Raw genomic sequence first — 56,242 nt, forward strand, 5'->3', positions numbered from 1 at the left:
GCACGGGGCTCTTTCGCGTTTGTGGGGTTGCTTGGTACCCCTCCGCACCCGCCGGCCCGGGCTGAGGGTAGGGTCAGGGGGCATCATTGGCACGTTCTTGACACAGGAGGCCCCCGGGTGGAGGTCCAGGAGACCCGCGTTCAGACGGACCGGGTACTCACCATCCCCAACATCCTCAGCATGTTGCGCCTGGTCGGCGTACCTGTCTTCCTGTGGCTGATTCTCCGCCCCGAGTTCGGCGGGCCCCAGAGCGACGGCTGGGCTTTGCTGGTCCTGATGTTCAGCGGGGTCAGTGACTACCTCGACGGCAAGCTCGCTCGCCGCTGGAACCAGATCAGTAGCCTCGGACGGCTTCTCGACCCCGCCGCCGACCGGCTCTACATTCTTTCCACCCTCGTCGGACTCACCTGGCGCGAGATCCTGCCGCTCTGGCTCACGATCGCCCTGCTCGCCCGCGAGCTCATGCTCCTCGTGATGGTGGGAATCCTGCGCCGGCACGGCTATCCGCCGCCCCAGGTGAACTTCCTGGGCAAGGCCGCCACGTTCAACCTCATGTACGCATTCCCCTTGTTGCTGCTCAGCGACGGGCATGGTTGGCTGGCAGAGGTGGCCACCGTTTTCGGATGGGCGTTCGCAGGGTGGGGTACAACCCTCTATTGGTGGGCAGGAATCTTGTACGTGGTTCAGGTCCGCCGCCTGGTCAAGGCGGATGCAGTAGCCGATTGAGCTCGCTGATGTGGTGCCGTGCAGCGTCGCCGGCCCGCGGCTGATGAAACAGAAGCTGCCCTGACGGGTGAAGTCGGCTCGACCGTCGTCTCTCAAGGAGGACGTTTCCGACATGAAGGCCGTCGTGATGGCTGGCGGCGAAGGCACTCGTCTTCGCCCCATGACCTCGAGCATGCCCAAACCGCTCCTGCCCGTGGCCAATCGGCCGATCATGGAGCATGTGCTCCGGCTGCTGAAACGGCACGGGCTCAATGAGACGGTCGTGACCGTCCAGTTCCTCGCCTCCCTGGTCAAGAATTACTTCGGGGACGGCGAAGAGCTCGGCATGGAGCTGAGCTATGCCAACGAGGAGAAGCCGCTCGGCACCGCCGGGAGCGTGAAGAACGCCGAAGAGGCGCTGAAGGACGACACCTTCCTCGTCATTTCCGGTGACGCGCTCACCGACTTCGACCTCACGGACCTCATCGCTTTCCACAAGGAGAAGGGCGGCCTGGTCACCGTCTGCCTCACCCGCGTTCCCAATCCCCTGGAATTCGGGATCACGATCGTGGACGAGCAGGGCCAGGTCGAACGCTTCCTGGAAAAGCCGACCTGGGGCCAGGTCTTCTCGGACACCGTGAACACGGGCATTTACGTCATGGAGCCCGAGGTCTTCAACTACGTCGAGGCCGACGCCTCCGTAGACTGGTCCGGGGACGTCTTCCCGCAGCTCATGAAGGAAGGCAAGCCCATCTACGGCTATGTCGCCGAGGGCTACTGGGAGGACGTGGGCACCCACGAGAGCTATGTGAAGGCCCAGGCCGACGTGCTGGAGCGCAAGGTCGACGTCGAGATCGACGGCTTCGAGATCTCGCCCGGGGTCTGGGTGGCCGAAGGCGCCGACGTGCACCCCGACGCCGTACTGCGCGGCCCGCTCTACATCGGGGACTACGCCAAGGTCGAAGCCGGCGTGGAGATCCGCGAGCACACGGTCATCGGGTCGAACGTGGTCGTCAAGAGCGGCGCCTTCCTGCACAAGGCCGTGGTCCACGACAACGTGTACGTCGGCGACCACAGCAACCTGCGCGGCTGCGTCGTCGGCAAGAACACCGACATCATGCGCGCCTCCCGGATCGAGGACGGCGCCGTCATCGGCGACGAATGCCTCGTCGGTGAGGAATCCATCATCCAGGGCAACGTCCGCGTCTACCCCTTCAAGACCATCGAGGCCGGCGCCTTCGTCAACACCTCGGTGATCTGGGAGTCCCGCGGTCAGGCCCATCTCTTCGGGGCGCGCGGCGTCTCCGGGATCCTGAACGTCGAGATCACCCCCGAACTCGCCGTCAGGCTGGCCGGTGCCTACGCGACAACGCTCAAGAAGGGCTCCACCGTCACCACCGCCCGGGACCACTCCCGAGGCGCCCGGGCGCTCAAACGGGCCGTGATCTCCGCGCTCCAGGCCAGCGCCATCGACGTACGGGACCTGGAGAACGTACCGCTGCCCGTCGCGCGTCAGCAGACCGCGCGCGGCAGTGCGGGCGGGATCATGATCCGTACGTCGCAGGGTGTGCCCGACTCCGTCGACATCATGTTCTTCGACGAACGCGGAGCGGACCTCTCCCAGGCGCGGCAGCGGAAGCTGGACCGTGTCTACGCCAGGCAGGAGTACCGGCGGGCCTTCCCCGGCGAGATCGGTGACATCTACTTCCCGTCCAGCGTCTTCGACTCGTACACCGGGTCCCTCCTGCGCAACGTGGACACCACCGGGATCGCCGATGCGCAGTTGAAGGTCGTGGTCGACGCGTCCAACGGCAGCGCGGGGCTCGTGCTGCCGAGCCTCCTGGGGCGGCTGGGCGTGGACGCGCTCACCATCAACCCCGGTCTTGACGAGTCCCGGCCGACCGAGACGGCCGAGGCCCGGCGCAAGGGTCTCGTGCGCCTGGGCGAGATCGTCTCCTCGGCGCGGGCGGCCTTCGGCGTCCGCTTCGACCCCGTCGGCGAGCGGCTGTCCCTGGTGGACGAACGCGGCCGGATCGTGGAGGACGACCGGGCCCTGCTCGTCATGCTCGACCTCGTCGCCGCCGAGCGGCGCAGCGGGCGGGTGGCGCTCCCGGTCACCACGACCAGGGTCGCCGAGCAGGTCGCCGCGTACCACGGCACGCAGGTCGAATGGACGACCACGTCGCCGGACGACCTGACCCGGGTGGGGCGTGAGGAAGGCACCATCTTTGGAGGAGACGGGCGCGGCGGCTTCATCGTTCCCGAATTCGCCAGTGTCTTCGACGGTACGGCCGCATTCGTGCGGCTCATCGGGCTCGTCGCCAGGACCCAGCTCACGCTGAGCCAGATCGATGCCCGTATCCCGCGCGCCCACGTCCTGCGCCGCGACCTGGCCACACCGTGGGCCGTGAAGGGTCTGGTCATGCGCCGGGTCGTGGAGGCGGCCGGGGACCGGGACGTCGACACGACGGACGGCGTACGGGTCGTGGAGGCGGACGGGCGCTGGGTCATGGTGCTGCCGGACCCGGCGGAAGCCGTCACCCACCTGTGGGCCGAGGGGCCCGACGACGCCTCCGCCGAGGCGCTGCTGGACGAATGGGCGGCGGTCGTGGACAGCGCGGGCAACTGAGAAGGGGCCGCGGGGACGGGCGGACGCACCGCCCGTCCCCGCGGCCGCCCGTCCATCGGTGGGGCCATTCGGCGTAAGCCGCCGCGACATGCGACGATGTGCGGCATGTCGCAGCAGCCCCCCGGTCGGAGCACGGCCCCGCCGCCCAAGCGCCCCGACGCGTCCATGCTGCTGCTGACCAATGTGATGGAACACAGCCTGGACGACGGCTACGCCGAAGCGGCGGCGCGGCGGGCGGCCGAGGGGCGCGCGGGCATGCCCCGTACGCTGAAGGCCAAGCTCGGGCTCGCCGCCTGTCTGGTCCTCGCGGCCCTGGTCGTCACGCTCGGCGCCGCCCAGGCGCGGGTGACCGCTCCGGTCCTGGCCAAGGAGAAGCAGGAGCTGATCGACCGCATCGACGCCGAGACGGCGGCGGCCGACACCCTGGAATCCCAGGTGGAGGAAGTCCGCGACGACGTCAGCAGCCGGCAGCGCAAGGCTCTCCAGGAACACGGGGGAGACCAGGCCGAGCTGGTGGCGCTGCTCTCCGGGGCCACGCCCGTGCACGGGCCGGGGCTCAAGGTCGTCGTGGACGACGCCGAGGACACCGACCAGGGCGGCGGCGGACCCCGCGAGACCAGCGGCTTCTCCGACACCGGGCGGGTCAGGGACCGGGACATGCAGCGCGTCGTGAACGGGTTGTGGGAGTCCGGCGCGGAGGCCATCGCCATCAACGGACAGCGGCTGACGGCCCTGTCGGCGATCCGGGCCGCGGGCGACGCCATACTGGTCGACAACAAACCGCTCGTGCCCCCGTACTCGGTGCTCGCGGTGGGGGACGGCAAGAAGCTGGGTGCGGCCTTCCGGAGCAGTGCCGACGGCCAGTACCTGCAGGCGCTGAAGGACACCTTCGACATCCGGACCAGCATCTCCGTCCAGGAGAAGCTGAGCCTTCCGGCCGCCCCGAGCCTGATCGTACGGACAGCAGAGCCATACAAGGCCGCAGACACTGAGAAGGGCACATCGTGATCGCCGTACTGGGCCTCGTCGTGGGAGTCGTGGTCGGACTGTTGGTCCGGCCCGAAGTTCCGGCGGTGGTCGAGCCCTATCTCCCCATCGCCGTCGTCGCCGCGCTCGACGCGGTGTTCGGCGGGCTGAGGGCCATGCTCGACGGCATCTTCGTCGACAAGGTCTTCGTGGTCTCGTTCCTCTCGAACGTGGTCGTGGCGGCCCTCATCGTCTTCCTGGGCGACAAGCTCGGCGTCGGCGCCCAGCTCTCCACGGGTGTGGTGGTCGTGCTGGGCATCCGGATCTTCTCCAACGCCGCGGCGATCCGCCGGCACGTCTTCCGGGCCTGATGCCGATGAGCAACGACGACCTCAACGAGAGCCCCGACCACGGCGGGGAGCCCCGGCCGGACGCCCCGCAGGAGCTCACCGGGCGCCGGCGGCTGATCGCCGGTCTCTGGCCGCCCCGGGTGACCCGCGCCCAACTCATCGTCGCCGTCCTCCTGTTCGGCCTCGGGCTCGGGCTCGCCATTCAGGTGCGGTCCAACAGCGACAGCAACGCCCTGCGCGGCGCGCGCCAGGAGGACCTGGTGCGCATCCTGGACGAGGTGGACGACCGCACGCAGCGGCTGGAGGACGAGAAGCAGCGCCTCGACGCCCAGCGCACGGAGCTGGAGAACAGCTCCGACCAGGCCGAGGAGGCCCGGAAGCAGACGGTCGAGAAGGAGCGGCAACTCGGCGTGCTCGCCGGGACCGTGGCGGCCCACGGCCCCGGGATCACCATGACGGTCAACGACCCCGGCGGCGCCGTGCGGCCCGACATGCTGCTCGACGCCCTGCAGGAGCTCAGGGCGGCCGGCGCCGAGGCCGTCGAGGTCAACGGCATCCGGGTGGTGGCCAATACGTACTTCTCCGGTGACGCGGGCGCCGTCAAGGTCGACGGGCGCAAGATCACCGCCCCGTACGTCTTCAAGGTCATCGGCAAGCCGCAGGATCTGGAACCGGCGCTGAACATCCCCGGGGGTGTGGTGCAGACGCTGGAGAAGGAGCAGGCCACCGTGCATGTGCTGCGGGCCGACGACATTGTCGTGGACGCCTTGCGACCGGCGGAGCGGCCTGACTACGCTCGGTCGTCGGGCCAGTGATCCCCGGGCGCCCGGGCGTCGGGGAACACGAGCGGACGGTTGCGGGGGGTCGCCGCATCGTAATCGTGGCGCGTGGTGGAAACTGTCGAGTGGATACGGACGTTGTGAAGATGTCCGGGTCGGCAGGTGTGTTCATTCAGGGTTCGTCCTGCCCCACGGGCGGGTCTGTTTCGGTCAAGGGGAATCGCCCGTGAAGTTGTTTGGGAAGTTGTTCGGCAAGAGCGCCCGCGATGAGAACGCACGTCATCGCGCGCCGCGCCATGGTCAGCCCGACGAGCAGGGCGCGGAGCGCCCGCTCTTCCGCGACCAGGTGTCAGGCCAGGGGGGTGACTACCCGGGCGGTCCCGGCGCGTCGTCCGTTGACCCTGCCGGTCCCGGCCGCATAGGTTTCGGAGCCCCGAGCCAGGAGGCTTCGTCCATGCCGGTGTGTACGAGGTGCGGCCACCGCAACGCCGAGGCCAGCCGTTTCTGCTCCAACTGCGGTGCGCCGCTGCGGGGCGGTGCCCCGGAACGCGCCTCGGAGACGACGTCGACCATCTCGATCTCGGGTCTCGAGGCGTACGAGGCGGAGGCCACCGGCCAGACCGCCGTGCCGTCGCTGTCGCCCGAGGCGCAGGCCGCCGTCGACGCCCTGCCGCTCGGCTCGGCGCTCCTGGTGGTGCGCCGCGGCCCGAACAGCGGCAGCCGCTTTCTGCTGGACGGCGAGCTGACCACGGCCGGCCGTCACCCGCAGAGCGACATCTTCCTGGACGACGTGACGGTCTCCCGCCGTCATGTGGAGTTCCGCCGGGGCGCCGACGGCAGCTTCACGGTCGGGGACGTCGGCAGCCTCAACGGCACCTATGTGAACCGTGAGCGGATCGACTCCGTCGCCCTGTCCAACGGTGACGAAGTGCAGATCGGCAAGTACCGGCTGGTCTTCTACGCGAGCCAGCGGGGCATCTGACCCGCCCCCGGACACCGTCCGGGGGGAACCCCAGGAAGGTCCATGCTGAGAACACCGAGCGGCGGTGCCCGAAACGGCACCGCCGCCGACGGCCGGCCGATGAGCATCGGCACGGTGCTCCTGCAGCTGCAGGAGGAGTTCCCCGAGGTCACCATCTCCAAGATCCGCTTCCTGGAGGCCGAAGGGCTGGTCGAACCGCAGCGGACCCCCTCCGGCTACCGGAAGTTCGTCGCCGCGGACGTCGAACGGCTCGCCCAGGTGCTCCGGATGCAGCGGGACCACTACCTGCCGCTGAAGGTCATCCGCGAGCATCTGGACGCCCTCGCCCGCGGCGAGCAGGTGGCCCTGCCGTCCCCCGACGGGGAGCCGCAGCAGGCGGACGGTGAGCCGGACGGGCTGCCGGGCCGGGCCACGGCCGCCCGCATCGGCCGTGCCGAGCTCCTGGTGGCCGCCGAGGTCACCGAGAGCGACCTGGACGACTGGGAGTCGTACGGCCTGGTCGTCCCCGCGGCGGACGGCGGATACGACGCCGACATGGTGACCGTCGCCAGGCTTGTGGCGGAACTGGGGCGATTCGGTCTGGAACCTCGTCACCTCAGGGCCGTACGGGCCGCCGCCGACCGGGAGGCCGGGCTCATCGAGCAGATGGTCGCGCCGCTGCGCCGGCACCGGAATCCGCAGACCAGAGCACATGCGGAGGCGACCGCGAAGGAGCTGGCGGAGCTGTCCGTACGGCTGCACTCCGCGCTCGTACAGACCGCTCTGCAGGTACGGCTCCGCTGAAGGCGGACCAGCCCGACTACCCAAACCTGCCGAGCACGTCCTAGGGTTGCTGTGTGAACGAGCTCGACGTTGTGGGTGTCCGGGTGGAAATGCCCTCCAACCAACCGATCGTGCTCCTGCGTGAAGTGGGAGGCGACCGGTACCTCCCCATTTGGATCGGTCCTGGTGAGGCGACCGCGATCGCCTTCGCCCAGCAGGGCATGGCTCCGGCCAGGCCGCTGACCCATGATCTCTTCAAGGATGTGCTCGAGGCCGTCGGCCAGGAGCTCACCGAGGTCCGGATCACGGACCTCCGCGAAGGGGTTTTCTACGCGGAGCTGGTCTTCGCCGGCGGTGTCGAGGTGAGCGCGCGGCCTTCCGACGCCATAGCCCTCGCCCTGCGCACCGGCACGCCGATCTACGGCAGTGACGGGGTGCTGGACGACGCGGGGATCGCGATCCCCGACGAGCAGGAGGACGAGGTGGAGAAGTTCCGCGAGTTCCTCGACCAGATCTCTCCGGAGGACTTCGGGACGAACAACAGCCAGTGACGTCTTTGGCGGTGGCCACCGGCACATCCGGTGAGCCTTTCCCCGTCAACGGTCACGCGAAACCACCCTCAGGGTGATTATCACTCGGCGTGCCGAGTGTGGCGATCGTTGACGCACCCCGGGTGACTGCCTACCTTCGAGTGGGCAGGTCAAGGACGGAGGTCGGCGTGAGAAGCAGCGGCGACGGTACGGCAGCGGGTGCGCCGTATTCGCAGCAGGGGAGTACGGCCGGCCGGACCATCCCGCAGTCGGCGTCGCCGGCCGCGGTGGCGGGGGACGGCGTGGCATCGGCCGAGGACATCGGTTATCGCGGGCCCACGGCGTGCGCGGCGGCGGGGATCACATACCGGCAACTGGACTACTGGGCGCGCACCGGGCTGGTGGAGCCGAGCGTCCGTCCGGCGTACGGATCGGGCACGCAGCGGCTCTACAGCTTCCGGGACGTCGTCCTGCTGAAGATCGTGAAGCGCTTCCTCGACACGGGCGTGGCGCTCCAGAACATCCGGACCACCGTCCAGCATCTGCGGGCCCGCGGTTTCCAGGACCTGGAGCGGATGACGCTGATGAGCGACGGGGCCACGGTCTACGAGTGCTCCTCGCCCGCCGAGGTGGTCGATCTGCTCCAGGGCGGCCAGGGCGTCTTCGGCATTGCCGTCGGAGTCGTCTGGCGGGACGTGGACGCCGCCCTGTCGCAGCTGCACGGGGAGCGCGTGGACACCGGCGAGACGCTGATCGGGCACAACCCGGCCGACGAGCTCGCGCGGCGCCGCAACCGGGCCGTCTGAGCCCCTGAGGGCGCCTCCCGGGGCGGGAATCGCGGGGGACGGAGGCGTGATGACTCGGCGATTGTCAGTGCCGTAGGGCAGCATCGGCTGGTGTGAGAGCCGCGCCCACCATCCTGCATCTGGACATGGATGCCTTCTACGCCTCCGCGGAGCAGGCGGCGAAGCCCAGCCTGCGCGGCAAACCGGTCGTGGTGGGCGGGCTCGGGACGCGCGGGGTCGTCGCGACCGCCTCGTACGAGGCACGGCGCTTCGGGGTGCATTCGGCGATGCCGATGGCGCAGGCCAGGCGGCTCGCGCCGAACGCCGCCTATCTGGTCCCGCGCTTCACGCTGTACCGCGCGGTGAGCGACCAGGTCATGGAGCTGCTCGGCCGGCTCTCGCCGCTGGTGGAACCGCTCAGCCTGGACGAGGCGTTCGTGGACCTCGAAGCGGGTGGCACCGCCGACGACACCGCCTCCGCCCTGGAGATCGGCCGGGAGCTGCGCGAGGCCATCCTGGCGGTCACCGGACTGAGCGGATCCGTCGGGCTCGCCGGATCCAAGATGCTCGCCAAGATCGCCTCTGAGGAGGCCAAGCCCGACGGGATGCGCCTCATCGAGCCCGGCACCGAGCGGGCGCACCTCGCGCCCATGCCGGTGCGCACCCTGCCCGGCGTCGGCCCCGCCACGGCGGACCATCTGCGCCGCGCCGGCATGACGACCGTCAACGATCTCGCCGAGGCGGGCGAGGCGGAGCTCGTACGGCTGCTGGGCAAGGCGCACGGCGCCGCGCTGCACCGGATGGCCTCCGGCCACGACGACCGGCCCGTGGTCGCGGAGCGGGACGCGAAGTCCGTCTCCGTCGAGGACACCTTCGAGGTGGACCTGCACGACCGCGTCCGGGTGCGCACCGAGGTCGAGCGGCTGGCCGACCGGTGCGTCCAGCGGCTGAGGGGTGCGGGGCGCTCCGGGCGCACGGTGGTGCTCAAGGTGCGCCGGTACGACTTCTCCACGCTGACCCGCTCCGAGACGCTGCGCGGCCCCACGGACGACCCCGCGGTCGTCCGGGAGGCCGCCGCCCGGCTCCTGGAGGCCGTGGACACCACGGGCGGGGTGCGGCTGCTGGGCGTCGGTGTCACGGGGCTCGCCGACTACACCCAGGAGGACCTGTTCGCCCAGGCCGCCGGTGAGCGGGCGGCGGCTCTCCCGGACGACGAGGGGGCGCGGCCGCAGGAGGACGGCGAGGGGGCGGTGGACGACGGGCCCGGGCCGGAGGAGTCCGCCGAGCAGCTCGCGGCGCGGCGCTGGCCGGCCGGGCACGACGTGCGCCACGAGGTGCACGGACACGGCTGGGTGCAGGGCAGCGGGGTCGGGCGGGTGACCGTGCGGTTCGAGGAGCCGGGGGCGACGGCACCCGGCCGGGTGCGTACGTTCCGCGTGGACGATCCAGAGCTGCGGGCCGCCGACCCCCTGCCGCTCGTCCCGGACCCGCCGGACTACTCCTCCTGGCCCGCCAGCCGGCCGAAGTCGCGGTCCGGGGCCGGGGCGCCGGGGGCGGCGTCCAGGCCGTAGTGGCGGTACAGCTGGAGCTCCTGCTCGGGGGAGAGATGGCGGCCCACGCCGAAGTCGGGCGCGTCCTTGATCAGCGCCCGGTCGAAGGGGACGCGCAGGGTCTCGTCCACGAACTCGCTGGGCTCCAGCGGGACGAAGGCGTCGCGGCTGAAGAGCCCGGTGCGCACGGCCGCCCATTCGGGGACCCCGGTCGCGTCGTCGAGGTACACCTCGTCCACGGTTCCGATCTTGGTGCCCTTGCGGTCGAAGGCCTTGCGGCCGATCAGGCTGCGCGGGTCGATGTCGGTCTGCACGGTCCCTCCCACACGGGTCGCGGCTGGTCCACAGGGACTACAGAAATGCAGTTCCGTGGTCTTGGCCACTCGAGAATTCCCGTCGTGTACCCCGCTGGTAGGCTGGTCATGGCTGCTGACCCCGTGCGGGAGAGTCGTCCGGAGCCCATCCGGAGGACGCCGAAGGAGCAAATCCTCCCCGGAATCTCTCAGGCCCCCGTACCGCACGGACGAGGTCACTCTGGAAAGCAGGGCGGGTTGCGCGCGGCCGATGGGCCGTACGGAACCTCTCCCTCACCGACGGTGAAAGCCGGCGCCCGCGTGGTGCCGGTGAAGCTCTCAGGTTGAGATGACAGAGGGGGAGGCCGTCAGGGCACCCGGCGCCGTGGTGCCCTTCGCAGGTCGTGACAGACCAGGAGGCCTCCACCATGACCCCCCGTCGCACCCCGCTCACGCAGCTGGAACAGGGCATTCCGTTCGAACAGCGCCACATCGGCCCCGACGCCGAGGCGCAGGCGAAGATGCTCGCCCAGGTCGGTTACGGCTCGCTGGACGAGCTGACCGCGGCCGCCGTGCCCGACGTGATCAAGAGCGCCGAGGCGCTGGCCCTGCCGGGCGCCCGGACCGAGGCCGAGGTGCTGGCCGAGCTCCGCCGGCTCGCCGACCGCAACCAGGTCCTCGCCCCGATGATCGGGCTCGGCTACTACGGCACGTTCACCCCGCCGGTGATCCTGCGCAACGTCATGGAGAACCCCGCCTGGTACACGGCCTACACGCCGTACCAGCCCGAGATCTCGCAGGGCCGCCTCGAAGCCCTCCTGAACTTCCAGACGATGGTGGCCGAGCTCACCGGCCTGCCCACCTCCGGCGCCTCGTTGCTCGACGAGGGCACCGCCGGAGCCGAGGCCATGGCGCTCGCCCGGCGCGTCGGCAAGGTCAAGAACGGCGTCTTCCTGGTCGACGCCGACACCCTGCCGCAGACCGTCGCCGTCATCGAGACCCGCGCCGAGCCGACCGGTGTCGAGGTCGTCGTCGCCGACCTCACCGACGGCATCCCGGCCGAGGTCGCCGAGCGCGGCGTCTTCGGCGTGCTCCTCCAGTACCCCGGCGCCTCCGGGGCCGTCCGGGACCTCAAGCCCGTGATCGACCAGGCGCACGAGCTGGGCGCGATCGTCACCGTCGCCGCCGACCTGCTGGCCCTCACGCTGCTCACCTCGCCCGGCGAGCTGGGTGCCGACATCGCCGTCGGCACCACGCAGCGCTTCGGCGTCCCGATGGGCTTCGGCGGCCCGCACGCCGGCTACATGGCCGTCCGCGACAAGTTCGCCCGCAGCCTCCCCGGCCGCCTCGTCGGCGTCTCCGTGGACGCCGACGGCAACAAGGCGTACCGCCTGGCCCTCCAGACCCGCGAGCAGCACATCCGCCGCGAGAAGGCCACCAGCAACATCTGCACCGCCCAGGTGCTGCTCGCCGTCATGGCCGGCATGTACGCCGTCTACCACGGCCCCGAGGGCCTGCGCACGATCGCCCGGCGCACCCACCGCTACGCCGCGATCCTCGCGGCGGGCCTGCGCGCCGCCGGGGTCGACGTGGTGACCGGCGCCCACTTCGACACGCTCACCGTCCGCGTCCCCGGCCGGGCGGGCGAGGTCGTCGCCGACGCCCGGGAGCGCGGGGTCAACCTGCGTCTGGTCGACGCCGACACCGTCTCGCTGGCCTGCGACGAGACGACGACCCGCACCCAGGTCGCCGCCGTCTGGGCCGCCTTCGGTGCCGACGGGGACGTCGAGGCGCTGGACGCCACCACCGAGGACACGCTGCCCGAGGCGCTGCTGCGCACCGACACGATCCTCACCCACCCGGTCTTCCACCAGCACCGGTCCGAGACCGCGATGCTGCGCTACCTGCGCAAGCTCGCCGACCGTGACTACGCGCTGGACCGCGGCATGATCCCGCTCGGCTCCTGCACGATGAAGCTGAACGCGACCGCCGAGATGGAGTCGATCACCTGGCCCGAGTTCGGCGCGCTGCACCCGTTCGCGCCCGCCGAGCAGGCGCAGGGCTTCCTGACGCTGATCCGCGAGCTGGAGGAGCGGCTGGCGGAGGTCACCGGTTACGACGCGGTGTCCCTCCAGCCGAACGCCGGATCGCAGGGCGAGTTCGCGGGGCTGCTGGCCGTCCGCGCGTACCACCGCGCCAACGGCGACGAGAACCGGACTGTGTGTCTGATCCCGTCCTCCGCGCACGGCACCAACGCCGCGAGCGCCGTGATGGCCGGCATGAAGGTGGTCGTCGTCAAGACCGCCGACGACGGCGAGGTCGACATCGAGGACCTGCGCGCCAAGATCGCGCAGTACCGCGACGAGCTGGCCGTGCTCATGATCACCTACCCGTCGACGCACGGCGTCTTCGAGGAGCACGTCGCCGACATCTGCGCCGAGGTGCACGACGCGGGCGGTCAGGTCTACGTCGACGGCGCCAACCTCAACGCGCTGGTCGGCCTGGCCAAGCCCGGCCGGTTCGGCGGCGACGTCTCGCACCTCAACCTGCACAAGACCTTCTGCATCCCGCACGGCGGCGGCGGCCCCGGCGTCGGCCCGGTCGGTGTGCGCGCGCACCTGGCGCCGTACCTGCCCAACCACCCGCTCCAGCCCGCTGCGGGCCCGGAGACGGGCGTCGGCCCGATCTCGGCGGCCCCGTGGGGCTCCGCCGGCATCCTGCCCATCTCGTGGGCGTACGTACGCCTGATGGGCGGCGAGGGCCTGAAGCGCGCGACGCAGGTCGCCGTACTCGCGGCCAACTACATCGCCAAGCGCCTGGAGCCGCACTACCCGATCCTGTACAACGGCCCGGCCGGTCTGGTCGCGCACGAGTGCATCGTGGACCTGCGCCCGATCTCCAAGGCGACCGGCGTCAGCATCGACGACGTCGCCAAGCGGCTCATCGACTACGGCTTCCACTCGCCGACCATGTCGTTCCCGGTCGCCGGGACGCTGATGATCGAGCCGACCGAGAGCGAGGACCTCGCGGAGCTGGACCGCTTCTGCGACACGATGATCGCGATCCGCGCCGAGATCGAGAAGGTCGCGTCGGGGGAGTGGAGCGCGGACGACAACCCGCTCGCCAACGCCCCGCACACCGCCGCCGCGCTCGGCGGGGAGTGGGAGCACGCGTACAGCCGCGAGGTCGCGGTCTTCCCGGCCGGTGTCTCGGCCGCCGACAAGTACTGGCCGCCGGTGCGCCGGATCGACGGTGCCTTCGGTGACCGCAACCTCGTCTGCTCGTGCCCGCCCCTGGACGAGTACGACAACTGACGCGGACATGCGTCGGGGCCGGTGCGGAGACTTCTCCGGGCCGGCCCCTTCTTCTTTTCCGTACGGTCCGCTCAGGCGGCTTTGACGACCCCGCTCGCCGCCAGGGGCCTGTGCGGGGCGATGATCTGCCCGTCAGGAAGCAGCTCACCGGTGTCCTCGAAGAGCAGGACGCCGTTGCACAGCAGGCTCCAGCCCTGCTCCGGGTGGTGGGCCACCTGGCGGGCGGCTTCCCGGTCGGCTGAGTCGGCTGTCGGGCAGGGTGGCTGATGCTGGCACATGGATGGGTTCTTTCGCTGCGTCGAGTTGAGTGACCTGCGGTGTGAAGAGGTGTTCATGACCGCCCCCGTATCGATCGGTCGAATCCCAGTGTTGCCCCACGGGCGACAATCCGCAGGGATTTCGCCGCAGCGCTTCCACTCCTCCCAGGACGCGTCACCCGCCCGGACGGTTCAACTCAACTGCACTGTCACTTCGGGTGGTTCGGGGTGGCCGGATGGGACTAGTCCGGATGGGCGGGTGCCCTACGCGCGACCGCGTGCTGTGCCCCGCCGCCGGACGGGGCGACGGGGCACAGCACGCGGAGAGGGCGGCCGCCGGCCTCAGGCCGGGGCGGGCGAGCCCAGCAGCGGACCGGGGCCGGGCGTGATGCGGGTGGTGATCACCGGCAGCAGGTCGGCGGCCCGGTGCGGCCGGTGGGCGGCGAAGCCGGGCGGCGCCGGGGACAGCGGCACGAGCACGTCGTCCGGACCCGGCGCGCCGCAGGAGGCGTCCGCCATGGGGTCGCCGTGCAGCCACAGGGCCAGCATGTACAGGTCGGGGATGGACAGCAGCCGCGGCTGGTAGGGACCGCTCATCCCCTCCGCCTGGCGCAGCGCCAGCTCCGTCGAGGCGATGTACGGGCCCTCGAAGAAGTGCGAGAAGGCCCAGCCGTCCGCGGTGAGCATGGTGTCCGCCGCCGCCACCGCCCGCTCCGAGCTGCGGATCTGGAAGCGCCAGGCGGCGAGCCGGGTGGCGGGTCCGAGCCCGCCCGGGGCGACGCCCAGCACATGGACGGACAGCGGGTGTTCGGGGCTCAGAGGTCCCTGTGCGGACCGCAGGGCGGGCGTGCGGGCCTCGCGGACCGCGGTCGGTGAACCGAGCGCCGCGAGGACGCTGCGCAGCGCGGGCGCGGGGGCCGGGGGAACATGCAGCGGCATAGTGGGTCGCCTCTCACTTCGGAGACACGGTGGTGCGCGGGCGGGTGCGGACGGCGTTGTCGGCGTGCGGGGCCAGAGGAGGCCGGTGACTGAGCCGGTGCGTCAACTCTCTGCCTCGTCCGCGGAGTTTATACGACACGTGTTCACGCGGTGTTTCCACTAGCCGCCACGGCTATTGCCGGCAAGGCGGTATCCGGACTTTATTATGCGGAGATCATGCTGATTCGGCGCGAGCGGCGCAGCCGCCGCCTCGGGTTTTTCCCGCGCCGCGGTCGGCCGAAACCCATCGGCGCTTTACGGGCCCGCCGTACGGGGAAACGGCCCGGTGCGTCATGCCGAGTGAATGTGCCCGGGGCCCCGGCGCTCAGATTAGCGTGTGTGCGCCGTCCGCGGGGCGTTACGGATCACGTCCTGCGGGCATTATCGATCGTGATGCGGGCGGCCCGGGCCGCGTGCCGGCCACGTGAGGAGGACCCTTCGATGGGGGAGAAGGTCGTCGCGGGCGACTTTGACCTGTCCGACCGGCAGAGGTACCGGAGGAAGCTGCACCAGTGCGTGGAGGCACTGTCCGGGCTTCTGGCCGAGCGGCGGTTCGACCGGCCGCGCAACCTCATGGGCATGGAGATCGAACTGAATCTCACGGGCGCCGACGCCATGCCGAAGATGTTGAATGGGCAGGTACTGGAGCGCATCGCGAGTCACGATTTCCAGACGGAACTGGGGATGTTCAATCTTGAGGTGAACATAGTCCCCCATCATCTGTCGGGGCGTGTTCTGGATCAGTTGGCCGAAGAGCTGCGGACCGGGCTCGGATATGCCGACCGGAAGGCCGGTGAAGTCGATGCCGGGATCATGATGATCGGAATCCTGCCGACGCTCGGCCGTGACGACATGGTCCGGTCCAATCTCTCCGACGTCGACCGCTACGCCCTCCTGAACGATCAAATGCTGGCGGCGCGCGGCGAGAGTTTCTCGCTCGATATCGAAGGTGTCGAGCGGCTGGTCGCCACCGCCGGATCGATCACCCCGGAGGCGGCCTGCACCTCGCTGCAACTGCATCTTCAGGTCACTCCGGAACGCTTCGCCGACGTGTGGAACGCGGCGCAGGCCGTCGCCGCCGTCCAGGTCGCCCTGGGGGCCAACTCGCCGTTCCTCTTCGGCCGGGAGGTGTGGCGGGAGTCGCGGCCGCCGCTGTTCGAGCAGGCCACGGACACCCGGCCGCCCGAACTGCGCAACCAGGGCGTGCGGCCCAGGACCTGGTTCGGGGAGAAGTGGATCGGCTCGGTCGAGGAGCTCTTCGAGGAGAACCTGCGGTACTTCCCGCCGCTCCTGCCCATCTGCGACGAGGAGGAGCCCCTGCGCGTCCTCGCCGACGGCGGGGTGCCCCAGCTGAAGGAGCTGGTCCTTCACAACGGCACGGTCTACCGCTGGAACCGCCCGGTGTACGGGATCGCCGACGGCGTCCCGCACCTGCGCGTGGAGAACCGGGTGCTGCCCGCGGGCCCGACCGTCGCCGACGTCATCGCCAACACCGCGCTGTACTACGGCCTGGTCCGGGCGCTGGCGGAGGAGTCGCGTCCGGTGTGGTCCCGGATGCCGTTCTCCGCCGCCGCGGAGAACTTCGAGGCCGCGTGCCGCCACGGCATCGAGGCCGAGCTGCTGTGGCCCCGGCCCGGCCGCTCCGGCGGGCTGACCCGGGTGCCCGTGACCAAGCTGGTGCGCGACGAGCTGCTGCCCCTCGCCGCCGCCGGGCTCGACGGCTGGAACATCGAGCCGGCGGACCGGGAGCACTACCTCGGGATCATCGAGGAGCGCTGCAAGCGGCGGACGAACGGCGCGTCCTGGCAGGCGGACACCTACCACCGGGCGCGCGAGGCGGGCCTCGACCGGGGCGCCGCGCTCGCCGCGATGACCCGGCGCTACGGCGAGCTGATGCAGGGCGGCGATCCCGTGCACACTTGGCCGGCGGGCATCCCGGCACCGTGAGGGCGGGGCCGGTCCGTGCTGCGGACCGGCCACCGGCCCCTGCTCACCGGCGACCGGCCCCGGCCCCCTACTCGCCGGCCGCGCGGGCGCCGTGGCCCGCCGTCATCACCGCCTGGAGGATCACCGCCTGGATCTCGGCCGGGTCGCTCACCTGGTAGCCGCCGCCCCCGGTGACCTTGGCGATCTCGTCCAGCTCCTCGCGGTCCGCCTCGGGCCCCACGGCGATGGCCAGCAGCGGGACCGGGCGCGTCGGGTCGGCGATGGACTTCAGCTCGTCCACGAGGGCGGAGCGCGAGATGGACCGCTCGTCCTGGTTCGACCCGTCCGTGAGGATCACCACCGCGTTGAACTTGCCCTTCACGTACGTGCGCTGCGCCTCCTTGTAGGCGGCCAGGGCGGTGTCGTACAGCCCGGTCGCGCCGTCCGGCACCGGACGCAGCGCGGCGAACGCGCCGGCCAGCTTCTCCCGGTGGGTGCCGCCGCCCTTCGCGGGGTCGCCGAGCCGGGCGGTCTTCACCAGCTGGCGGTAGTCCTTGTCCCCGTCGAGCGTGGTCGCGAACTCCCAGAGTCCGATCTCGTCGTTCGGGGTGAACTGGTTGAGCGCCTGGATCAGCGAGGCCTTGGTGACGTCCATCCGGGACTGGTTGCGGCCGGGCACCGTCGCGGCCATGGAGCCGGAGGCGTCGACCACGGTGGTGAGTCGCGCGCTCTGCACGGTGATCGTCCACATGCCGAGCGTCTCCTGGAGCGCCTCGTCCGTCGGGGCGGGCGGCTGCGTGGCGTCGTACGGCTGGGGCGACCGGCCGCCCGCCGCCGCGACCAGCTTGTCGTCCGCCGCGCCGTAGGTGGTCCGGAAGCCGTGCTCCCCGAGGGTGGCAAGGGAGCTCTCCTCGGAGAGCAGGATCATGAACCGCAGCGCGGCCCGGCTCTCGTCCGTGGACTGGCGGCGCTCGTCCACCATCGTGAGCGGGTAGTTGAGCAGCGGGGTGCCGTCCTTGGGATAGAACAGGTCCAGCTTGCCGTCGGCCGCCGACTCGGCGTTGTGGGCGAAGGCTGCCTGTTCGGAGAGGAGCACCGCCTGATTGCGCGCCGGGTTGCCCTCCTCGGCGCCCGAGCCGTCCTGCGGCAGGGTCGCCACGACCTGGGTGTCCCCGTCGGACATCCGCTGGGCGAGCAGCTTCGCGGTGGCCGCGACCCGGGTGTCGCTGTCGCCGCCCTGCTTCCCGGCGGAGGTGCCGATGCTGTTGAGGGCCCGCAGACCGGTCGCCGAGCGCGCGGGGTCGGCGGAGCCGAGGCGTACCCGGTCGGACTCCATGGCCGCGCCCGTCAACTCGGCCCAGGTGTACGTCTTCTTCGGCCAGCCGAGGTGCTTGGCGGCCGCGGGGACCGTGGCGAGGGTGACCGGTGAGGTGGCGACGGAGCCGCCCGGGGTGATGGGGGTGCCGTCCCCGGCGCCCTTGGCCCTGGTCAGCCACAGGTCCGAGTCGGGCAGCCATATCTGGTAGTCGGGGCGGGTTCCGCTCGCGAGCGCGTCCGCCACCTTGTACGAGTCGCGGGCCACCACGTTCACGTCGACGCAGCGCCCGTCCGAGCGCACCTCGTCCGTACGTGCCCGGTCGGCGATGGCACGTACGGCGGGGGCGATGTCCGGGGAGGCCACCATCGACAGGTGGACCGCGCTCTCCTCGCACGACTTCGAGAACGGGAGCAGGCCGCCCTGCGCCGCGACCGCCGCTCCCCCCGCCACGGCGAGGACGAGCACGGTGGCGATGGCCACGGTCCGGCGGCGGCGCGGTGGACGGTCCCCGCCTCCGGCCGCCGCGCGGTCATCGGGCAAGCTGTGACGTCCCATGTCGGTGGTGCCCCTCCTTGAGGATGTACAAGGAAAAAGGGGGACCACACCATCGGCAATGGCGCTCGTCCCCCGGCCAGTCGCGCATGATCTTCGTACCTGCATTCGAGACCCTAGCGGGGCGGCGAGGGACGTGGGACGCGAATGCACAACTGAGGGCAGGTGTACAGGTGGAGGCGGGGCACGTGGCTGATTCTTATCCCCAGGAGGCCGTGTCACAACGGATTCTCCGGTCCGAGACGGTGCTGGTGCTGGCGCTCTCGCTGGGGGCGAGTGGCGTGTCCGCCCTTATCAGCTTTGTCGGATCGCTGACGAAACCAGGAGGTTTGAAGGATCAGGCGGCGACCCTCAACAGCTCGGCCGCTCCGGGCCGCCCTTGGCTGGATCTCGCCTGGCAGCTCTTCGGCATCACGACCGCGCTGGTGCCCGTCGCGCTCGTCGCGCATCTGCTCATCCGGGAAGGGACCGGGCTGCGGGCCCTCGGCTTCGACCGCACCCGGCAGGGCCAGGACGTGGCACGGGGCGCGGTCGTCGCGGCGGGCATCGGCAGCGCCGGGCTGGCCTTCTACCTGGTGGCCAGGGCCGCCAGCTTCAACCTCACCGTCGTGCCCGAGTCGCTGCCCGACGTGTGGTGGAAGTTCCCCGTGCTCATCCTGTCGGCCCTCCAGAACGCCGTACTGGAGGAGGTGATCGTCGTCGGCTATCTGCTGCGCCGCTTGGGGCAGCTGGGCTGGACGCCGATGGCGGCCCTGGTGGCGAGCTCGGTGCTGCGCGGTTCGTACCACCTCTACCAGGGCATCGGCGGCTTCATCGGCAACATGGTGATGGGCGTCGTCTTCGTGCTGCTCTACCGGCGCTGGCAGCGGGTGGGCCCGCTCGTCGCGGCGCACGCCCTCCTGGACATCGGCGCGTTCGTCGGTTACGCGCTGCTCGCCGGGAAGGTGAGCTGGCTGCCCACCCCGTGAGCCCCCCGGCTACGGGCCGACGAGCAGTTCGCCGTCCAGCACCGTGACCGCCCGGCCCGTCAGCAGGGTGCGCGCGCCGCGCAGCGACGTCCGGACGAGACCCGAGCGCGCGGACGCCTGAAGGCCGGTCAGCTCGTCGCGGCCGAGCCGGGCCGACCAGAAGGGGGCCAGGGCGGTGTGCGCGCTGCCGGTCACCGGGTCCTCGTCGATGCCCACGGCCGGGAAGAAGCCGCGCGAGACGTAGTCGTACGCACCCGTCGGCGCCGCGGCGGCCGTGGCGATGACGCCGCGCCGCGAGAGGGCGGCCAGCGCCGCGAAGTCCGGGGCCAGCGCCCGTACGGCCGCCTCGTCCTTCAGCTCCACCAGCAGGTCCCCGACCTGTGCACCCGTGTCGTGCACGGACAGCGGCTCCGCCCCCAGGGCTTCCGCGAGGCCGTCCGGCGCGGGCTCGAGGGTCAGCGCGGCGGTCGGGAAGTCGAGCGTGAGCGAACCGTCCGGGTGCGCGGCCGACGTCAGCGTGCCGCACCGGGCGGCGAAGCGGACCGTGCCGGTGGCGGCGCCCGTGGTGTGCAGGACGTGGGCCGTGGCGAGGGTGGCGTGGCCGCACATGTCCACCTCCGTGACCGGGGTGAACCACCGCAGCGCCCAGCCGGCGTCGCCGCCCGGCGGCAGCGGGTGGGCGAACGCGGTCTCGGAGAGGTTCAGCTCGGCGGCGACCCGCTGGAGGAAGGCGTCCTCGGGGAAGCCCTCGGGACCGAACAGCAGGACCCCTGCGGGGTTGCCGGAGAAGGGGCGGTCGGTGAACGCGTCTACGGTGCGAATCCTCATGCGCCGACCGTAGGTCTCCGTCCCGGCGCGGAACCAAGGCCAATCGCGGACCGGTGGCCCCGAAACCGCGCCGGGCTTGACCTTGTCACGGTGACAACCGCTTCACTCGGCCGCGAGGAGGTGGTTCCGATGACCACGGCGAACGAGGACACGGCCCTCACGCGCGCGCTGCGCGGGCTGGAACACGCGGACGCGTCGGTGCGGCTGCGGACCGCGCTGGCGGTCGGATCGGCGCCGGACACGCGGCTGGTGGACCGGCTCGTGGAGCGGTGCGCGGCCGAGCCGGACTTCTCCGTACGGGAGATGCTGACCTGGGCGCTCACCCGGCACCCGCAGGACCTGACGGTGCCCAGGCTCGTCGGCGAGCTCCGCTCGGAGCGCCCGCGGGCCCGCAGCCAGGCCCTGCACACGCTGTCCAAGACCGGGGACCGGCGGGCCTGGCCGGCGCTCACCCGGGCGCTGCTCACCGACCCCGACGAGGAGGTGGCGCGCACCGCTTGGCGGACCGCGGTCGTCCTCGTGCCCGAGGACGAGGCGCCCGCGCTCGCCGCGGTGCTGGCCGGGCAGCTCGGGCGCGGGGCCCGCGAGACGCGGCTGAGCCTCAGCCGGGCGCTGATCGCACTCGGCGCGGCGGCCGGTGCGGTGCTGCACGACGCCGCCGCGCACCCCGAACCCCGGGTCTGCGAGCACGCGCTCGCCACCGAGGAGCTGCGGCGCGACCCGGACGCCGGGTTCGACCTCGCGATCGAGGAGGCGAAGCGGAGGGTGGCCCTCGGGCCGTACGGTGGTCCAGCCTGATCCGAACGAAAGGCCCTACGTGTTGATCGGTGAGGTGGCGCGGCGGTCCGGGGTCAGTGCGCGCATGCTGCGGCACTACGAGTCGCTGGGGCTGGTGCGGCCGACAGGGCGCAACGACGTCGGGTACCGGGAGTACTCCGGCGAGGACGTCCGGCGCATCTTCCACATCGAGAGCCTGCGGTCCCTCGGCCTCTCGCTGCGCGAGGTGGGGCGCGCGCTGGACGATCCCGGCTTCAGCCCGGCCGGTCTCGTGGACGACCTCGTCCGGCGGACCCGGGAACGGATCGCGAGCGAGACGGAGCTGCTGAACCGGCTGAGCCGGATCGGCGCCGCCGAACCCGGGGACTGGGAGGGCGTCCTGCGTACCGTCGCCCTTCTCCAGGCCCTGGGCTCCGCCAGCCCCGGCACCCGGCAGCGGGCGGCGTTGTCCTCGGCGGGCGAGGCGCCCGTGCCGGTGGAGGCCCTGGTCGAGGCGGTGTTGAGCGAGCCGGACCCGAGCGTGGCCGGGGCGCTGCGGTGGGCCCTGGCACGGTCCGGCGGCGGGCTCGCCCTGCTGGCGGAGGGCCTGGACTCGCCCGATGCGGCGGTGCGCGCCCGTGCGGTGCGCGCGGTCGCCGGGATCCTGGGCGAGGCCGCGAGCGCGCTGCTGCGGGACGCTCTCGGGCACCCCGATGTCGCGGTACGCCAGTACGCCGCGCCCGCGCTGGGCGCGCGCGGGGTGGCCGAGGCGGTGCCGACGCTCATCGGCATGGTCGCGGAGGCGGTACGGGACGTGGACGCGGCCGACGCGCTCGGTGTGCTGGCCGCTGATCCGGAGACGGCCGAGCGGATCGCCTCCGCGCTCGTCGGCCGCCTCGCCGACCCGGCCCTCGACGCGCCCGCCCGCCGCCGCCTCACCCAGGCGCTGGCGGACATCCCGGGCCCGACGGCGACGCGGGCGCTCGGGGAGCTGGCGGAGGACGAGGACCGGGGAGTGGCGGTGACGGCGGTGTATCTGCTGGGGCTGCGCGAGGGGTGAGCCCGGCCCGGCGTCAGCCCCGGGCGGCGGCGAGGGCCGCAGTGTCCATGTAGTCGCGGACGTGGGTGATCAGGCCGTCGCGGACCCGGAGCACGAGCAGGCCGGGGACGGTGAACGCGGCGCCGGTGGCCGGGAACGTCCCCGCCACCACATGCTCGGCGACGATCACCTCCGGGTCGTCCGTCCCGTACGCGGACACCGTCCTGACCTCGTCGATCCGTACGGGGCTCGCGCCCCAGACCGCCCGGTAGCCGGTGCGCACGGCCTCGCGGCCCTCGTAGCGCGGGGGAAAGCCGGGAGCGGTGAAGGGGAACTCGTGCACCGCGTCGGCCGCGTACAGGTCCGCGAGATCGTCCGCGGACTTGTCGAGCATGGCCCGGTGATAGGCGGCCAGGGCCTCGCGGGGGCTACGGGCACGGGGGGATTCCGGTTGCGGCACGGCACGGCTCCATTCGCTCAACACTTGTTGAGCGTGACCGTAGGGTGTGCGGAGAGGTTCGGTCAACGGCTGTAGAGTCGCGGCGTGACCACGCCCCGGGAGACCCGCGCCGACCGCCGCCGCGCCACGGAGGCGCGCATCCTGGAAAAGGCCCGGGAGGAGTTCGCCGCCAAGGGGTTCGACCGGACGACCATCCGTGCGGTGGCGGGTGCGGCCGGGGTGGACCCGGCCCTGGTCATGCAGTACTTCGGCTCGAAGCGGGAGCTGTTCGGCCGGGCGGTGCAGACGTTCACCGCGCCACCTGCGGAGGCCGTGGACGCGGACGCGTTCGCCGACCGGATGCTGGCCACGCTGGGCCTGAAGCTGGGCGGTCTGCCCGAGGGGACGCTCGCGGTGCTGCGGTCCATGCTCACCGATCCGGCGGCCGCCGATCATGTACGGACCGCGCTCGGCGGTCAGATCGCCGACGCCGGTGCCGCCGTCCCGGCGCCCGACGACCGGGAACTCCGCGCCGCCCTGGCGGTCACCACCCTGCTCGGGGTGACCATCGGTCATCAGCTCCTGGGGCTGCCGGTGTTGCGCGAGGCGTCGTCCGAACGGATCGCCGCGTTGCTCAGGCCCGCGCTCAACGCGCTGGCCGAGCCCGCGCCGTGAACGTCGTGCGGTGCTTTGCCGGCGTTCTGCTCCCGTAGCGCGGCGGCCGCCTCCAGCAGGGTCCAGCCGTCCACTTCCACCCGGCGCCGGTCCGACGGCTGCCATCCGTGGGCCTTCGCCGCATCGAGCAGGGCGCGGACGGCGCCCGGTTCGTGCAGGTTGAGGGAGGCGCCCCCGACGAAGCCCACGTCTCCGGAGCCCAGGAGAGCGCCGCCCGGGACATAGCGGTCCGGGCCCTCGGTGAAGACGAGGCGGAGGGGTCCGCCCGGCTCGCGGTGGAGCGTGAGGATCTGGCGGCAGGGCCCGCCGTCGTCGTGCCGGTGGCGCAGCGTCCACCGATACGTGTGCCCGTCGGCGACCAGCCGCCGGGCCTTCGTCGCGTTGCGGGGCATGGGTCGAGCGTACGGCTCAGTCCAGCAGGGCGGCTGTGAACGTCCGGCGGTGGTCCACCAGCCAGGTCTGTACGCGGTCCCAGCGCTCCCATCCACCGCGCTCGGCCAGCGCCCGGACGTAGACGGGGTCCTCGTCGGCCACGCGGCGCGCGACGAAGGCCCGGCAGACCTCCGTGGCCTGCTCGATGACGCCGGGCAGTCCGGCGCGTTCGCCCGCCGGGAGTCCGTAACCGTCGGCGAGGATCCGCAGCCGTGCGACCGCGTCCAGCCCGGCGGGGTAGAGAGCGGCCGCGGATTCGGGGTCCAGCATGGGTGCCCAGTAGCGGGCGGTCATGGCGACGTCCCACAGGGCGCGGCCCGGGGCCGCCAGGTCGAAGTCGATCAGTGCCGCGGCGCGACCGTCGCGGAACACGACGTTGTCCGGGCACACGTCGTTGTGGCACACGAGCGTCCCGCCCTCCGGGTCGGCGAGGTCCGTGGGCCACGCGGCGCGGGTGTCGGCCGGGACGGCCGCACCGGCCTCGTGCAGCCGCCGCAGCAAGCGCCCCACCGATGCGAGGGCGGAAGGCGTCATCGCCCAGTCCGGGAACGGCGGCAGCGCCACGTCGCCGGGGATGAACGTCAGCCGCTCACGGCCGCCCGCGGTGGGACCGACGGGGGTCGGCGCCGCGTCGAAGCCGTGCTCCTTCAGTGCGCGGAGGTACGCGTGGAGTTCGCGCGCGTGGCGTGGTGCGGGCCGCTCCACCAGCTCCCCTCGGCGGAAGACGGCCCCCGCGTTCGCCATGCCGCCGATCAGCGGCTCTTCCCCGTCCGTCATGGGGTCACGCTATCGCCGGCGCGCGGGTCGCCCGAACCGGAGCGGCCGTCTACAGGCCGAACCAGCCGTACAGGCGCGGGTGTTGGGCCTGCGCGCACGGGTCGTAGTCCGGGTCGTGGTCCGGGTTGTAGGTGGACCCGTACGGGTCGGAGGACAGGGTCAGCCCCTCATCGGAGCCGGAGGACAAGCTCAGGCCCTCGTCGGGGCAGCTCCCGCCGACGGGCTGCACGGCCCACCAGGCAAAAAGGCACAGGCCCGCGATCGTGCCGAAGGCGGCGAGCTTGCGGAGCGGGAGCGATAGGAGAGGCGAGGTCACCTCGGGATGATACGGACGGTCGCCCGGCCGCGTCGGTCAGGGGTTGTCATGCGATCGGTTCCGATATATCGTTGAGGCATCGCGACAGTACAGCGATAACCGAAAGATCAACGTAAGCAGAGGAGTACGTCATGCGTTCACATGGATTCGAGCATGGGCATGCACATGGTCACGGGCGCGGCCCGTACGGCCCCGAGGGGCGACGTGGTGGTTTCGAGGGGCAGCGGGCGGCGTTCGGGCCGTTCGGGCCGCCGTTCGGCGGGGGGCCGTTCGGTGGCGGACGGGGCCGGGGCGGCGGCCGGGGGAGGGCGCGGCGCGGTGACGTGCGCGCTTCGATCCTGGCGCTGCTCAAGGACCGGCCGATGCACGGGTACGAGATGATCCAGGAGATCGGCGAGCGCAGCGGCGGGGCCTGGCGGCCCAGCCCCGGCTCGGTGTACCCGACCCTTCAGCTGCTGGAGGACGAGGGGCTGATCACCAGCGCGAGCGAGGGCGGCAAGAAGCTGTTCACGCTCACCGACACCGGCCGCACCGAGGCCGAGACCGGTCCCGAGGCGCCCTGGGAAGAGGCCGGGCGCGGGGTCGACTGGGAGAGCATGAACGAGGTCCGGCAGGCCGGGTTCGGTCTGATGGAGGCGTTCGGCCAGGTCTGGAAGACCGGCTCGTCCGACCAGCGCGACAAGGCGGTCGCCGTCATCAACGAGGCCCGCAAGAAGCTGTACCTCATTCTCGCCGACGAGCACTGAGCCCCGCCGTGGGCCGGTGTGACGGAGCCCGGCGGCCCCAGGCCGCCGGGCTCCTCGCTGTTCACGTGTCCGCGGTGACGGGCCAGATCCGCGCCGCGTCGAAGCGGTCGGACGCGCGGGGGTGCGGTCCGTCGTCGTGGCAGTGGAACGCGCACCAGAACAGATCCGCCGGCAGGGCGTCCAGGGGCGCGTGGACCCGGTAGACGTACTCGCGCCCGTCGAGCGCCGGCAGGGACACCAGCCAGCTCACCCCGGTCCCCCTCCCGCCGCGCCGCGAACAACCGCTCCGTTCTGTGGGACGTGTGTGAACGGGGCGTCGGTTGCCCCTCCCGCCGAGCGCTGTACGCGTCAGGTGTCACCGGGGTGACGGTCCTGACCGCAGCTGTCATGATGTGCCGATGCACGCGTCTCAGGGGAGAAGCGCCGGCCTGGGACTCGCCCTCGCCTCGGCCTTCGCATTCGGTGGTTCCGGAGTGGCGGCCAAGCCGCTGATCGAGGCGGGGCTCGACCCGCTCCACGTCGTCTGGCTACGGGTGGCGGGCGCCGCGCTCGTCATGCTGCCGGTTGCCTGGCGCCACCGCGCGCTCGTGCGCAACCGCCCCGTGCTGCTGCTCGGCTTCGGGCTGCTCGCCGTCGCGGGCGTGCAGGCCTGCTACTTCGCCGCCATCTCCCGTATCCCGGTGGGGGTCGCGCTCCTGGTGGAATACCTGGCCCCCGCGCTCGTCCTCGGCTGGGTGCGCTTCGTGCAGCGGCGCCCGGTCACGCGGGCGGCGGCCCTCGGGGTCGTCCTCGCGGCCGGCGGACTCGCCTGCGTGGTCGAGGTCTGGGCCGGGCTGAGCTTCGACGTGATCGGGCTGGTCCTCGCGCTCGGCGCGGCCTGCTGCCAGGTCGGCTACTTCGTCCTCTCCGACCAGGGCGGCGGCGCCGAACCCCCGCACCCGGTCGGCGTCATCGCGTACGGGCTGCTGATCGGCGCCCTCGTGCTCACCGCGATCGCCCGCCCCTGGGGCATGGACTGGTCGGTGCTCGGCGGCGACACGGTCATGGACGGCGCCGCGGTGCCGGCCTGGCTGCTGCTCGTCTGGATCGTGCTGCTGGCCACCGTCATCGCGTACGTCACCGGGGTGATCTCCGTGCGCCTGCTCTCACCGGCCGTCGCGGGCGTCGTCGCCTGCCTCGAAGCGGTCATCGCGACCGTCCTCGCCTGGGTCCTCCTCGGCGAGCACCTGGCCGCGCCCCAGCTCATCGGCGGCGCGCTCGTCCTGGCCGGCGCCCTCATCGCGCAGTCCTCCACGCCCCGGCCGCCCTCCGGACCGGTGGCCTCCGGGGCGGGAGCGCCGGTCGTCGTGGATCGCGCCGACGCCCGCCGCTAGGGCAGGTACGCCGGTACGTCGATCGACGGGTCCAGGTCGTCCGCCGGGGCCGGGGTGCCGTAGGCCGGGGCGACGGGGACGACGCCGGACCAGTACGGCAGGCCGAGGTCCCGGGGGTCGTCGTTCGGGCCGCCCGTGCGGATCTTGGCGGAGACCTCCCGCAGATCCAGCCGGACGACGGCGGTGGCGGCCAGCTCCTTGGCGTCGGCGGGCCGCGAGTCCTTCGAGCGCCCCGGCACCACCTGGTCCACGATCGCGTCCAGGGCGACGCGCCGCTCCTCCGGGTCGGTCACGGTGTACGCGGTGCCGTGGACGACCACCGACCGGTAGTTGAGCGAGTGGTGGAAGGCCGAACGGGCCAGCACCAGGCCGTCGACATGGGTCACCGTCAGGCACACGGGCAGCCCCTCGTCGCCGCCCCCGGCCGCCCGCAGCGGCCGCGAGCCGGTCGAGCCGTGGACGTACAGCCGCTCGCCTACCCGGCCGAAGAGTGTCGGCAGCACGACCGGCGCGCCGTCGCGGACGAAGCCGAGGTGGCAGAGGTAGGCGCTGTCGAGTATCGAGTGGACCGTCTCCCGGTCGTACGCGGCGCGCTCCCGCGACCGGGTGGGCACGGTGCGGTCCGTCGGCTCGTAGCGGGATGAGGCGTCCGGGGACGTGGTCTGCTGGGAAGCGGTCTCCGGCATTGCGTACTCCATTGCACTAGTGCATACTGTGGTTTGTGCTAGGAGAGTATCGGATCAGTGGACGGCGCGCACAGGAAATTGCCGCTAGCGTCGAGCGCGGCGTCGCCTCGGGCGAGCTGCCCCCCGGGCATGTGCTGCCCCCCATGCGGGAGCTGGCGGCCCGGCTGGAGGTGAATCCGAACACCGTCGCGGCGGCCTACCGCACCCTGCGCGAGCGCGGGGTGATCGAGACCGCCGGGCGCCGGGGCAGCCGGATCAGGCCGCGCCCCGCGAGCACCGCGCGCGGTTCGATGCGGGTCGAGGCGCCGCCCGGAGTGCGGGATCTGGGCGACGGCAGCCCCGATCCGGCGCTGCTGCCGCGCCTGGGCGGGGCGTTCGCGTCGGTCGCCGGGGCGTACGACCGCGAGCCCGGGCTGTACGGAGAGGCGGCCGTGGACCCGGAGTTCGCCGCGCTCGCGCGTGCCGCGATGGACGCGGACGGGGTGCCGGACGGACCGGTGGCCGCCGCCTCCGGCTCGCTGGACGCGATCGAGCGGGTGCTCTCCGCCCACCTCAGGCCCGGCGACCGGGTCGCGGTCGAGGACCCCGGCTGGGGCGGACTCCTGGACCTGGTGCCCGCACTCGGCATGCGGCCCGTGCCGATGGCGCTGGACGACGACGGGCCGTTGCCGGACGCGCTCGAAGCGGCGCTCCAGGCGGGCGCGCGGGCGGTCGTGATCACGGACCGGGCGCAGAATCCGACCGGAGCCACGGTCTCCGAGGACCGGGCGGGGCGGCTGCGGGCGGTCCTCGCCCGGCACCCGGACGTCCTGCTCATCGAGGACGACCACGGCCACGCCATCGTGGACCAGCCGCTGTACCCGCTGGCCGGGGCCACGGGCCGGTGGGCGTTCGTCCGCTCGGTGGCCAAGGCGTACGGGCCGGACCTGCGGGTCGCGGTGCTGACCGGGGACGCGGTCACGGTCGACCGGGTGGCCGGCCGCCAGCGGCTCGGCCCCGGCTGGGTCAGCCGCCTGCTGCAACGGACCGTGGTGCACCTGTGGAGCACCGGCGCCGTGGACTCGCGCGAGGTGGCCCGCTCCTACGCCCGCCGCCGGGACGCCCTCGTCGTGGCCCTGGCGGAGCGCGGTGTGGAGGCGTACGGCCGCAGCGGGATGAACGTGTGGGTGCCGGTGAGCGATGAGACGGGGGCCGTGGCCCGGCTGTTGCAGGCGGGCTGGGCGGTGGCGCCCGGGGCCCGGTTCCGTATCGCCGCGCCCCAGGCCGTCCGGATCACCGTCTCCCCGCTCACCGACGCCGACCTCGGGCCGCTGGCCGACGCGGTGGCGCAGGCGGCGGGACCTGCGAGGCCGCTGAGCTACGGGTGAGGTCGCGACGACATGGATGAGGCCTCGGCGTTACGGGCGAGGCCCCGGTGTTACGGGTCAGCCCCGGCCCCTCAGGTGCGCCGTCTGCTCTGGGTGAGCGCGGCCCCGGCCAGGACGATGAGCGCGCCGACCGGGGTGTTCCAGCTCAGCCGCTCGCCGAGGACGGCCACTCCGGCCGCCGTGGCGATGACCGGGATGAAGTAGGTGACCATCTGCGCGGTCGTCGGACCGACCTCGTTGACCAGGCCGTACTGGAGCAGCACCGCGAGGCCCGTGCCCAGCGCCCCGAGCGCGACGACGGCCAGGGTGGGCACGACCGGGAAGCCGCCCGGGACGGTGGTGAACAGCGGCGTGACGACCGCGAGTTGCACGGTGCCCAGGAAGAGCTGGCTGCCGGTGAGCGCGAGGGTCGACGCGCCGCTGCCGGCCAGCGTCCGGCGCACGTAGATCCAGCCGACCGGGTAGCTCAGCGAGGCCAGGAGCGCCATCGCCGTACCGCTGAAGTCCAGCCCGGAGAAGCCCTGCCAGGCGCCGAGCACCGTCAGCACGCCGAGGAAGCCGAGGCCGAGACCGGCGACGCGGCGGCGGGTCGGCCGGTCCTCCGAGAGGGCGACGAGGGACAGCGCCATGCCCCAGAGCGGCGAGGTCGCGTTGCAGATGCCCGCCAGCGTGGACGGGATGGACAGCTCGGCGTACGCGAACAGGGAGAACGGCAGGGCGTTGAGGAAGAACGCCGCCACCGCGAGATGGCCCCAGGTCCTGGCCGAGCGCGGCAGCCGCTCCCGCTTCACCACCATGACCACCGCGAGGACCGCCGTGCCCGACAGGAGCCGCCCCAGAGTCACCTGGAACGGGGCGTACGCATCGGTCCCCACCTTGATCAGGAGGAAGCTGAAGCCCCAGATCAGCGAGAGCGCCGCGAAACGCAGCCGCCAGTCCAGGGCCGGCCGCCGGGCGGGAGCGGGGGCGTTGGCGGAGGGCGGCGGTGCGGCCGGGGCCGGGCACGGCTCGGGGATGGCTCTCGGGGCGGTCGGGGCGCTCATGGTGACAACGATCGCGGCCTCCACCTCGTAGCACAAGTGAGATTTTGTGCGCTGCTTCGCGTAGCATTGCTTACATGTTGAACCTGGAGCGCCTGCGCACCCTGGACGCCCTGGCCAGGCTCGGCTCGGTCAGCGGCGCCGCCGAAGGGCTGCACGTCACGACGTCGGCCGTCTCGCAGCAGATGGCGAAGCTGGAACGCGAGGTCGGCCAGCAACTCCTCGCCAGGAACGGGCGCGGGGTGCGGCTCACCGATGCGGGGCGGCTGCTCGCCGACCACGCGGCGCGCATCCTCTCGCAGGTCGAGCTGGCCCAGTCCGACATCGAGGCCCAGCGCGGCGAGGTCGTGGGGGAGATCCGGCTCGGCGCCTTCCCCACGGCCGCGCGCGGCCTGTTCCCCGCCACGCTGCTCGCCCTGCGCTCCGGCCACCCCGAACTGCGGGTGCGCACCCTGGAGTTGGAGCCGGAGGCGGGCATCCGGGCGGTGCTCCGGGGTGACATCGATCTCGCCGTGGTCCTGGACTGGAGCAACAAGCGGCTCCCGGTGCCCGGCGGGCTGACCCGGGCCGAACTGCTGGACGACGCCCCGGACATCGCCATGCCGGCGGACCACCCGCTCGCCGACCGGGCCGAAGTGGACCTGGAGGACTTCGCGGACGACGACTGGGTGTCCTGGCCCGAGGGCGAGTTCTGCTACGACTGGCTGATGTTCACGCTCCGCTCCAAGGGCATCGAACCGCGCATCGCCCACCTCGCGGGCGAGCACCACACGCAACTCGCCCTGATCGCCGCCGGGATGGGCGTGTGCGTCGCGCCCCGGCTGGGGCGGGGGCCGGTGCCCGAGGGGGTGCGGCTGGTGCCGGTGCGCCAGCGGATGCGCCGCCATGTCCACGCCGTGTGGCGCACGGACGCGGACCGGCGGCCCTCGGTCCGCGCGGCCGTCGCGGCGCTGCGCGAGGCGGGGCGGGGGCTGGACGACCCCATGTCGTCGGATGGCTGACCCCGCCCGGCCGTCAGACCCCCAACGACCTCCGCAGGAAGTCCCGTTCCAGGCGCAGCAACCCGCTCGCCGTGCGGTCCCGGCCCACCAGGTGACCGGCCCCGGACAGCGGCAGCACCGTGTGCGGGCGGCCCGCCGCGAGCAGGGCCGAGGAGAGGCGCAGCGTGTGCGCCACGGTGACGTTGTCGTCGCCGAGGCCGTGTACCAGCATCAGCGGCCGGGTCAGCGAAGCGGCCTCGTCCAGCAGCGAGTTGCGGTCGTAGTTCTCCGGCAGCACGTCCGGGTGGCCGAGGAACCGCTCCTCCCAGTGGGTGTCGTAGAGCCGCCGGTCCGCCGGGGCCGCGCCCGCCACCGCCGCGTGGAAGACCTCCGGATGCCGGAGCACCGCCGCTGCCGCCAGATACCCGCTGAACGACCAGCCGCGCATCGCCACCCGGGTCAGGTCCAGCTCGGGGCGGTCGGCGGCCACTGCGTGCAGGGCGTCGATCTGGTCGTCGAGCACGGCCGTCAGCCGGTCGCCGTGCACCGACTTCTCCCACGCCTCGCCGCGCCCCGGAGTCCCCCGCCCGTCCGTGACGAGCACGGCGAACCCCTGCTCCGCGAACCACTGGGCCACCGCCGTCCACCACGTCCGCACCTTCAGCACGACCTGCATGCCGTGACCGGCGTACGGGCTCAGCAGCACCGGCAGCGGTTCGTCGCCCGGCGCGTGCCAGGACGGCAGATAGAGGCGGCTGCGCAGCTCGCGCGCGCCGAGGCTCAGGGCCAGGGGACGCGGGACGACGAGCGGCTCCTCGGCCAGGACGGCGATCCGGCCCGCCTCCGCGCCGTCCCGGAGCACGCTCACCGTGTGGCCGTCCGGCGTACGGCTGTCGAGGACCACCACCGGGCCACCGACCGCGGCGGTGTGCACACCGGGCACGCCGGAGACCCGGACCGGGCCGCCCCCGGCCGTGTCGTACGACCAGACGTGGACCTCGGTGGGCTCGTCACCGCCCGTGAAGTACACCCGCCCGTCCGCCGCCCCCAGCACCTCGCGCACCTCCAGGCCCGGGGGCGTCGGAGCGCCGCCGATGTCCAGGCCCTGGGTGTCGCCGCCGGGGTGCGCGGGTACGACGAGCGCCCCGGACGGCAGGCGCAGCGGGGTGCCCGGGCGCAGGGCCACCCAGGCCGGGTCGTGGGCGCGGTGCACGGTCGTCGTGTCCCCGGTCGCCTCGTCCACCGCCAGCACATGCACGGAGCGCTGGTCCCGGGTCTGTACGGAGACCAGGGGCCCCCGGTCGTCCCAGTCCGCCGCCACCACGTACTCGAACGCCCGGTCCGTCCAGGCGGCTTCGGGGTGCCCGTCGCCCGCCGCTTCGGGGAGCCGGACGGGGGTGCGCTCGCCGGAGAGCCGCACGAGGTGCAGCGAGACCTTCGCGTTGGGGGTCCCGGCGGCCGGGTACGCCAGCTCGCGGGGCGGCCGTTCGGGGTGCGCGGGGTCGGTGAGATAGCGGCGCCGGACGCCGGAGGTGTCGGTGCGGGCGACCAGGAGGGCGTCGCCGCGCGGGGACCACCAGTAGCCGCGCGTACGGCCGATGGACTCCTGGGACACGTAGTCGGACAGGCCGTACGTGATGTGTGCGCCGTCGGGCCCGGCGACGGCGCGGTCGCCGGTGCCGTCCGCGCGTACCGTACGCAGCGCGCCTCCGGAGACGTACGCGATCAGCGAGCCGTCGGGGGAGGGGCGGGGGTCCACGGCGGGGCCGGCCGTCGGCAGGCGGCGGGGCGCGGTGCCGTCGGTGGGGACGAGCCAGAGGGCGCCCGCGAGGGCGAGGACCGCCAGGTTCACCGAGGCGTCGGTGGCGTACGAGACCACGCCGGACGACGTCTCGTGGGCGCGTTCGCGCCGGGCCCGCTCCTCCGGCGGGACCTCGCCGGGGCCCTCCTCCGTGAAGCCCGGTCCGAGCGGGTCGGCGAGCATCCGCTCCGCGCCGTTCCCGTACAGCCAGAGGCGGCTGACCGGGTCGGTGCCCGAGGTGCCCCGGACGAAGAGGATCCGCTCGCCGTCGGGGGAGACGGTGAACTGCCGGGGCACGCCCAGCGAGAAGCGCCGGGTGCGGGCGAACTGGTCGGGGAACGGGTCGGCGGGCGAGGCGGCGGGGTCTGTCATCTCGACACCATGACAGGTGGTGCGGCGCGGAAGCCGTCCGGGGCCCGCCGGGCCCCGGACGGCTGCCCTCAGTGCGCGGCCGGCTGGGCCGCCGCGGTCTCCTCCGCGAGGCGCTCCATGCCGCTCTGGGTGCGCAGCGGCTTCTCCTTGATGAAGAGCACCGCGACGAGCGCCAGGAACGCGAAGGGGGCGCCGATCAGGAAGACGTCGGCGGTGGCGACGCCGTACGCGTTCTCCACGATGACGCGTGCCGGTTCGGGCAGCTTGCTGAGTTCGGGGACACCGCCGCCGGTGCCGCCGCCGGCCGCCCCGCCGAAGCCCTTCTTCAGCTCCTCGGCCACCCGGTGGCCGAGGACCGCGCCGAGCGCGCTCGTCCCGATGGCGCCGCCGAGGCTGCGGAAGAACGACAGGACCGAGGTGGCCGCGCCGAGTTCGGAGGCGGGCACGTCGTTCTGGGCGGCCAGCACGAGGTTCTGCATCAGCATGCCGACGCCGACGCCGAGGACCACCATGTAGACGCTGAGCAGGCCGAACGAGGAGTCGGCGCCGATCGTGGAGAGCAGCCCCATGCCCGCAGTCATGATGATGCCGCCCGCGATGAGGAAGCCCTTCCACTTGCCCCGGGAGGAGATGATCTGGCCGGCCACGGTCGTCGAGACCATCAGACCGAGGATCATCGGCAGGCTCATCAGGCCCGCGATCGTCGGGGACTTGCCCAGCGAGATCTGGAAGTACTGGGAGAGGAACACGGTGCCGCCGAACATGGCGACACCGACCAGCAGGCTCGCCACGGTCGTCAGCGCGACCGTGCGGTTGCGGAAGATGTCCAGCGGGATGATCGGCTCCGCGACCCGGGACTCGACCCAGACCGCGGTGGCCAGGAGGACCACACCGGCGGAGACGAGTGCGGCGGTCTGCCAGGACGCCCAGTCGAAGCGGTTGCCCGCGAGGGTCACCCACAGCAGCAGCGAGCTGACCCCGCTCATGATGAGGACGGCACCGACGTAGTCGATTCGCACCTCTCGGCGGATCGTGGGCAGCTTCAGGGTCAACTGGAGCAGCACGATCGCGAGCAGCGCGAACGGCACGCCGATGAAGAAGCACCAGCGCCAGCCCAGCCAGGAGGTGTCCACCAGGACCCCGCCGATCAGCGGACCCGCGACCGTGCCGACGGCGAAGACGGCGCCGAAGATGCCGGAGTAGCGGCCGAGTTCGCGCGGCGGGATGATCGCCGCCATCACGACCTGGGCGAGCGCGGTGAGACCGCCCGCGCCGATGCCCTGCACGACACGGCTGACGATGAGCAGCCCGACGCTGTGCGAGAAGCCCGCGACGAGCGAGCCGACGACGAACATCGACAGCGAGAGCTGGATGAGCAGCTTCTTGTCGTACAGATCGGAGAGCTTGCCCCAGATCGGCACGGTCGCCGTCATGGCGAGCAGTTCGGCGGTGACGACCCAGGTGTACGAGGACTGGGTGCCGTGCAGGTCGGCGATGATCCGGGGCAGGGCGTTGGAGACGACCGTCGAGGCCAGGATGGCGACGAACATGCCGGCCATCAGGCCCGACATGGCCTGGAGTATCTGGCGGCGCGTCATGCCTGACGCGGCCCCCTCGGTCGTACCGGCGGCGCCGGTTTCGGGTGTGACGGCAGCGGTCATCGGCTGACGTTCCTCATTCTCTGGTGACTGGCTCCGCGCCCAGTGGTACGGGCGCGGAGGGTGGTGCGGTGGGGGCTCAGCCCTTCAGGCCGGCGGCCAGCGAGGCGAACGCCTCGCGGTACAGGCTCTGGAAGGTACGGGTACGGCCCGTGGCCACCCAGACCTCGACGGCGGCCCGCACGGCGGCGACGGCCACGTGCGCGAGGAGCCGGGGATACAGGTCGGTCTCGGGGTCCTGGCCGAGGCGTTCGGCGACGACGGCGACCATGGCGGTCTCGTCGGCGCCCCGGGCGGCCAGGAAGTTGGGGAGCAGGGCCGGGCTCTTCTTCAGCACCTCCAGCTGGAGCTCCCAGCGCTCGTGGTCCTCCTCGATGGAGGCGAGCTCCTGGGCGATGGCCTCGCTGAGGGCGTCGAGCGCGGTGAGGTGCTCGGGGGCGTTGAGTACCGCCCGGCGGGTCCGCTCGGCGTTCTCCTGGGCGGGGCGCGTGATCGCGTCCTCCAGGCACGGGAAGTAGTTGAAGAACGTGCGCACGGAGACGCCGACCGCCTCCGTGACCGCCTCCACGGTCACGTGCTCGAAGCCGCGGTCCGCGGCCATGCGCAGGGCCGCGCCCGCCAGGGCGTCACGCGTGGCGCGCTTCTTGCGTTCGCGCAGCCCCAGGGGCGGATCGTCGCTCATGAAGGTGCATGCTATGCAATTTTGCAGGCCGGGCAAAATTCCAGGACGGGGCCTGCCTGGGGAAGGGCCTACCGGGAGGCCGGGAGCGTCGGGAGGATCTTCTCCGCGATGCCGAGGATGACGTCGTCCTCGGGCAGGACCGCCCCGGACTCGCTCCACACGGTGAAGTCGAAGGTGCCGCCCGGGTCCTTCCGGTCGAGGGCCACGGTCAGCGTCCTCGCCAGCGGCCCTTCCGTGGCGGGGCTGGTGGATCCCACGCCCCCGAAGCGGAACTGCATGAGGTGGTCCGAGGTGAAGACCGCGGGCCGGCCGAGGACCCGGTCCGCCCGGTGGTCCAGCGTCTGGGGCGCCAGCACCTTCGTGTACAGGGCGATCGTCATGTCGTTGTACGTGGCCGAGAAGTCCACGGTGTACGTGTCGAACTGGACCCGGGCCTCCGACGCGGCGACCTTGTCGGCGGTCAGGGCCCCGGTGCCGCTGTTCCCGTACGCCACCCGCGGTGTCTCGCCGGGCGTGCCGAGGAGGGCCGCGAGGTCGGAGCGGTTGAGCGCCTTGCACAGGTCGGCGCCGGTGACCGCGCCCGGCGTCAGGGCGTACGCCTTCGGCAGCTTCTTCCCGGAGGCGTGGTCCGAGCAGGTGGCGGGCTCCTGGGCGGCCGCGGCCTCCCCCGTGACGCGGGGAGCCAGCCACACCGCGCCCACGAGCGCCCCGACCAGGGCCAGGGCCAGGACGGCCTGCGCCCAGGCGTTGGGCTCCTTCTGCCGTGGCGCGGCCGTGGCGGGGGCCGGAGCGGGGGCGGCCGACGGTCCGGTCTGCGGCGCCGGGATGGTCGCCACCGCGCTCCGGCGGGCGCGCCAGGCGTGGCGCACCGTAGTGATGCGGAACGCGGTGACGGCGATGACGGCCATGCCGAGACCGGCCATGAGCCAGTAGGACTCGTACACGGCGCGGATCGTGATGCCCACCCCGAAGACGGACCCGAACAGGATGAGCAGAGGTTCGCGTACCCAGAAGGGCAGAACGCGGATGATGAGACCGAGCACCCGGTGATCTCAGCAGAGCGTGATCATCTTCGCTGTGACGGAGGCCATAATTCCGGGCAGGTTCGGACCTGGGGGTCGAATCGTGATCAGCCGCCCGTCCGGCGCATCACGGCCACCCCTCTCGGCTCCAGCGTGAGGGCGCCCGCGGCATCGTCGTCGCCCAGCAGCACCTCGCCCGGAAGACCGGGGACGGTGACCGGCCGGTCGGTCCGGTTGACCAGGAACCGGAAGGTGGCGTCCGGTCCTCTGCGTACGGTCGTCTCGACCAGTCCGCGTACCGAGGGCGGCAGTTCGGCGTCCACCCCGGCCGCGTCGAGCAACCGGGGGAGCAGCTTCGCCAGGCCGTCGGTGCCGAGCCGGGTGGAGACGTATGCGGCGGAACCCTTGCCGGTCGCGCGCCGGGTGACGGCTGGGCGTCCGGTGTGCGCGCCGGAGCGGTACGCGGCAAGCACCTCGGTCTCCGGAGCGGTGACCGTGATCCGGTCGGTCCACAGGGTGCCCGTCGTCCCGTCGTCCAGCTCCGCCGTCCCGCCGGGGAGCAGCGGGCCGAACTCCTCGATGCGGATGCCGAGCAGGTCGCGCAGGGGGCCCGGGTAGCCGCCGAGCCACACATGGTCGTTCTCGTCCACGATGCCCGAGAAGTACGTGGTGACGAGGTGGCCGCCCTGTTCCGCGTAGTGCGTGAGCGCCTTGCCCAGGTCGGCCGGGACCAGATGGAGCACGGGCGCGATCAGCATCCGGTGGCGGTGGAGGTCGGCGCGGGTGGTGATCAGGTCGGCGCGGATTCCGGCGTCCAGGAGGGCGGTGTACCAGTCCAGCGCCTCCTGCCGGTAGTCGAGCAGGGAACTGGGGTGGGAGTCCTGCTCGGCGGCCCACCACGACTCCCAGTCGTACAGGATGCCGACCGGGGCCGGTTCGCGGACACTGCCCGCCACAGGGGCCAGCTTCTCCAGGGTGGCGCCGAGTTCGCACACCGACCGGAACAGCTCGCTGTCGGCGCCCGCGTGCGGGAGCATCGCGGAGTGGTACTTCTCGGCACCGGCCGCCGACTGGCGCCACTGGAAGAAGCAGACCGCGTCCGCCCCGTGGGCCACGTGCAGCAGCGAGTCCCGGGCCAGATCGCCGGGCGCCTTCGCGACGTTGACGGGCTGCCAGTTGACAGCGCTGGTCGAGTGCTCCATCAGGAACCACGGCAGACCGCCCGCGATACCGCTGGTGAGGTTCGCGGAGAGGGACAGTTCGTCGCGGTCCTGCGCGCCGGGCCGCACATAGTGGTCGTTGGAGACGAAGTCGATCTCGTCCGCCCAGTCCGGGTAGTTCATGCCGCGCGTGCCGCCCATCACCATGAAGTTGGTGGTGACGGGGATGCCCGGCGTGAGCTCGCGCAGGATGTCCCGCTCCGCGCACAGGTGCTCCTTGAGCATGTCCGAGGAGAACCGCTTGAAGTCGAGCTGCTGGGTCGGGTTCGGGTGGGAGGCGGCCAGGCGCGGCGGCAGCACCTGGTCCCACGCGGTGTACTGCTGGGACCAGAAGGCCGTGCCCCAGGCGTGGTTGAGCGCGGTGAGGGTGGTGTACCGCGCCTCCAGCCAGGACCGGAACGCGTGGGCCGCGTCGTCGGAGTAGTCGTAGACGTTGTGGCAGCCCAGTTCGTTGCTGACGTGCCAGGCGACCAGGGCCGGATGCCCGGCGTAACGCGTGGCCATCCGCCGTACCAGGGCGAGCGCGTGGCGGCGGAAGACCGGCGAGGTCGGCCGCCAGTGCTGGCGGGCGCCCGGCCAGACGGTCTCCCCGTTCGCCGTGCGGGGCAGGATCTCGGGGTGCGCGGTGGTGAGCCAGGGCGGCGGGGACGCGGTGGCGGTGGCGAGGTCGACGCCGATCCCGTGCGCGTGCAGGAGATCCATGACCTCGTCGAGCCAGGCGAAGTCCCAGGTGTCCGGGGCCGGTTGCAGACGGGCCCAGGAGAAGATGCCCACGGACACCAGATTGACGCCGGCCCGGCGCATCAGCCGGACGTCCTCCTCCCACACACTGCGGGGCCATTGCTCGGGGTTGTAGTCGGCGCCGTACACGAGACGGGGGCCGGGGTCGCCGTCCGTGCCGCGGGGGCCGGACAGGAGGCGGGAGATCATGACGGTCCTTCCGGTATGGCATCCGGGGGCGGCGCGGACGGTCGCCCACGCCGCCCCCGGACGTCCTACTTCTCGACGGTGAAGCCCTGCTCGTCGCCGTACTTGGCGGACGCGTCCTGCCAGGCCTTCAGGCCCTGGGCGAGCGTCGTGCCGGAGACGTACGCCTTGCCGGCGGTGTCGTTGAAGACGGAGTTCGCGTACACCTGGTACGGCAGGTACGACCAGTCGTCGGGCACGGCGGCGGCCGACTGCGCGAAGACCTTGTTGGCCTGCTGTCCGCCGAAGTACGGGAACGCGGTGTCCTGGAACGAGGAGGACTCCAGCTGCGCGGTGGTGGCCGGGAAGGCGCCGCCCTTCACCCGGGTGTCGACGCCCTTCCCCGCGTTGGCGTACTCGATGAACGCGTAGGCCAGCGCCTCGTGTCCGCCCAGCTCGGGCAGGGAGAGGGCGCTGCCGCCGTTCTCCGCGCTCGCCGTGGCGCCGGCCGTCCACTGGGGGAGCGGGGCGACGCGCCAGTCACCGGACGCGTCCTTGACGCCGGATGCCAGATTGGCCGGCATCCACGCGCCGATGGCCAGCGTGGCGATCGTGCCGTCGCCGAGGCCCTTGTACCACTCGTCGGACCAGCTGGTGACCGGGGCGACCAGCTTGTCGTCCAGCAGCTTCTGCCAGGTGGAGGTGTACTTCGCGGCGCCCGCGTCGGAGAAGTCGATGCGCACCTTCGTGCCGTCGACCTCGTAGGGGCGGGAGCCCGCCTGCCACAGCATGCTGGTGGTGAACCCGGCGTCCCCGGTGTCGTTGGTGATGTACGCCTTCGGGTCCGCCTTGTGCAGCTTGCGGGCGGCGGCCACGTACTCGTCCCAGGTGGTGGGCACCTTGATGCCGTGCTTGTCGAAGACCTTCTTGTTGTAGAAGAGGGCCATCGGGCCGGAGTCCATGGGCAGCCCGTACAGCCCGTCCCCGCCTGCCTTGATGCCGTTCCACGGGCCGGGCGAGTACTGGCCGGCGAGCTTGTCCGCGCCGAACTTCTTCAGGTCGGTGAGCTGCTTGGTCAGCGCGTACTGGCCCATGGCGTAGTACTCGATCTGCGCGACGTCGGGCACGCCCTTCTTGGCGGCCATGGCGTTCTGCAGGGCCTTGTACTGGTCGTTGCCCGTACCGGCGTTGACCAGCTTCACCTTGACCTTCGGGTGCTCCTTCTGGAAGTCGGCGGCGACCTGCTTCAGCGTCGGCTCCCAGGCCCAGACGGTGACGGTCCCTCCCTTCTCCAGGGCCGCTTCGACATCCGCGGCGGACAGCTTGTCGGGCCCGGAGCCGGAGTCGTCGGATCCGCCGCAGGCGGTGAGCGTGCCGGCCAGGGCCAGGGCACAGACGAGGCCGGTGCCGCGCAGCAGGCGGCGTGAACGCTGGGACATGGTCGTTCCACTTCTTCGAGGAATGAGGAATGGGGATGAGGCGCGGAGGGGGAGCGGCGGAGGGCTACTCCTTGACGCTTCCGGCGGCGAGTCCCGACTGCCAGTACCGCTGGAGCAGCAGGAACGCGGCGATCAGCGGGACGACCGTGATCAGGGAGCCGGTGATCACCAGGTGGAACACGGGCTGCCCGCCGGCGGTCGCGGCCTGCGCGTTCCAGCTGTTCAGCCCCAGGGTCAGCGGGTACCAGTCGGGGTCCTTGATCATGATCAGGGGCAGGAAGTAGTTGTTCCAGGTGGCCACCATCGTGAACAGCGAGACGGTGACGATGCCCGGGGCCAGCAGCGGCAGCGCGACCTGGAAGAAGGTCCGCAGCTCCCCGGCCCCGTCGATGCGGGCGGCCTCCAGGAGTTCCGCAGGAATGGCCTCACCGGCGAACACCCACATCAGATACAGGCCGAACGGCGAGATGAGCGACGGGATGATCACCGCCCACGGGGTGTTGGTGAGGCCCATGTTGCTGAACATCAGGAACGTCGGCACGGCCAGCGCGGTCCCCGGGACGGCGACCGCCCCGATGACCACGGCGAACACCGCCCGGCGTCCGGGGAAGTCGAACTTCGCCAGCGCGTAGCCGCCGAGGACGGCGAGGAGGGTCGCTCCGCCCGCGCCGAGGCCGACGTACAGCAGGGTGTTGAGCAGCCAGCGGGTGAAGACGCCGTCGTCGTACGTGAACGTCTGCCGGATGTTGTCCCAGAGCGCGAAGTCGCCGTCGAACCAGAGCCCGAAGGAACGGGACAGCCCCTCCTGGGTCTTCGTCGCGCTGATGAGCAGCCAGACCAGCGGGATCAGGCTGTACAGCAGCACGAGCCCGGTGAGCAGGGTGAGCAGGACGCTGCGGCGGCGGGCCCTCGGGGATCGCGGGCGGCCCGTCGTGCGCAGCCGGGGCGCCGAGCCGCGCGTCCGGGGGCGGGCGGAGGTCAGGGTGCTCGTCATCGCGGATCACGCTCCCTTGCGCATGCCGCGCAGCTGGACGACGTAGGCGACGACCATGGTGAGCAGGCCCATGACGATGGCCACGGTCGCGGAGTAGTTGTGCTGCTGGCCGGAGAAGGACAGCGAGTACGTGTAGAAGTTGGGCGTGTAGTCGGTGGTGATGGCGTTCGGCGCGAGCTTCTGCAGCACGCTGGGCTCGTTGAAGAGCTGGAAGCTGCCGATGACCGAGAAGATCGTCGCGATGACGAGGGCCCCGCGCAGTGCGGGCAGTTTGATCGCGGTGATGACGCGGAACTGCCCCGCGCCGTCGATCTCGGCGGCCTCGTACAGCGAGTGCGGGACGACCCGTAGGGCCGAGTAGAAGATCAGCATGTTGTAGCCGGTGAACTCCCAGGTGACGATGTTGCCGATCGAGGCGAGCACGAGGTCGGGGGAGAGCGGGTCCGGCAGCGAGACGCCCAGCACCGAGTTGATGTCACCGACGAGCCCGAAGCGCGTCCCGTACATGAACCCCCACATGAGGGTCGCCACGACGGCGGGCACCGCGTACGGCAGGAACACCGAGATGCGGAAGAAGCTCTTGCCGTACAGCCGCCCGCTGTCCAGGGCCAGCGCCACCAGCAGCGCGAGGCCGAGCATGACCGGCACCTGGACGCACAGGAACAGCGAGACGCGCCCCGCAGCCGCCCAGAAGTCCGGGTCGCTCAGAGCCTGTTCGTAGTTGTCGAGCCCCACGAACGAGGTGCCGCCGATCAGCCGGTCGCGGAAGAGGCTGAGGTAGACGGAGTACGCGATCGGGGCCAGGAAGACGAGGGCGAAGACGCCCACGAAGGGGCCGATGAACGCCCACCCGGCCCACGAGCGGCGGTCCCGCCGAGCCGGGGGCGGGGCGGGCCGCGGATCCGCGGCTGCCGGGGATAGCAGCGTCGTCATGGTCGTTCCTCGCTCATCCGGGTCGGGACCTGGGGCACGGCCCGGCACGGGCGGCCGGGCAGCGCGCAGAGGGAGATGGTTGCGTAAACATCCCGCACGGCGATGTGTCGGCGGCTGCTATGTTTGCGTAAACATCGGGTGGCGGAATGTCTACACTGCCCGAACGGTGCGGTCAAGAGTCCCGGGGCGGCCGGGGCACGGACGGCGGGTGGCGGACAGAGAGTGGACATGGCTGAGCAAACCTCCCCGAACGCCCTTGGGGCGCCCGGGAATCCGGTGCGTGGCCCGGGCCGACGCGGGGCGCGGACGACCGCGTCGATGGCGGACGTGGCACGGCTCGCGGGCGTCTCCGCGCAGACCGTCTCCCGGGTCTCCAACGGTTACGCCGGGGTCAACGAGGAGACGCGGCGCGCGGTCCTGGACGCGATGAAGGAGCTCGACTACCGGCCCAACAGCGCGGCCAGGGCGCTCAAGCGCGGCGAGTTCCGCACCATCGGCGTCATCACCTTCTCGCTCGCCACGACGGGCAACGTCCGTACGCTGGAGGCCATCGCCACCGCCGCGGCGCGCGAGGGGTACGCGGTCACCCTGCTGCCCGTGGCGCTGCCGACTCAGGACGAGGTGCGCGGCGCGTTCTCCCGCCTGGAGGAGCTGGCCGTCGACGCCGTGATCGTCATCATGGAGGTCCATCTGCTGGACGCCGTGACGATCACCCTGCCGCCGCATGTGCAGGTGGTCGTGGTCGACTCGGACGCCGGGGACCACTACACGGTCGTGGACACCGACCAGGCCGGCGGCACCCGCGCCGCCGTACGCCATCTGCTCGACCTCGGGCACGACACGGTCTGGCACCTCGGCGGGCCGGAGGACTCCTTCGCCGCCCAGCGCCGCGCCGACGCCTGGCGCGCCGCGCTGGCCGAGGCGGGCCGGACGGCGCCGCCGCTCGTCCGGGGCGACTGGTCGGCCGAGTCCGGCTACCGCGCGGGCCTCGAACTCGCGGAGGCGCCCGGCTGCGGCGCGGTGTTCGTGGCCAACGACCAGATGGCTCTCGGGCTGCTGCGCGCCCTGCACGAGAGGGGCCTGCGCGTGCCCGAGGACGTGAGTGTCATCGGTTTCGACGACATCCCCGAGGCGTCCTCCTTCCTGCCGCCGCTGACCACGGTCCACCAGGACTTCGCCGAAGTGGGCCGGCTGTGCGTGGACGCGGTCCTGCGGAAGGTGCGCCAGGAGGAGCCCGAGCGGGGGACGACGCTCGTCCCGACCCGGCTCGTCACGCGCGCGAGCACGGGTCGGCCGGGCCGGCGGGACGCGGAGTGACGCGTCCCGCCGGGCGGTTGCGCTGACGCGGGGCCGTCGCCGCGGAGGGCGCCGCCGGGGTCAGCGCGGCAGGGCGGGCTCCGGGACCACCCGGGCGGCCGCCGCGTCCCAAGCGGCCCGGTCCCCGCCAGGGGCGTAGTGGCGGAGCTCCTGTGTGGTGGCGACGAGCCGCCGCATCGCGGGGAGGTCGCCGGCCAGGCCGTGGGCGCGCGCCTGCACCAGGATGTTGCCGAGGGCGGTCGCCTCGGCCGGGCCCGCGACGACCGGGAGGCCGGTGGCGTCGGCGGTGAACCGGCACAGCAGCTCGTTGCGCGAGCCGCCGCCGACCAGGTGGACGTGGGTGATGTCGCGGCCGGCCAGCCCGGCGGCCTGCCGCAGCGCCCTGCGGTGGGCCAGCGCCAGCGATTCGAGGATGCACCGCACCATCTCGCCCGGTTCCCGCGGGACCGGCTGTCCGGTGCGGCGACAGTACGCGCGGATGCGCTCCGGCATGTCGCCGGGGGCCATGAACGCGGGCGAGTCGGCGTCCACCAGGGAGGCGAACGGCCGGGCCCGGGCGGCGTCCGCGAGCAGTCCGGGCAGGTCGGCGGCGAGCCCCTGCCCCGCCCAGGTGCGGCGGCACTCCTCCAGGAGCCACATGCCCATGATGTTGCGGAGGTAGCGGATCGTGCCGTCCACCCCGCGCTCGTTGGTGAAGTTCGCCTCCCGGGAGGCGTCGGTCACCACGGGCGCGTCCAGTTCGAGACCGGCGAGCGACCAGGTCCCGCACGAGATGTACGCGAAGTCCCGGTCCGTCGCGGGCACAGCGACGACCGCCGACGCGGTGTCGTGCGAGGCGACCGCCGTCACGGCGGTGCCGGAGGGCTGCCCGGTGTACTCCGCCACGTGGGGCAGCAGCTCCCCGGCCGGGTCGCCCGGTGCGCGGAGCGGGGGCAGCAGACCGGCGTCGATGCCCAGTCCGTCGAGGACACGGGCGGACCAGGTACCGGTGTGCGCGTCGAACAGGCCCGTGGTCGACGCGTTCGTCTCCTCCGCGCCGAGCGAGCCCGTCAGCCAGTACGTGAAGAGGTCCGGCATCATCAACAGGGTCTTCGCGGACCGGAGTTGGGCACTCCCGGCGGCCGCCGCCAGCTGGTGGACGGTGTTGAACGGCAGGTGCTGGAGCCCGGTGATCCGGTACAGCTCCGCCGCCGGGACGCGCGGCCACACCGCGCGGGCGGCGACCCCGTCCGTGCGGGCGTCCCGATAGTGGAACGGCTGCCCCGTCAGCGCCCCGTCGGCGTCCAGCAGCCCGTAGTCGACGGCCCAGGTGTCGATGCCCACGGAGTCGACCGGACCGGCCGCGCGCAGCCCGTCCAGGATGCCCTGGTGCAGGGCGAGGACGTCCCAGCGCAGGCCGTCCGGGAGGCGGACGGGGGTGTTGGGGAAGCGGTGGACCTCGGTGAAGTCGAGGACGCCGGGGCCGGCACGGCCCACGATGACCCGGCCGCTCGTGGCACCCAGATCGGCGGCGGCGAAGGTGAGGTTGGGCATACGGGCTCCGAGAAGGGATGAGGGAGAGGCGGGCGGGGCACGAGGGACGGCGGCTCCGGGACGGGTCCGCGGACGCGTCGGCGTACGCCCTGGGCCGTGTCCGACTTTCCGGACACGGCCTGGCACCCCGCCTGCCCGCCGAGGTCAGCGCAGGAACGCGTTGGCGACGCCCGCGTCCACCGGGATGTGCAGCCCCGTCGTGTGGGTGAGGTCGCCACCGGTCAGCGCGAACACCGCGTTGGCCACGTGCTCGGGCAGCACCTCCCGCTTGAGCAGGGTGCGCTGGGCGTAGAACTCGCCGAGCTTCTCCTCCTCGATCCCGTACGTCGCCGCCCGCTGCGCGCCCCAGCCGCCCGCGAAGATGCCGGAGCCGCGCACCACACCGTCCGGGTTGACGCCGTTGACCCGGATGCCGTCGCCGCCGAGCTCGGCTGCCAGCAGACGGACCTGGTGGGCCTGGTCGGCCTTGGTGGCGGAGTAGGCGACGTTGTTGGGGCCCGCGAACACCGCGTTCTTGGAGGCGATGTAGACGATGTCCCCGCCCATGCCCTGGGCGCGCATCAGCCGGGCCGCCTCGCGGGAGACCAGGAAGGAGCCCCGGGCCATGATGTCGTGCTGGAGGTCCCAGTCCCTGGCCGTGGTCTCCAGGAGCGGCTTGGAGATGGAGATGCCGGCGTTGTTGACGACCAGGTCGACCCCGCCGAAGGCGAGCGCCGCGCTCCGGAACGCCTCCGCGATCTGCTCCTCCGACGTCACGTCCACCGTCACCGCGACGGCCCGGTCCGGCCCGCCCAGCTCCTCCGCCACCGCCGCCGCGTTCCCCGCGTCGAGGTCCGCGACGACGACGCACGCCCCCTCGGCCACCAGGCGGTGCGCGATGGCCTTGCCGATCCCGCTGCCCGCGCCCGTCACCAGGGCGACCCGGGTGGCCAGCGGCTTGGGCCTCGGCATCCGCCGGAGCTTGGCCTCCTCGAGCGACCAGTACTCGATGCGGAACTTCTCGGACTCCTCGATGGGCGCGTAGGAGGACACCGACTCGGCGCCCCGCATCACATTGATCGCGTTCAGGTAGAACTCGCCCGCCACCCGGGCCGTCTGCTTGTCCTTGCCGAACGAGAACATCCCGACGCCCGGGACCAGCACGATCGCCGGGTCGGCGCCGCGCATCGCGGGGGAGTCCGGCGTGGCGTGCCGGTCGTAGTAGGCGGCGTACTCCGCGCGGTACTCGGTGTGCAGCTCCCGCAGCCGCGCCTCCACGGCGTCCGGCCCGGCGGACGGCGGCAGGTCGAGGACCAGCGGACGGACCTTGGTCCGCAGGAAGTGGTCCGGGCAGGAGGTGCCGAGCGCGGCGAGCCGGGGGTGCTCCGCGCCCGCCAGGAAGTCCAGGACCGCCGGAGAGTCGTCGAAGTGGCCCACCTGCGGCCGGTCCGTGGAGGCGAGGCCGCGGATCAGGGGCGCGAGGAGGGCCGCGCGTTCACGCCGTCCGGCCTCGTCCAGGGGCGCGTTCGCCGCGACGGCCGGGCCGAACGGCTCCGCCCTGCCGCGCTCCGCCAGGAACTCCTCGGCGGTGCGGATGATGAAGAGGGAGTTGGCCTCGCACTCCTCGGCCGTGTCGCCCCACGCCGTGATGCCGTGGCCGCCGAGCACACAGCCGACCGCCTCCGGATGGGCCTCCTTCACGGCCGCGATGTCCAGGCCGAGCTGGAAGCCGGGGCGCCGCCACGGCACCCACACGACCCGCTCCCCGAAGCACTCGGCGGTCAGCTTCTCGCCGTCCGCCGCGCAGGCCAGCGCGATGCCGGAGTCCGGGTGCAGATGGTCGACGTGGGCGGCGTCCAGGAGCCCGTGCATCGCGGTGTCGATGGACGGCGCCGCGCCCCCCTTGCCGTGCAGGCAGTAGTCGAACGCGGCGACCATCTCGTCCTCGCGGTCCACGCCCGGGTAGACACCGGCGAGCGCCCGCAGCCGGTCGAGCCGCAGCACGGCGAGGCCGCCCTCGGTGAGCGTGCCGAGGTCGCCGCCCGACCCCTTGACCCACATGAGCGGGACCTCGCCCCCGGTGACGGGGTCGGTCGTGGCGCCCTTGGCGGAGGTGTTGCCGCCGGCGTAGTTGGTGTTGCGGGGATCGGCGCCGAGCCGGTTGGAGCGGGCGAGCAGCGCGGCGACCTCGGGATGGATGGCCATCGGTCGATCAGTCCTTCGGTGGGAGACGTACGGGGAACGGCAACGCGGAGGGGCGCGGCTGCGCCCGTCGGGGGCCCGGCGGGGCGGAGGCTCAGGCGCCCCACCCGGCCTGCTCGCCGCCGACCCGCTCGGCCTCGATGCGCTGCTGCCAGCCGGAGGCCGCGTAGGCGGCGACCGGGTCCGCGGCGAGCCCGCGCTCCTCGCGCCACTCCGCGAGCAGCGGACGTACATCGGTGTTGTACGCGTCCATCAGCGCGGCGTTCGCCGCCAGCACGTCACCCGTGCGCTGGGCGTCGGCGAGGGCGTCGCGGTCGACGAGGAGCGCCTTGGCGGTGGCCTCCTGGACGTTCATCACGGACCGGATGACCGCCGGGATCTTCGCCTCGATGTTGTGGCACTGGTCGAGCATGAACGCCACGTTCGTCTCCGGGGCGAAGCCCCCGTTCTGCGCGACCTCGTGCAGGATGCGGAACAGCTGGAACGGGTCGGCGGAGCCCACCATCAAGTCGTCGTCGGCGTAGAAGCGGGAGTTGAAGTCGAAGCCGCCGAGCTTCCCCTCGCGCAGCAGCAGCGCCACGATGAACTCGATGTTGGTCCCGGGGGCGTGGTGCCCGGTGTCCACCACGACCTGCGCCTTCTCGCCCAGCTTCATGCACTGCATGTAGGAGGTGCCCCAGTCCGGCACGTCCGTGGTGTAGAAGGCCGGCTCGAAGAACTTGTACTCAAGCAGCAGCCGCTGGTCGTCGCCCAGCCGCTCGTACACCGCCGCCAGGGACTCCGCGAGACGGTCCTGCCGGGCCACGATGTCGTCCTGACCGGGGTAGTTCGTGCCGTCCGCGAACCACAGCTTCAGGTCCTTCGAGCCGGTCTCGTCCATGACGTCGACGCAGTCGAGGAGGTGCCGCACGGCCTTGCGCCGCACCTGGGGGTCCGGGTGGCAGACGCTGCCCAGCCGGTAGTCGTCGTCCTGGAAGGTGTTGGAGTTGATCGCGCCCAGTTCCAGGCCGCGTTCCTTCGCATGGGCCGCGAGCGCCGCGTAGTCGTCCACCGCGTCCCACGGGATGTGCAGGGACACCTTGGGGGCGATGCCGGTGAACTCGTGGACCTTCGCCGCGTCGTCCAGCTTCTCCCGCGCGGTGCGCGGCACGCCGGCCCGGGCGAAGACCTTGAACCTGGTACCGGAATTTCCGTAGCCCCAGGACGGGGTCTCGATCCGCTGGGCGGCGAGTGCGGCCTTCACGGCAGCGATGTCGGGCATGTTCACCTCTGGAAGTACGGGGCGCCCCGGGCGGGCTCTGCGGTCATCGATGATGAATCGATTCACTGTGGCGGTGAAACTAGCCCCCGGCCCGGAGGGCGTCAAGGGGGTATGGCGTGCAATCCGCCCCGGGGAGCGGCGAGTCGGGAAGCCGTGCGGCGCTCGCCGCAGACGCCGATCCGGCTACTCTGCGCTGGGCGAATGCGCACATACCGTTCGAGAGTGACAGCGGAACGACCCGGATTCCGCTCGACCCCTTGACCCTCGGCGCCGGGCGAGGCTAATTTCCGGGCAACCTCGTTGAAACAATTCAGCTCGACGGGTGGCGGGCGCACATTCGCCGGTGCGTCTCCGAGCCGCTTTCCGAGCGCTTTCCGAGCCACTGTCTGCACTACTCACGGAGACACGCAATGACGCATCCAGAACCGGAGCGGAATCCGGTCCTCGCGCTGGAGGGGGTGAGCAAGTCCTTCGGCGCCGTGCGCGCCCTGCGCGGGGTGTCCCTGCGGCTGTACGCCGGTGAGGCGCACGCCCTGGCCGGTGAGAACGGGGCCGGGAAGTCGACCCTGATCAAGACCCTGGCCGGGGTGCACCGCCCCGACAGCGGTTCGGTCCTGCTCGACGGCGCTCCGGTGGAGTTCCACGGCCCGGCCGACGCCCGGGACGCGGGTGTCGCCGTCATCTACCAGGAGCCGACGCTCTTCCCCGACCTGTCGATCGCCGAGAACATCTTCATGGGCCGCCAGCCCCGGCGCTCCTTCGGCCGGGTCGACCACCGCGCGGTCAAGGACGCCACCGGCGCGCTCTTCCGCCGGCTCGGCGTCGACCTCGACCCGGACCAGCCCGCCCGGGGCCTGTCCATCGCCGATCAGCAGCTGGTCGAGATCGCCAAGGCCCTCTCCTTCGAGGCCCGGGTCCTGATCATGGACGAGCCGACCGCCGCCCTCACCGGCAGCGAGGTCGCCCGCCTCTTCGGCGTCGTGGAGACCCTGCGCGAACAGGGCGCGGCCGTGCTCTTCATCTCGCACCGCCTGGAGGAGATCTTCGGGCTGTGCCAGCGCGTCACGACCCTGCGCGACGGCGCCTGGGTGGCGAGCGAACCGCTCGACGGACTCACCGAGGACGACCTCGTGCGCCGCATGGTCGGCCGCGACCTGGACGAGCTGTACCCCAAGCAGGACGCGGAGATCGGCGAGGTCGCCCTCGACGTCCGGCGGCTCACCCGCGAGGGCGTCTTCACCGATGTCTCCTTCGAGGTGCGGCGCGGCGAGATCGTCGGGCTCGCCGGCCTCGTCGGCGCCGGGCGCAGCGAGGTCGCCCGCGCCGTCTTCGGCGTCGACCGGTTCGACGGCGGCGAGGTGCGGGTGCTCGGCCGCACGCTCAAGCCGGGCGCGCCGAGCCTCGCCATGCACGCCGGGCTCGCCCTGGTCCCGGAGGACCGGCGCGCCCAGGGCCTGGTGATGGACATGTCCATCGAGCGGAACATCGGCCTCACCGGCTTCGCCGACACCAGCCGGGCCGGGCTGATGAACCGGGGCGCCGAACGCAGCCGCGCCGTGGACTGGGCGGTCAGGCTCCAGGTCAAGTACGCGAAGCTCGCCGACGTCGTCGGCACCCTGTCCGGCGGCAACCAGCAGAAGGTGGTCCTGGCCAAGTGGCTGGCGACCGGGCCGCAGGTCCTGATCGTGGACGAGCCGACCCGGGGCATCGACGTCGGCACGAAGGCCGAGGTGCACCGCCTGCTGTCCTCGCTCGCCGCCGAGGGCGTCGCCGTCCTCATGATCTCGTCCGACCTCCCGGAGATCCTCGGCATGGCCGACCGGGTGCTCGTGATGTACGAGGGCCGGCTCACCGCGGAACTGCCGCGGTCGGAGGCGGACGAGGAGACCGTGATGGCCGCGGCCACCGGCCGTACGGCCCCGGGAGGGAAGGCGGCATGACCGTGACCACGCGACAGGCGGACCCCGCGACCGCCCCCACGGGCGAGGCCCGCAAGCGCTTCATCGACCACGTCTTCAAGATCCGCGAGTTCGCCGTGGCCGGCGTCCTCGTGGTGATGCTCGCCGTCACCCAGCTGACCAACACCGAGTTCCTGTCCGAACAGGGCGTGAAGGACCTCCTCCTCAACGCGACCATCCTCGCGCTGGTGGCGACCGGCCAGGCGGTCGTCGTCATCACCCGCAACGTGGACCTCTCGGTCGGCTCCGTCCTCGGCATCTCCGCGTTCGCCGCGGGCGACTACCTCCAGGGCGGCGGCAACTCCCTCGTCGCCGTCCTCTACGCGATCGCCGTCGGCGCCGTCTTCGGGGTCCTCAACGGCGCCCTGGTCAGCCTCGGCAAGGTGCCCGCCCTCGTCGTCACCCTCGGCACCCTGTACGTGGTGCGGGGCATCGACTCCATCTGGGTCGGCTCCGGCCAGATCGTCGCCGCCGACCTGCCCGACGGCTTCGTGGACTTCGGGCACGACGGCCTGTGGGTCGTCCCCTATCTGGCGCTGCTCGCCCTCGCGGTCCTGCTCTGCGTCGGCTTCTACCTCCGCCACTACCGCACCGGCCGCGACCTGTACGCGCTCGGCTCCAGCCCGGAGGCCGCCGTCCTCGCGGGCGTCCAGGTCCGCAAGCGCGTCATGACCGCCTACGTCCTGTGCGGCGCTCTCGCCGGGCTCGCCGGCGCGCTCTACCTGGCCCGCTTCGGCAACGTCGACTCGGCCACCGGCAGCGGCTACGAGCTCACCGTCGTCAGCGCCGTCGTGGTCGGCGGCGTCGCCTTCACCGGCGGCTCCGGCACCGTCTACGGCGCCGCGCTCGGCGCCCTGCTGCTGACCTCCATCAACAGCGTCCTGCCGGCCCTCGGCGTCAGCTCCGTCTGGGTCACCGCCATCAACGGAATCCTGCTGCTGCTCGCCATCGCCGTCGACCGGATCCTGGCCCTGCGGGTCGCCGCCGTCCTCCGCAAGCAGGCCGCACAGATGAGGAGCGCCCGCCATGCCTGAGCCCGTCAAGAACTCCCTGGCCTCCCGCCTCAGCGGCTCCGTGCGCTGGGACACCGCCGTCGGCGCCCTGCTGATCGTGCTGCTGCTCTGCTCGTTCTCGTTCGTGGACAACTTCGGGAACGCGCTCAACGTCTCGTTCCTCATCGGCAACACCCTGCCGATCGCGCTGATCGCCCTGCCGATGACGATGCTCGTCGTCTCCGGTGAGGTCGACCTGTCGGTGGGCTCCACCGTGGGACTGTCCAGCGCCGTGATGGGCGCGCTGTGGAACAACGGCATGGCCATCGAGACGATCATCCCGCTCTGCCTGCTCCTCGGCGTCGTCTGCGGTCTCGTCAACGGACTGCTGGTGACCCGGCTGGGGCTGCCGTCCCTCGCCGTCACCATCGGCACCATGGCCGCCTACCGGGGCATCGCGCAGATCGTCCTCGGCTCCGACTCGGTCACCGACTTCCCCAGCCAGTACCTCGACTTCGGGGCCGGCCGGTTCGGCGACACCTTCGTCCCGTACGCCGCGCTGCCCCTGGTGATCCTGATCGCCGTCGCGGTCGTCGTGCTGCACGCCACCCGCGTGGGCCGCTCGCTGTTCGCCGTCGGCGCCAGTGAGGAGGCGGCCCGGTTCTCCGGCATCCGCGTCAAGCGGCTCAAGCTGTCGATGTTCGTCACGACGGGCGTCCTGTCCGCGCTCACCGGCGTCTTCTGGACCCTGCACTACGCCAGCGCCCGCTTCGACAACGCCACCGGCCTGGAGCTCTCCGTCATCGCGGCCGTCCTGCTCGGCGGCATCGACTTCGACGGCGGCAAGGGCACCCTCGGCGGCGCCATCGCGGGCGTGTTCCTGCTCGGCACCCTCCAGAACGTGATGAGCCTCCTCAACGTCTCCGCCCAGTCCCAGATCCTCGTCACCGGCGTCCTGCTCGTGATCTCGGTCCTCGCCCCGCGCCTCGGACGGCAGTTCGCCTCGGCCAGGGCCCGCCGAAGGACCGCGGCCGCGCCGCCGCCGGTCCCCGCCGCGCCCTGACCGGGCACCGGCGCCCCCACCCCCGTACCGCCCCTACCGAAGGAACGTCATGAACCGGACCGTCACCGCCAGGACGCGGCGTCTCACCCTCGCCGTCGCGGTCACCGTCGCCCTCGCCACCGGCGCGACCGCGTGCGGCGGCACCACCAAGAGCGACACCCAGAAGGAGGGGGCCAAAACGGCCGCCGTCGGGACGGCCGACCCGGACGCCGCCCTCAAGAAGGACCTCACCGTCGCGTTCCTGCCCAAGCAGGTGAACAACCCGTACTTCACCACGGCGGACGCCGCGGGCAAGAAGGCCCTCCAGGAGCTCGGCTCCTCGTACAAGGAGGCGGGCACCAGCAGCGGCACCGACACCTCCGGGCAGGTGTCGTACGTCAACACGCTCACGCAGCAGCAGGTGGACGCGATCGCGGTCTCCGCGCAGGACCCGGGCGCGCTGTGCACCGCGCTCAAGCAGGCCATGAAGAACGGCGTCAGCGTCGTCACGTACGACTCCGACACCAAGACCGACTGCCGCAACGTCTTCGTCTCGCAGGCGTCCGCCGAGGACCTGGGCCGCTCCCAGGTGCAGCTGCTGGCGAAGCAGATCGGCAACAAGGGTGAGATCGCGATCCTCTCGGCGGCCCAGACGGCCACCAACCAGAACACCTGGATCGACTACATGAAGGACGAGCTGAAGAAGCCCGCGTACAAGGACATCAAGCTCGTCAAGACCGCCTACGGGGACGACGACGCGCAGAAGTCGTTCCAGCAGACCCAGGGCCTGCTCCAGGAGCACCCGAACCTGAAGGGGATCATCTCCCCGACCACCGTGGGCATCAAGGCGGCCGCGCAGTACCTCTCAGGGTCCAAGTACAAGGGCAAGGTCAGCCTCACCGGCCTCGGCACCCCCAACGACATGCGGGCCTACGTGAAGAACGGCACCGTCGAGGCGTTCGAGCTGTGGGACCCGGCCAAGCTGGGGGCACTCGCCGCGCACACCGCGGTCGCCCTGGAGTCGGGCCGGATCACCGGGCGGGAGGGCGAGAAGTTCGACGCGGGCGACCTCGGTGAGTTCACCGTCGGCAAGGACGGCGTCGTCTCCCTCTCCGCGCCGACCGTCTTCGACAAGAAGAACATCGACGACTTCGACTTCTGACCCGTACCCGCCCGGCGGGGCCGCCCGGACGAAGCCGCGCGGCCCCGCACCACCGCCCCCGAGGACGTACCACCATGCAGCGCGTCTGCTTCCTGCTCAAGGTCAGGCCCGACCGGATCGCCGAGTACCGTGCCCGCCACGCCGACGTGTGGCCGGAGATGCGCGCGGCCCTGACCGCCACCGGCTGGCACAACTACTCCCTCTTCCTGCGCGAGGACGGCCTGCTCGTCGGCTACCTGGAGACGGAGGACTTCGACCGCGCCCGCGCCGCGATGGACGCCACCGACGTCAACGCCCGGTGGCAGGCCGAGATGGGCCCGCTCTTCGCGCCGATGGACGGAGCCCGCCCCGACGAAGCCATGAAGCCGCTCACCGAGGTGTTTCACCTCGCCTGACCCCTGTCGCGACCTGCCCGCATGACAAGGTAGCCGCAGGACGGGGAGGAGCGGCCGCAGCTCCTCCCCGTCGCGCTCGACACACAAGGAGGAGATCACTGATGTCCCGCTCGGTATCTCGCACGGTCGGAATCAAGGATGTGGCGCGGACGGCCGGTGTGTCCGTCGGCACCGTCTCCAACGTGATCAACCGCCCCGACCGGGTCGGCGCCGAGACGCGGAACAGGGTGCTGTCCGCCATCGAGCAACTCGGTTACGTACGCAGTGAGTCGGCGCGGCAGCTCCGGGCGGGCGAGAGCCGCATCATGGGCCTGATCGTCCTCGACATGGGCAACCCCTTCTTCGTGGACGTGGCCCGCGGCGCCGAGCGCACCGCGCGCGGCAGGGGCCTCGGCGTCATGGTCTGCAACAGCGCGCAGAACCAGAGCGACGAGGCCGAATACCTCTCCCTCTTCGCCGAGCAGCGGGTACGCGGTGTGCTGCTCACCCCGGCCGACGCCAGCGGGCGCAACATCGAGACGTTCCGGCGCTCCGGCATCCCCTTCGTCCTGGTGGACCGGGTGGGGGACGACCCGGACACCTGCTCCGTCTCGGTGGACGACGTCCTCGGCGGCACCCTCGCCGTGCGCCACCTCCTGGAGGCCGGCCACACCTCGATCGCGTACGTGAGCGGGCCGAGGACCCTGAGCCAGGTCGCGGACCGGCGCACCGGGGCGCTCGCCGCGCTGCGGGAGGCCGGGCACACCCCCGACGCCCTGCGCGAGGTGGTCACCGACCGGCTCGACGTCTCCGCCGGGCGGGACGCGGGCGCCCGGCTCCTGGGCCTGGCGCACCGGCCGACCGCAGTGTTCTGCGCCAACGACCTGCTCGCGCTTGGGGTCCTCCAGGCGATGTTCTCCGCGGGCCTGAGCGTGCCCGAGGACATCGCGATCGTCGGGTACGACGACATCGAATTCGCGGCCGCGGCCGCCGTGCCGCTGACCTCGGTGCGTCAACCGGCGGTGGCCATGGGCACGTTGGCCGCGGAACTGCTCCTCGAAGAGACGGAGGGCGTCCCGCACGAGCACCGAAGCGTGGTCCTCCAGCCCGAGCTGGTGGTCCGCAGATCCAGTCTCGCCTCGCGCCTCCGCAGGACCTGAACCCCTAGTCACGGGTGCGTCCGGCGCGAGCGCGGGCACCCAACCGACAAGAGGTTCGCACAGCCATGCAAAGAGCGGGTGTTTCACGCAGTCTCACCGGGCTCGCCGCCCTCCTCGCCCTCGTCCTCGGATCGACGGCCTGTGACGACGCCGGATCGCCGGCACCGGACAACGAGGACAGGCCCTCCAACGCGGTCGCCAGTTCGACCGACCCCAAGGCGGACATCAAGAAGGGCCTGACCATCGGGTTCGTCCCGAAGCAGGCGGACAGCGCGTACTTCGCCCTGGCCGGCCGGGGCGGCAGGAAGGCCGTGACGGACATGGGGTCCACCTTCGTCGAGAAGGCCCCCGAGAGCGCCGCCGACACCTCGGGCCAGGTCGCCGCCGTCAACGCGCTCCGCGCACAGGGCGTCGACGCCATCGTCATCTCCGCGCAGAGCACCGACGCGCTGTGCCCCGCGCTGAAGAAGGCGCTGGCGGACGGCATCAAGGTCGTCACCTACGACTCCGACACCCGGCCCGAGTGCCGGAACATCTTCGTGTCGCAGGCCAGCGCCCAGGACCTCGGATGGATCGAGGTGGAGCTGATCGGCAAGCAGATCGGCTACCGGGGTGAGATCGCCGTCCTGTCGGGCGGCCGCAGCGCCACCAACCAGAACACCTGGATCCGTTACATGAAGAACGAACTCGCCGACGGATACCAGGAGATGAAGATCGTGGGCATCGCCTACGGGGACGACGACCCGGCGAAGTCCCGCGCGGAGTTCCGGCGGCTGCTGGCCGAACACCCGGACCTCAAGGGCGTCGTCTCCCCGACGACCGTGGGCCTCAAGGCCGCCGCGGACTACCTCTCGGTCTCGCCGTACAAGGGCAAGGTCGCGCTGACCGGCCTCGGCACACCGAACGACATGCGGCCGTACGTGAAGAACGGCACGGTGGAGCAGTTCGCCCTCTGGGACCCGTCCGAACTCGGCGAGGTCGCCGCCCACGCCGCCCTCTCGCTCGCCTCCGGGAAGATCAGCGGCAAGGCGGGGCAGGGCTTCTGGGCCGTCGGCACCGGGTGGTTCATCCCGGCCGAGAACGGTGTGGTGACCCTGGGCGAGCCGACGGTGTTCGACGCGAAGAACATCGACGTGT

General features: G+C 72.0%; 51 protein-coding genes and 1 riboswitch (1 of these 52 cut by a window edge). Of the genes, 28 read left to right on the forward strand and 23 right to left on the reverse strand.

Annotated features, from left to right (window positions below; all coding sequences use genetic code 11):
* Positions 1 to 117 precede the first annotated feature (117 nt).
* From AMK18_RS28660 to AMK18_RS28705, 10 genes are all read left to right on the forward strand, one after another.
* Positions 118 to 726, forward strand: a complete 609-nt coding sequence (locus tag AMK18_RS28660; RefSeq protein WP_018105069.1) for a CDP-alcohol phosphatidyltransferase family protein — start codon at positions 118 to 120, stop codon at positions 724 to 726.
* A gap of 112 nt (positions 727 to 838) precedes the next feature.
* Positions 839 to 3,334 (forward strand): mannose-1-phosphate guanyltransferase, encoded by a 2,496-nt coding sequence (locus AMK18_RS28665; RefSeq protein ID WP_073865053.1) that lies wholly within the window; start codon positions 839 to 841, stop codon positions 3,332 to 3,334.
* A gap of 105 nt (positions 3,335 to 3,439) precedes the next feature.
* Entirely contained in the window at positions 3,440 to 4,342 is a 903-nt protein-coding gene (locus tag AMK18_RS28670) for a DUF881 domain-containing protein (protein WP_018105071.1), read from the forward strand.
* Entirely contained in the window at positions 4,339 to 4,671 is a 333-nt protein-coding gene (locus AMK18_RS28675; protein WP_003970459.1) for a small basic family protein, read from the forward strand. Before AMK18_RS28670 ends, AMK18_RS28675 begins: the two co-directional genes overlap by 4 nt.
* Positions 4,672 to 4,676: 5 nt before the next feature.
* The gene (locus AMK18_RS28680) at positions 4,677 to 5,465 is read left to right on the forward strand and encodes a DUF881 domain-containing protein (RefSeq protein ID WP_073865054.1); all 789 of its coding nucleotides are present in this window, start codon (positions 4,677 to 4,679) and stop codon (positions 5,463 to 5,465) included.
* 82 nt (positions 5,466 to 5,547) lie between these two features.
* Positions 5,548 to 6,411, forward strand: coding sequence for an FHA domain-containing protein (locus tag AMK18_RS28685; RefSeq protein WP_234011940.1), 864 nt, complete (start codon positions 5,548 to 5,550; stop codon positions 6,409 to 6,411).
* A gap of 42 nt (positions 6,412 to 6,453) precedes the next feature.
* Complete coding sequence (gene ftsR / locus AMK18_RS28690; protein ID WP_073865056.1) at positions 6,454 to 7,194, forward strand: transcriptional regulator FtsR; 741 nt, start codon at positions 6,454 to 6,456, stop codon at positions 7,192 to 7,194.
* Positions 7,195 to 7,247: 53 nt separating this feature from the next.
* Positions 7,248 to 7,724, forward strand: coding sequence for a bifunctional nuclease family protein (locus AMK18_RS28695; RefSeq protein WP_026171779.1), 477 nt, complete (start codon positions 7,248 to 7,250; stop codon positions 7,722 to 7,724).
* 167 nt (positions 7,725 to 7,891) lie between these two features.
* Positions 7,892 to 8,509 carry a MerR family transcriptional regulator gene (locus AMK18_RS28700; protein WP_018105076.1) on the forward strand — a complete coding sequence of 206 codons (618 nt, stop codon included), beginning with the start codon at positions 7,892 to 7,894 and terminating at the stop codon, positions 8,507 to 8,509.
* A gap of 92 nt (positions 8,510 to 8,601) precedes the next feature.
* Positions 8,602 to 10,059, forward strand: a complete 1,458-nt coding sequence (locus AMK18_RS28705) for a DNA polymerase IV (RefSeq protein WP_073865057.1) — start codon at positions 8,602 to 8,604, stop codon at positions 10,057 to 10,059.
* Here AMK18_RS28705 and AMK18_RS28710 read toward each other — a convergent pair.
* Positions 9,984 to 10,352 (reverse strand): PRC-barrel domain-containing protein, encoded by a 369-nt coding sequence (locus AMK18_RS28710; protein ID WP_018105078.1) that lies wholly within the window; start codon positions 10,350 to 10,352, stop codon positions 9,984 to 9,986. The genes AMK18_RS28705 and AMK18_RS28710 overlap by 76 nt on opposite strands.
* Before the next feature lie 116 nt (positions 10,353 to 10,468).
* Positions 10,469 to 10,566, forward strand: a riboswitch (glycine riboswitch).
* Between the two features lie 193 nt (positions 10,567 to 10,759).
* Between AMK18_RS28710 and gcvP the strand changes: the two genes are divergently transcribed.
* Complete coding sequence (gene gcvP, locus AMK18_RS28715) at positions 10,760 to 13,645, forward strand: aminomethyl-transferring glycine dehydrogenase (RefSeq protein ID WP_073865058.1); 2,886 nt, start codon at positions 10,760 to 10,762, stop codon at positions 13,643 to 13,645.
* Positions 13,646 to 13,716: 71 nt separating this feature from the next.
* Here gcvP and AMK18_RS28720 read toward each other — a convergent pair whose 3' ends face one another.
* Positions 13,717 to 13,923, reverse strand: a complete 207-nt coding sequence (locus tag AMK18_RS28720) for a DUF5999 family protein (protein ID WP_026171781.1) — start codon at positions 13,921 to 13,923, stop codon at positions 13,717 to 13,719.
* Between the two features lie 321 nt (positions 13,924 to 14,244).
* Positions 14,245 to 14,841, reverse strand: a complete 597-nt coding sequence (locus AMK18_RS28725) for a hypothetical protein (protein ID WP_073865059.1) — start codon at positions 14,839 to 14,841, stop codon at positions 14,245 to 14,247.
* Between the two features lie 480 nt (positions 14,842 to 15,321).
* Between AMK18_RS28725 and AMK18_RS28730 the strand changes: the two genes are divergently transcribed.
* Positions 15,322 to 16,827 carry a glutamate-cysteine ligase family protein gene (locus tag AMK18_RS28730; protein ID WP_073865060.1) on the forward strand — a complete coding sequence of 502 codons (1,506 nt, stop codon included), beginning with the start codon at positions 15,322 to 15,324 and terminating at the stop codon, positions 16,825 to 16,827.
* Positions 16,828 to 16,894: 67 nt separating this feature from the next.
* Here AMK18_RS28730 and AMK18_RS28735 read toward each other — a convergent pair whose 3' ends face one another.
* Complete coding sequence (locus AMK18_RS28735) at positions 16,895 to 18,679, reverse strand: VWA domain-containing protein (protein WP_198957100.1); 1,785 nt, start codon at positions 18,677 to 18,679, stop codon at positions 16,895 to 16,897.
* 170 nt (positions 18,680 to 18,849) lie between these two features.
* Here AMK18_RS28735 and AMK18_RS28740 point away from each other — a divergent pair, with 170 nt between their 5' ends.
* The gene (locus AMK18_RS28740; RefSeq protein ID WP_443333238.1) at positions 18,850 to 19,644 is read left to right on the forward strand and encodes a CPBP family intramembrane glutamic endopeptidase; all 795 of its coding nucleotides are present in this window, start codon (positions 18,850 to 18,852) and stop codon (positions 19,642 to 19,644) included.
* Between the two features lie 9 nt (positions 19,645 to 19,653).
* Here AMK18_RS28740 and AMK18_RS28745 read toward each other — a convergent pair whose 3' ends face one another.
* Entirely contained in the window at positions 19,654 to 20,472 is an 819-nt protein-coding gene (locus AMK18_RS28745; protein ID WP_073865062.1) for a PhzF family phenazine biosynthesis protein, read from the reverse strand.
* 129 nt (positions 20,473 to 20,601) lie between these two features.
* Here AMK18_RS28745 and AMK18_RS28750 point away from each other — a divergent pair, with 129 nt between their 5' ends.
* Together AMK18_RS28750 and AMK18_RS28755 are read left to right on the forward strand one after the other, a co-directional pair.
* Positions 20,602 to 21,270 carry a HEAT repeat domain-containing protein gene (locus AMK18_RS28750; RefSeq protein ID WP_073865063.1) on the forward strand — a complete coding sequence of 223 codons (669 nt, stop codon included), beginning with the start codon at positions 20,602 to 20,604 and terminating at the stop codon, positions 21,268 to 21,270.
* Between the two features lie 19 nt (positions 21,271 to 21,289).
* Positions 21,290 to 22,288, forward strand: a complete 999-nt coding sequence (locus tag AMK18_RS28755) for a HEAT repeat domain-containing protein (RefSeq protein ID WP_198957101.1) — start codon at positions 21,290 to 21,292, stop codon at positions 22,286 to 22,288.
* A 13-nt stretch (positions 22,289 to 22,301) separates the two neighbouring features.
* Here the strand turns inward: AMK18_RS28755 and AMK18_RS28760 are convergent, their stop codons facing one another.
* Positions 22,302 to 22,727, reverse strand: coding sequence for a nuclear transport factor 2 family protein (locus AMK18_RS28760; protein ID WP_073865065.1), 426 nt, complete (start codon positions 22,725 to 22,727; stop codon positions 22,302 to 22,304).
* Between the two features lie 84 nt (positions 22,728 to 22,811).
* On the opposite strand from AMK18_RS28760, the gene AMK18_RS28765 reads away from it, so the two are divergent.
* Positions 22,812 to 23,381 carry a TetR/AcrR family transcriptional regulator gene (locus tag AMK18_RS28765; RefSeq protein ID WP_073865066.1) on the forward strand — a complete coding sequence of 190 codons (570 nt, stop codon included), beginning with the start codon at positions 22,812 to 22,814 and terminating at the stop codon, positions 23,379 to 23,381.
* Here the strand turns inward: AMK18_RS28765 and AMK18_RS28770 are convergent.
* The 3 genes from AMK18_RS28770 to AMK18_RS28780 are packed head-to-tail and all read right to left on the reverse strand — an operon-like array spanning position 23,282 to position 24,906.
* Positions 23,282 to 23,773, reverse strand: a complete 492-nt coding sequence (locus tag AMK18_RS28770; RefSeq protein WP_073865067.1) for a hypothetical protein — start codon at positions 23,771 to 23,773, stop codon at positions 23,282 to 23,284. The two genes, AMK18_RS28765 and AMK18_RS28770, sit on opposite strands and share 100 nt — an antisense overlap.
* Positions 23,774 to 23,789: 16 nt before the next feature.
* Positions 23,790 to 24,590, reverse strand: coding sequence for a phosphotransferase enzyme family protein (locus tag AMK18_RS28775; RefSeq protein ID WP_073865068.1), 801 nt, complete (start codon positions 24,588 to 24,590; stop codon positions 23,790 to 23,792).
* 49 nt (positions 24,591 to 24,639) lie between these two features.
* Positions 24,640 to 24,906 (reverse strand): hypothetical protein, encoded by a 267-nt coding sequence (locus AMK18_RS28780; protein WP_073865069.1) that lies wholly within the window; start codon positions 24,904 to 24,906, stop codon positions 24,640 to 24,642.
* A gap of 131 nt (positions 24,907 to 25,037) precedes the next feature.
* Between AMK18_RS28780 and AMK18_RS28785 the strand changes: the two genes are divergently transcribed.
* Positions 25,038 to 25,652: a PadR family transcriptional regulator gene (locus AMK18_RS28785; RefSeq protein ID WP_026171785.1), complete on the forward strand. Its 615-nt coding sequence runs from the start codon at positions 25,038 to 25,040 to the stop codon at positions 25,650 to 25,652.
* Between the two features lie 61 nt (positions 25,653 to 25,713).
* Here the strand turns inward: AMK18_RS28785 and AMK18_RS28790 are convergent, their stop codons facing one another.
* Positions 25,714 to 25,902, reverse strand: a complete 189-nt coding sequence (locus AMK18_RS28790; RefSeq protein WP_018105094.1) for a hypothetical protein — start codon at positions 25,900 to 25,902, stop codon at positions 25,714 to 25,716.
* A 148-nt stretch (positions 25,903 to 26,050) separates the two neighbouring features.
* On the opposite strand from AMK18_RS28790, the gene AMK18_RS28795 reads away from it, so the two are divergent.
* The gene (locus AMK18_RS28795) at positions 26,051 to 27,025 is read left to right on the forward strand and encodes an EamA family transporter (protein WP_073865070.1); all 975 of its coding nucleotides are present in this window, start codon (positions 26,051 to 26,053) and stop codon (positions 27,023 to 27,025) included.
* Here the strand turns inward: AMK18_RS28795 and AMK18_RS28800 are convergent.
* Positions 27,022 to 27,711, reverse strand: coding sequence for a pyridoxamine 5'-phosphate oxidase family protein (locus AMK18_RS28800; RefSeq protein ID WP_073865071.1), 690 nt, complete (start codon positions 27,709 to 27,711; stop codon positions 27,022 to 27,024). The genes AMK18_RS28795 and AMK18_RS28800 overlap by 4 nt on opposite strands.
* A gap of 35 nt (positions 27,712 to 27,746) precedes the next feature.
* On the opposite strand from AMK18_RS28800, the gene AMK18_RS28805 reads away from it, so the two are divergent.
* The gene (locus tag AMK18_RS28805) at positions 27,747 to 29,078 is read left to right on the forward strand and encodes an aminotransferase class I/II-fold pyridoxal phosphate-dependent enzyme (protein ID WP_073865072.1); all 1,332 of its coding nucleotides are present in this window, start codon (positions 27,747 to 27,749) and stop codon (positions 29,076 to 29,078) included.
* A gap of 71 nt (positions 29,079 to 29,149) precedes the next feature.
* Here the strand turns inward: AMK18_RS28805 and AMK18_RS28810 are convergent, their stop codons facing one another.
* Positions 29,150 to 30,121 carry a DMT family transporter gene (locus AMK18_RS28810; RefSeq protein WP_198957102.1) on the reverse strand — a complete coding sequence of 324 codons (972 nt, stop codon included), beginning with the start codon at positions 30,119 to 30,121 and terminating at the stop codon, positions 29,150 to 29,152.
* A 74-nt stretch (positions 30,122 to 30,195) separates the two neighbouring features.
* On the opposite strand from AMK18_RS28810, the gene AMK18_RS28815 reads away from it, so the two are divergent.
* The gene (locus tag AMK18_RS28815) at positions 30,196 to 31,119 is read left to right on the forward strand and encodes a LysR family transcriptional regulator (RefSeq protein ID WP_073865074.1); all 924 of its coding nucleotides are present in this window, start codon (positions 30,196 to 30,198) and stop codon (positions 31,117 to 31,119) included.
* Between the two features lie 13 nt (positions 31,120 to 31,132).
* On the opposite strand, the gene AMK18_RS28820 is transcribed toward AMK18_RS28815, so the two are convergent.
* The 8 genes from AMK18_RS28820 to AMK18_RS28855 form a co-directional block, all read right to left on the reverse strand.
* Positions 31,133 to 33,271 (reverse strand): prolyl oligopeptidase family serine peptidase, encoded by a 2,139-nt coding sequence (locus AMK18_RS28820; RefSeq protein WP_073865075.1) that lies wholly within the window; start codon positions 33,269 to 33,271, stop codon positions 31,133 to 31,135.
* A 68-nt stretch (positions 33,272 to 33,339) separates the two neighbouring features.
* The gene (locus AMK18_RS28825; protein WP_018105101.1) at positions 33,340 to 34,932 is read right to left on the reverse strand and encodes an MDR family MFS transporter; all 1,593 of its coding nucleotides are present in this window, start codon (positions 34,930 to 34,932) and stop codon (positions 33,340 to 33,342) included.
* A 76-nt stretch (positions 34,933 to 35,008) separates the two neighbouring features.
* Positions 35,009 to 35,611, reverse strand: a complete 603-nt coding sequence (locus tag AMK18_RS28830; protein WP_073865076.1) for an acyl-CoA-like ligand-binding transcription factor — start codon at positions 35,609 to 35,611, stop codon at positions 35,009 to 35,011.
* A 68-nt stretch (positions 35,612 to 35,679) separates the two neighbouring features.
* On the reverse strand, positions 35,680 to 36,654 hold the full coding sequence (locus tag AMK18_RS28835; protein WP_073865077.1) for a DUF6215 domain-containing protein: 975 nt from the start codon (positions 36,652 to 36,654) through the stop codon (positions 35,680 to 35,682).
* 86 nt (positions 36,655 to 36,740) lie between these two features.
* Positions 36,741 to 38,783, reverse strand: coding sequence for a beta-galactosidase (locus tag AMK18_RS28840; protein ID WP_073865078.1), 2,043 nt, complete (start codon positions 38,781 to 38,783; stop codon positions 36,741 to 36,743).
* 65 nt (positions 38,784 to 38,848) lie between these two features.
* On the reverse strand, positions 38,849 to 40,198 hold the full coding sequence (locus tag AMK18_RS28845) for an ABC transporter substrate-binding protein (RefSeq protein WP_073865079.1): 1,350 nt from the start codon (positions 40,196 to 40,198) through the stop codon (positions 38,849 to 38,851).
* Positions 40,199 to 40,262: 64 nt separating this feature from the next.
* On the reverse strand, positions 40,263 to 41,192 hold the full coding sequence (locus AMK18_RS28850) for a carbohydrate ABC transporter permease (RefSeq protein ID WP_073865080.1): 930 nt from the start codon (positions 41,190 to 41,192) through the stop codon (positions 40,263 to 40,265).
* Positions 41,193 to 41,198: 6 nt separating this feature from the next.
* The gene (locus AMK18_RS28855; protein ID WP_073865081.1) at positions 41,199 to 42,125 is read right to left on the reverse strand and encodes a carbohydrate ABC transporter permease; all 927 of its coding nucleotides are present in this window, start codon (positions 42,123 to 42,125) and stop codon (positions 41,199 to 41,201) included.
* Positions 42,126 to 42,443: 318 nt separating this feature from the next.
* Between AMK18_RS28855 and AMK18_RS28860 the strand changes: the two genes are divergently transcribed.
* Entirely contained in the window at positions 42,444 to 43,442 is a 999-nt protein-coding gene (locus AMK18_RS28860) for a LacI family DNA-binding transcriptional regulator (protein WP_073865082.1), read from the forward strand.
* Positions 43,443 to 43,502: 60 nt separating this feature from the next.
* Here the strand turns inward: AMK18_RS28860 and AMK18_RS28865 are convergent, their stop codons facing one another.
* The 3 genes from AMK18_RS28865 to rhaI all read right to left on the reverse strand — a co-directional run bounded on the left by AMK18_RS28865 (position 43,503) and on the right by rhaI (position 48,417).
* On the reverse strand, positions 43,503 to 44,975 hold the full coding sequence (locus tag AMK18_RS28865; RefSeq protein ID WP_073865083.1) for a rhamnulokinase: 1,473 nt from the start codon (positions 44,973 to 44,975) through the stop codon (positions 43,503 to 43,505).
* Between the two features lie 144 nt (positions 44,976 to 45,119).
* Complete coding sequence (locus tag AMK18_RS28870; RefSeq protein ID WP_073865084.1) at positions 45,120 to 47,159, reverse strand: bifunctional rhamnulose-1-phosphate aldolase/short-chain dehydrogenase; 2,040 nt, start codon at positions 47,157 to 47,159, stop codon at positions 45,120 to 45,122.
* Between the two features lie 91 nt (positions 47,160 to 47,250).
* The gene (gene rhaI, locus AMK18_RS28875; protein ID WP_073865085.1) at positions 47,251 to 48,417 is read right to left on the reverse strand and encodes an L-rhamnose isomerase; all 1,167 of its coding nucleotides are present in this window, start codon (positions 48,415 to 48,417) and stop codon (positions 47,251 to 47,253) included.
* A 410-nt stretch (positions 48,418 to 48,827) separates the two neighbouring features.
* Between rhaI and AMK18_RS28880 the strand changes: the two genes are divergently transcribed.
* The 7 genes from AMK18_RS28880 to rhaS (AMK18_RS28910) form a co-directional block, all read left to right on the forward strand.
* Positions 48,828 to 50,357: a sugar ABC transporter ATP-binding protein gene (locus tag AMK18_RS28880; protein ID WP_073865086.1), complete on the forward strand. Its 1,530-nt coding sequence runs from the start codon at positions 48,828 to 48,830 to the stop codon at positions 50,355 to 50,357.
* On the forward strand, positions 50,354 to 51,409 hold the full coding sequence (locus AMK18_RS28885) for an ABC transporter permease (RefSeq protein ID WP_073865087.1): 1,056 nt from the start codon (positions 50,354 to 50,356) through the stop codon (positions 51,407 to 51,409). Before AMK18_RS28880 ends, AMK18_RS28885 begins: the two co-directional genes overlap by 4 nt.
* Positions 51,402 to 52,430 carry an ABC transporter permease gene (locus tag AMK18_RS28890; RefSeq protein ID WP_073865088.1) on the forward strand — a complete coding sequence of 343 codons (1,029 nt, stop codon included), beginning with the start codon at positions 51,402 to 51,404 and terminating at the stop codon, positions 52,428 to 52,430. Before AMK18_RS28885 ends, AMK18_RS28890 begins: the two co-directional genes overlap by 8 nt.
* Positions 52,431 to 52,479: 49 nt before the next feature.
* Positions 52,480 to 53,571 (forward strand): rhamnose ABC transporter substrate-binding protein, encoded by a 1,092-nt coding sequence (gene rhaS / locus AMK18_RS28895; RefSeq protein ID WP_018105115.1) that lies wholly within the window; start codon positions 52,480 to 52,482, stop codon positions 53,569 to 53,571.
* Between the two features lie 74 nt (positions 53,572 to 53,645).
* Positions 53,646 to 53,966, forward strand: a complete 321-nt coding sequence (locus AMK18_RS28900) for an L-rhamnose mutarotase (RefSeq protein ID WP_018105116.1) — start codon at positions 53,646 to 53,648, stop codon at positions 53,964 to 53,966.
* A gap of 101 nt (positions 53,967 to 54,067) precedes the next feature.
* Positions 54,068 to 55,105 carry a LacI family DNA-binding transcriptional regulator gene (locus AMK18_RS28905; protein ID WP_018105117.1) on the forward strand — a complete coding sequence of 346 codons (1,038 nt, stop codon included), beginning with the start codon at positions 54,068 to 54,070 and terminating at the stop codon, positions 55,103 to 55,105.
* Positions 55,106 to 55,170: 65 nt separating this feature from the next.
* A protein-coding gene (rhaS, locus tag AMK18_RS28910; RefSeq protein ID WP_073865089.1) for a rhamnose ABC transporter substrate-binding protein crosses the window boundary here: on the forward strand, positions 55,171 to 56,242 show its 5' portion. It continues 11 nt past the right edge of the window; the window shows 1,072 of its 1,083 coding nt (coding positions 1–1,072); it begins with the start codon at positions 55,171 to 55,173; the stop codon falls past the right edge of the window.

The sequence above is a fragment of the Streptomyces sp. CB01249 genome (assembly GCF_001905735.1).
GTDB lineage: Bacteria > Actinomycetota > Actinomycetes > Streptomycetales > Streptomycetaceae > Streptomyces.

Bases quoted from the DNA above. Each gene is read 5' to 3' on its own strand.
- gcvP (WP_073865058.1), top strand. From the start codon at position 10,760: ATGACCCCCCGTCGCACCCCGCTCACGCAGCTGGAACAGGGCATTCCG.
- AMK18_RS28850 (WP_073865080.1), bottom strand. From the start codon at position 41,192: ATGACGAGCACCCTGACCTCCGCCCGCCCCCGGACGCGCGGCTCGGCG.
- AMK18_RS28860 (WP_073865082.1), top strand. From the start codon at position 42,444: ATGGCGGACGTGGCACGGCTCGCGGGCGTCTCCGCGCAGACCGTCTCC.
- AMK18_RS28735 (WP_198957100.1), bottom strand. From the start codon at position 18,679: ATGGGACGTCACAGCTTGCCCGATGACCGCGCGGCGGCCGGAGGCGGG.
- AMK18_RS28665 (WP_073865053.1), top strand. From the start codon at position 839: ATGAAGGCCGTCGTGATGGCTGGCGGCGAAGGCACTCGTCTTCGCCCC.
- AMK18_RS28775 (WP_073865068.1), bottom strand. From the start codon at position 24,590: ATGACGGACGGGGAAGAGCCGCTGATCGGCGGCATGGCGAACGCGGGG.
- AMK18_RS28905 (WP_018105117.1), top strand. From the start codon at position 54,068: ATGTCCCGCTCGGTATCTCGCACGGTCGGAATCAAGGATGTGGCGCGG.
- AMK18_RS28840 (WP_073865078.1), bottom strand. From the start codon at position 38,783: ATGATCTCCCGCCTCCTGTCCGGCCCCCGCGGCACGGACGGCGACCCC.
- AMK18_RS28825 (WP_018105101.1), bottom strand. From the start codon at position 34,932: ATGACCGCTGCCGTCACACCCGAAACCGGCGCCGCCGGTACGACCGAG.
- AMK18_RS28720 (WP_026171781.1), bottom strand. From the start codon at position 13,923: ATGTGCCAGCATCAGCCACCCTGCCCGACAGCCGACTCAGCCGACCGG.
- AMK18_RS28670 (WP_018105071.1), top strand. From the start codon at position 3,440: ATGTCGCAGCAGCCCCCCGGTCGGAGCACGGCCCCGCCGCCCAAGCGC.
- AMK18_RS28865 (WP_073865083.1), bottom strand. From the start codon at position 44,975: ATGCCCAACCTCACCTTCGCCGCCGCCGATCTGGGTGCCACGAGCGGC.
- AMK18_RS28815 (WP_073865074.1), top strand. From the start codon at position 30,196: ATGTTGAACCTGGAGCGCCTGCGCACCCTGGACGCCCTGGCCAGGCTC.
- AMK18_RS28885 (WP_073865087.1), top strand. From the start codon at position 50,354: ATGACCGTGACCACGCGACAGGCGGACCCCGCGACCGCCCCCACGGGC.
- AMK18_RS28880 (WP_073865086.1), top strand. From the start codon at position 48,828: ATGACGCATCCAGAACCGGAGCGGAATCCGGTCCTCGCGCTGGAGGGG.
- rhaS (WP_018105115.1), top strand. From the start codon at position 52,480: ATGAACCGGACCGTCACCGCCAGGACGCGGCGTCTCACCCTCGCCGTC.
- AMK18_RS28810 (WP_198957102.1), bottom strand. From the start codon at position 30,121: ATGAGCGCCCCGACCGCCCCGAGAGCCATCCCCGAGCCGTGCCCGGCC.
- AMK18_RS28795 (WP_073865070.1), top strand. From the start codon at position 26,051: ATGCACGCGTCTCAGGGGAGAAGCGCCGGCCTGGGACTCGCCCTCGCC.
- AMK18_RS28725 (WP_073865059.1), bottom strand. From the start codon at position 14,841: ATGCCGCTGCATGTTCCCCCGGCCCCCGCGCCCGCGCTGCGCAGCGTC.
- AMK18_RS28745 (WP_073865062.1), bottom strand. From the start codon at position 20,472: ATGAGGATTCGCACCGTAGACGCGTTCACCGACCGCCCCTTCTCCGGC.
- AMK18_RS28750 (WP_073865063.1), top strand. From the start codon at position 20,602: ATGACCACGGCGAACGAGGACACGGCCCTCACGCGCGCGCTGCGCGGG.
- AMK18_RS28820 (WP_073865075.1), bottom strand. From the start codon at position 33,271: ATGACAGACCCCGCCGCCTCGCCCGCCGACCCGTTCCCCGACCAGTTC.
- AMK18_RS28830 (WP_073865076.1), bottom strand. From the start codon at position 35,611: ATGAGCGACGATCCGCCCCTGGGGCTGCGCGAACGCAAGAAGCGCGCC.
- AMK18_RS28870 (WP_073865084.1), bottom strand. From the start codon at position 47,159: ATGGCCATCCATCCCGAGGTCGCCGCGCTGCTCGCCCGCTCCAACCGG.
- AMK18_RS28680 (WP_073865054.1), top strand. From the start codon at position 4,677: ATGAGCAACGACGACCTCAACGAGAGCCCCGACCACGGCGGGGAGCCC.
- AMK18_RS28770 (WP_073865067.1), bottom strand. From the start codon at position 23,773: ATGCCCCGCAACGCGACGAAGGCCCGGCGGCTGGTCGCCGACGGGCAC.
- AMK18_RS28890 (WP_073865088.1), top strand. From the start codon at position 51,402: ATGCCTGAGCCCGTCAAGAACTCCCTGGCCTCCCGCCTCAGCGGCTCC.
- AMK18_RS28730 (WP_073865060.1), top strand. From the start codon at position 15,322: ATGGGGGAGAAGGTCGTCGCGGGCGACTTTGACCTGTCCGACCGGCAG.
- AMK18_RS28785 (WP_026171785.1), top strand. From the start codon at position 25,038: ATGCGTTCACATGGATTCGAGCATGGGCATGCACATGGTCACGGGCGC.
- AMK18_RS28855 (WP_073865081.1), bottom strand. From the start codon at position 42,125: ATGACGACGCTGCTATCCCCGGCAGCCGCGGATCCGCGGCCCGCCCCG.
- ftsR (WP_073865056.1), top strand. From the start codon at position 6,454: ATGCTGAGAACACCGAGCGGCGGTGCCCGAAACGGCACCGCCGCCGAC.
- AMK18_RS28800 (WP_073865071.1), bottom strand. From the start codon at position 27,711: ATGCCGGAGACCGCTTCCCAGCAGACCACGTCCCCGGACGCCTCATCC.
- AMK18_RS28845 (WP_073865079.1), bottom strand. From the start codon at position 40,198: ATGTCCCAGCGTTCACGCCGCCTGCTGCGCGGCACCGGCCTCGTCTGT.
- AMK18_RS28900 (WP_018105116.1), top strand. From the start codon at position 53,646: ATGCAGCGCGTCTGCTTCCTGCTCAAGGTCAGGCCCGACCGGATCGCC.
- rhaI (WP_073865085.1), bottom strand. From the start codon at position 48,417: ATGCCCGACATCGCTGCCGTGAAGGCCGCACTCGCCGCCCAGCGGATC.